This is a genomic window from Dyadobacter sp. CY261, assembly GCF_021440085.1.
Lineage (GTDB): Bacteria > Bacteroidota > Bacteroidia > Cytophagales > Spirosomataceae > Dyadobacter.
Map to the genome: position 1 here is coordinate 1,671,264 of NZ_JAKCPW010000001.1, position 57,671 is coordinate 1,728,934.

Consider the following 57,671-nt stretch of genomic DNA (forward strand, 5'->3'; position numbering starts at 1 on the left):
AGTGGCAGTTTTCCAAAACGGATCGCGATGGTAGCGCCGATCGCCATCACCAGGGCAACCAGGTAGCGCACTGCTTTTGAACTGAAATTACTACCCAATCCCAATGCGTCACCAAGTAGCGTACCTCCTACCGACGCATTGCCGATCAGCGAAGAAAACGCCGCGCCGAACAAGCCGATCAGGAATAAGGTGGATGCATTACTTCCGAAAATCGGTTCCAATGCCCTTGCCATGTCGGTGGCTGAATTCACTGCAATGCCTTTCGGGTGTAAAACAGCTGCCGCGCAGATGATCACAATGCTGCACATGCCGCCCAGCAGGATAATGCCGGTGGTACTGTCGTTTTTGGTGCCGCGCAATTCCGGCTTTACACGGATGCGTTCCTGAATGAGGTAAGACTGATAGGACGCACCGACAATCGAGAAAGAGGACGCGATAAATGCGATAATGAGGCCGGTTGAGCCTTGGGGGATGACGGGTGTAGTAAAACCTTTTACGATCTCCACAGGATCGGGGTTAGCCCAGAAAAATGTAGTGGCGAATGAAAACAGTTTTACAAAAATCAGCAACACCATTACGCTTTCCAGTACTTTATAAAAGCTCCTGAAAAACAACAGACTGATCCCGAATGCATTCAAACCGATAATCCAGGGTACCGGCGAAGTATGGAACAGCTCGCCTACCGCAATACCGACGCCTACCGAGTTGCCGGCCTGAAACGAAGTGGTCACCAGAAATACCCCGATACCCATTGCCACAGAGGCCGCTTTACCCCATTTCTGCTTTACCGAAGCGAGCAGCGATTGGTTGGTAGCCACACCGATGCGTGTGGACATGGCGGTGAACACGCCCATAAAAAAGATAGCGACGATTACGATCCACAGAAGCGAATAACCGTAAACCGCGCCGAGTTTGGAAGTAATAGTGAGTTTGCTGGGACCAAATACCAGCGCTGCGGTAATCATCCCCGGCCCTAGCGTCCGAAGCCATTTCAAAAATTTTTCTTTGAGATTTTCCAAGGTAAAAGGGTTTGGCTTTAAATGAGTTTTGGATTGATCGACAATTTACGGGCACGTGCCCGTAAAGGTAGAAAAGAAATTGTTAATTCCACTTTTCAGGAAATTATATCTATAAAATTTTGTGAAAATTTTTAACGGCAATCAATTTGACACTTACAGGCCGGTTTACACCATATATATGTAGGTGGGCCCTAGTTCTGGTAGAACTCGTAGTTTTCCTTCGTCACAATGTCGATGGGCATGTAATTCTGCTTGATCACCGGCGCATTTACGACGAGCTTCTGGTAGAGCGCCATCATACCCCGATAGCCCTGGTCGTCGGGGCGGTGACAGATGAGAAAGTCGATGACATTGTTTTCCAGGTAATCGACATTCTCCTTCACGAAGTCATAACCGATCAGAGATACGTGCGTGCGATGGCTATTTTTGAGGAAGGAGGCCACGGTGTGAACGCGCGAGTTGGTCACGAATGCCGCGCCGATGTCCCGGTTCAAATGGAAGACATAAGTTAGGTGCCGCGCTACCGACTGATAATCCGTTTCGCGGATATCGATCCTGACGATCTCGTTCGGCTGCTTATTATCATTAAAATAGGCCCTGAAACCGTCCTCGATTTCGAGGTAATTATAATTATCGATCTCCTTTGAAATGTTAATGATCAACACCTTCTTTTCAGCTTCCAACCGGTAAGTGAGCAGCTTTGCACCCACGTATCCGCTCTTGCGCAGGTGCGGACCTATATATGAAAGACTGTGCAAGTCGGGAATATCGGAGTCGATGAAAACGTAAGGGATTTTACGGCGACCGCATTCGGCGGCGAACTTTTTCGTTTCCTCAATGAACGAAGGCGAGATTAATATCCCTTGAAAACCGCCTTCGAAAACGTGGCGGATCTGTCCGGCAAATGAATCCTTGTCATTCAGATCAAACAGAAAAATCTGAACCTGTACGCCGTACTGTCTCATTTCAGCCTCGGCGCGACGTATTCCGCTCAATGGTGCAGACCAAAAATCCGTTTCTTCGGACACCTCTGGGATCAATGCGGCAAGATTGATGATTTTCTTCGACGCCAGCCGACTCGCCAGGATGTTGGGCTGATAGTCCATCTCCTTGATGATCGCGTTGATCCGCGCCTTGGTTTTCTCCGATACACCTGTCCGGTTATGCAGCACACGGTCGACAGTGGCGGTGGAGACGTTGGCACGCCTGGCGATTTCCTTCACGCCGAACAATTCGTTCTCTTTTTCCATTCAGGGGTTCGTTTCGATCGTTCGCGGAAACCGGCATTTCCCGCGCTCGTCACGACGCCAGCGCTTGCACGGACGTCAGGTTAAGGTTTGGTTCGAAGAGTAAATATAGTCGCAAGACCGGGATACCTGCAAGGGGATTGTTTGCCCAGCCCGCTACCCTACCCTGCCAAAAGCTGCTTTGGAGATACATTTACCGTTTGCCCGAAATGAATTACAACCCGCGAACAATGCATAAAACCAGATGCCATCGCATTCTTCAAATGCCCAGTAACTTTTTCAGGCGGTCGTAAAAACCGGTATCGCGAAATGTAAATTGTTTGTGTAAAACATAATTACTTAAAAAGCTGGCACCCATCGCTGCTATCTGGGAAAAAAGCTTGTTTAAATTAACTTCTTTAACAGAAAAAGGGATCGTAAAAGTCAATATGCCAATCCATTGCTTTGAAATATCAAACAAAATAGCGGAGCCGTAAACGGTAATCAGGCACGAGAGGATAGAAACCAAAATAAACTTCACAATCTGGCGTCTGGATTGCGTGGTATTCCGTGCATTGAATGCAAATAACCTCGTCAGAAAATAGCCTACCAGAAAAGAAAACCAGTAGCCTAAAAACAAAGCTGACTTATAGGTAATTGTAAACCATTCTTGTAAAATAGTAGCAACGAGCAGATTGGAAAGCGCCCCGGTTGCCGCAACGATGAAATAAGCAATGAGATCGCGGCGGTTAAAAAGCTGGTCTGGCATAATGTCGGTTTTGCGAGGCCAATATAGGGTTTACAGGATTTCCTCTCAACTAAAATCATCCGTAACATGAAAAAAGGTCCATTGCTTCTCGCTTTTCTGTTGCTGACCAGTATGGCGCTCTATGCGCAGAAAACCGAGTCGGTGTTATGGAAGATCAGTGGAAATGGTATCAAAAAACCTTCCTACCTGTTTGGTACGATCCATGTCGCCTCGATTGCATTGCTGGACAGTTTTCCTCAGTTAATGCGGATTGCTCAAAACGCGGATTTTGCTATTTTTGAAAATGGCGGCTCACATATAGGCAACATACCCACTCCGGTTGAGTCGAACCAGCCTCCATTGGATTCGCTTTTCACGTCCCAAGAATACGCCAAAGTCGACAGCTTTTTTACTGCTTCTCCGCACGGAAGCATCCGTCCGCATAACGATGAGGCCGATCTGTTTTCGATGGTCCAGGTGGCGATGACAATAATCGAAAACAAAACGCAACATGATCGCTTCGACGACCTTCTGTTTGCGAAAATGCGCGACCTCAATAAACCGGTCTTCCAATTGGATGTCCCTGACGATGTAGAAAAAGTCATTACCTCATTGGGATATCAGCGTCTGGCCAAGTTCCTTGTCTATATAATCGATAAGAATGCCCCTTTGAAAAATGTGTTGCCGAAGAATGAAATTGATTTCGAATTGTATTCGAAAACGTTGCAAAATCCTTTAAAACTGGACGAAAAAGTGAATGAAAACGCAGAGAATGCGACAGTTAAAAGAAATGCAAAATGGCTACCTAAAATTGAACAAAAAGTAAAAGAAGGAAGCTGTTTCATAGCCGTCGGATTGGGGCATTTGCAATATCAAAGCGGCCTTATTCAATTACTGAGAAACAAAGGCTACGCCGTAAACCCTGTTAAACTCTGAATTTTGACGGAAATTTTTGCTAAAAGACCTGACTGGCCATACATGAGCAATCCCAAGCCGATACGGCGCTGCCTCAGCACGTTTAGCAACCGAAAATGATCGGTTGTATCACCTGCCCCATTGCCTCGGATGTTATTTGTTTGCATTTTAGGAGCCGAAAAACTACTCACTCCATTCACTCAATAGCATTCTATGTACATCAACCGTTACCTTTCCCCGGTTATCGTCTACTTTTATTCATGGCGGATGGTGCTCTTTTCTATCGCCACCGGTTCTATTGCAATTTTCCTGTATGATTATCTGGACTGGAAATGGGTCGCGATTCCGTGGCTGCCTGTGTCGCTGGTAGGTACGGCCACCGCGTTTTTTGTGGGTTTCAAAAATAACCAGTCGTACGACCGGAGCTGGGAAGCCAGGAAGGTTTGGGGGGCCATAGTGAATAACAGCCGGTCGTTCAGCACGGCGGTACGGTCTTTCACCACTTGCTCACCGGATGCTGACAGCGTTTCCGCGGCAACGGAAAACCGTATCATTATCTACCGGCATATCGCGTGGCTGTACGCACTGAAAAATGCCATGGCACAACGCACCAACTGGGAGCATAGGGACCGGGCCAGCGAGCGGCAGCGCAGGGCATTACATCGCGCCCAATCGCCTTGCGAGGTGGAAATTGCCAAGTATCTGCCGGCAACCGAGCTGGCTTCGATCAAGCATAAAAACAATCAGGCCACCCAAATCCTCGACCTGCAATCACAGCATATCCGTGACTTACGTCGCGCCGGCTCGCTCGACGCTCATCAGCATGTGGCATTGCAGAACCTGATTGCACAACTTTATGATGAACAGGGCAAAAGCGAGCGAATTAAAAACACGCCATTTCCTCGCCAGTATGCCACCACTTCCACCCTTTTCATATTCGTATTCATGACCCTGCTGCCGTTCGGTCTGCTGCCGCAGTTTGTAGATCTGGGAGAGAAATTCATGTTTCTGCTCATTCCTTTCAACATGATCGTCTCCTGGGTCTTTATGTTTATGGAATATGTGGGCGATATCAGCGAAAATCCGTTCGAGGGCTTGCTGAACGACATACCGATCAGCACCATTATCCGAAACATCGAAATTGACCTCAAAGAAATGCTCGACGAAACCGATCTGCCGGAAAAACTCAAAAATTACGCCGGGACAGTTTATTAGGAGGACATCAACCTCGTAAAGAGTCAGTCGAAAATATCGAGAAAAATCAGGCGATTGTGAAAATGTCACCATTTCGGCTTAACGGTTATTTGCAGAACCGCGCGAATTCTTGCGATATTGCCGTCTGTTAAATTCTCGACGTTAAAAAATATGAAAATACTGATAGCCGACGACCACTCGCTGGTACGGTTCGGGCTGAAATTAGCACTTCACAACTACTTCAATGACAGCCAAATCGATGAAAGCTGGGATGGTGATTCGGTCAAAGCGCAATTTGGAATTCACCAATATGACCTCCTGCTGCTGGACCTGAATATGCCTAATACGGATTCGACGGTGCTGCTGCAATGGATCCGGGAAGAGCACCCGCAAACGAAAATCCTGGTAGTTTCCATGAATGACGAAGGTATTTTTGGAAAGAGAACGCTGCAACAAGGCGCACATGGCTATCTGGAAAAGGACTCGTCCCCGGAAGAACTCATGAAGGCGGTAACGACCATCATGAACGGGAAGCGCTATGCCAGCTCCAATCTGGCCAATATCCTGATCAATGATACGCTAGCAGGGCGATCGGCCAATCCCTTCGATCAACTGACGCCAAGGGAATTCCAGGTAGCAACTTACTTGGTCAAAGATTACTCCGTGACGCAGATCAGCCAGATACTTCACTTGGAATATACCTCAATCAACACATTCAAGCGGAGGATTTTCAAGAAGCTGAATATTCCTAACAAGTCGGCACTAATCAGGCTGGCAGAGGCCTACAACCTCGGTTGAATGCAATTCGGTGATCAGGGAACTGCGGCACACCAGGCCGGTTATACTCACGGAAGTTCCCTCGCCCTTAATGCTGGCCAGGTCGAGCTTGTAGCCGAGGGTATGGGCAAGATCGCCCATTAGCTGGTAACCGAGCCGACTGGTGGCTTCGACCGGCGCATCGAGCATCGGATTGGCCAGCCTTCGCCGGATTTTTTGCAGATCGGACGAAAGCATTCCGCCCCCGTTATCCGATACCGTCAATAAAGCACCGCATTCGCTTTGGGTAAAAGTCAGCCTGATCGTACCACTGCGCGTGTGCTTGTTCGCATTGTCGATCAGGTTTCGCAGAATGGCTTTCAAGATATCACGGTGTGTATAAACGAAGACGTCATGGGGGTAATCGACGATCAATACATTGTTGTTCAGCCACAACATTTCGCCGAAAAACTGTTGCAACTCGGCCACCAGTTCGGCGAATGGAAATGAGTGCTGCGCCAACTGGAAATTTTCATGCTGGGAGCGGGCCCAAAGGTTAACCTCCTTCACAAACGCGTGGATATTGGCAGTCGCTTTTTTAATTTCCTCTGTGCCCGCCTTTACTTCGGAAAGCTGGTTATTGGCCGCAAACCTGGAAACGTGTTCTGAAAGCACATTCAGAAAATGAAGGGGCGATTGCAGATCGTGGGCGATCATCATTGTAATCTTCTGTCTGAGGCTATTGCTGTATTCGAGCTTCTTCGATAGATCTTCCACTTGCCTTTCAAGTGCCTTTTTGGCATGGTTAAGCTGAGAATAACGGTGGCTCATCCAAAGACAAAACGCCAGCATTACTGCTGTCAAAATGATGACAAAGATCCATTGGGAGAGCATAACTTCACTGTGTGGGGTTAGATTCGTATTTTTTGAGGAGTTGTGAAGGTGCTTTTCGTTGACGCAAATTAATCCATTTGTAGTAAAAATTGTACTAACACGTCACTTTTTTAACCTAGTTCTACAACTTTATTTCGTTTTTATATCGGCTTTGTCAAATACTTTTGATTTAACCAAAAAAAGAAACAGTCCCGCGGCAATGCTGCGAGACTGTTTTACATCCAATTGCAGGGCGTTTGCCCGGCCTTTCCACACTCCTATTCTACAAGCCTGATCCGTTTACATTCCTCAATCGAAACGGTGGCCGAACTCGCTTTCCAGTTACCTACCTGCTCCCCTCCTTTATACCGTTTCCCCGACACGGCATACGTTCCCACAGGCAGCGTCAGGCTCACCACCGATGCACTACCCGGTACATTGCATTCGGGTCTCGCGGCAGCCGTCTCCGAGATCGATCCCAAAACGTTCCCGTCTACGATCACATCGATGCGGTCGTATTTTTCGGGCGAATAGTTGGTGTAGAAAATCAGATTTCCCTGCGGAGTTGGCTCTTCATCGTCCTTGCATGAAAATACCAGGACCAGGATCATCAAAAAAGCTAAGTTGCTTAAACGGCTGTTGTTCAAAAAAGATTTCATGGCTAATAATTGATAATTAATTGTGAATGATTTGGTTACTGCGATCAGGCATCTCTCTAAATCGACATGACAAAATTATGTTTGACCAGACCCTGTCCGTCGCAATGTTGAGTGGCCGGCAGTTTTATTGAGCAAATCGACAGAAACCAAAAATGCCCTGCATAAGACAGGGCATTCCACTCTTAAAATCGTTTACAACTCATTGATTACTAATTAAATAATCAAAACCGTTAACTAAAATTCGACTGATTATCCGGTCAAAATCTGGCGAACATCTCCATGAACTCCTGCCGTCGCGAACGCGATATGCTGATCGCAACATCGTTGTCCATCACAACATACCCGCCTTCGCCCCGCACAAATTTCTTGATCCGGTTCAGGTTAATGAGGTAGGAGTTGTGTACCCGGTAAAAATCGGGGCCGCTTAATGCTTCATCAATGTCCTTCAATACCTTGGAAACCACCACTTTTTTACCGTTGGCAAGCATCACGCTCGTATAATTACTTTCCGCTTCACAATACAAAATGTCCTGTGTAGGCACGAAGATCATCCCGTCGCCCGTGGTAAGTGCGATGCGCGGCGGTGTATTCCTCACCTGCCTTACATGCTGGAAAAGCAGTTCGATCTGTTCGCGGGACGGAACGCTCCGTTTTTCATCTATCCGCCGGATGGTTTCCAAAAGATCGTCCGGATCGATCGGTTTCAAGAGATAATTCAGCGCACTGTACTTGAATGCCTTAATGGCGAATTTGTCGTAGGCTGTCGTAAAAACAACGTCGAAATGCAGCCTATCGAACTTTTCCAGCATATCGAAGCCGTTCATCCTTGGCATTTCGATATCCAGAAAAACCACGTCGGGACGGTGCTCCCTGATCGCCTCGATCCCCTTTTCCGCCGAGCTGCACATGGCTGCGATCGTAACCGACGGCGCATAGTTTTTCAACAGCCATTCGAGCATTTCGAGGCAATTGTTTTCGTCATCGATAATTACACATTTGATCATACCTGTTTCCATATCAAGTTTCTGATAAATTTTCCTCAGACCGGGAATGTCACAACGACCCGCGTGCCCGATGCCCGTCTGTTTTCATCTTCCAGGTCGAGTATCTCCACGCTCGCGCTGGTCCGTGCGTACTGATTGAGCACGGCGATCCGGTCCTCAGTCAATTTCATACCCAGTGATTTCTTGCCCGTAGCCGACTTACTCCGGAATTCCGCGGCTTTCCCGCGCCCTACCCCATTGTCTTCCACCACGCATTCAAGCCTGTTGTCGTCGAGCATCCTGATTTTCACCCAAAGGCTTCCGCTGGCCTCCTTATGCAGTAACCCGTGCCATATCGCATTTTCAACATAAGGCTGGATAATCAACGAAGGCACCTCGATCGAATCGGTATTGACCTCCTCGTCGACCATAATGCGGTAGTCGAACTTGTTATCGAACCGAATGCGCTCCATTTCAATGTACAACTTCAATGCTTCCAGTTCGTTCGATAATAATACGTTCTTGCTGTTTGAATTGTCGAGTATCAGCCGGATCAGCTTCGCAAAGCGCGTCAGGTAAAGTGAGGCTGTGGCATTATCGCTTTTGACGATATAGCGGTTGATCGAATTAAGACAATTAAAAATAAAATGCGGGTTCATCTGCGCACGCAAGGCACGCATTTCCAGCTCGGCCATATGCTCGCGCAAAGCAGTTTGCCGTCTGATAGCTCCCACACGCTGCCTGAAAAGCCAGTATCCCAGCGCCGTTGCGACCAGCACGACAGCACTTATAAACCACCAGGTCTTCCACCATGGTACCAGAATGACAAATGACAAAGGCGTTGCCGTTTCGGACCATTGCAGGCCATCCAGACTCGCCGCGACCGAGAAAGTATACTGCCCCGGCGGCAAGGAGGTGAACCTGACCCGACTATTGCGTGCATTGTCGACCCAATTGTCGTCGAGGCCGGTCAGGCGATAGCGGTACATGAGTTTCTCCGGATTGCGGAAATACGGAGTCAGGTATTGTATCTCCACCGAATTCTGCGTCCAATTCAATCTCAATGGTGCTGGTGTCTCCGTCAGCAAAGAATCATCCTGGTTCACCTTTACCGCGGCAATGATAACATTCAGCTTTTCTTCCCGGTATTTAAGCAACCCGGGATCGAAGTAATTGAGACCGTTGAGCCCTCCGACGTACATCCGCCCATTCGCCGATTCCAGAACGCTGTTGATATTGAAAGGCTTGTTTTGAATATTATCCCTGAAATCAAACCATTGTAATTTGGCTGCATTCCGGTTAAGCAAATACAGGCCGTCATCGCTTCCGATCCATATCCGGCCGGCCTTATCGCGATGTATCATCGATATCCGCTGGTTGGCCAGTTCAGGAAATATCTTCTTCTTTTTGAAACCACTCCCGCTCCGCACGACCTCGTACAACCCCACCGAACCGCACCAGGCCGTCGAATCGTTTTGCATAAGGATCGCCCCGACCAATTTTCCCGGTAAGAAATCACTGTCGGCCGCCGCATTCTGAAAGATAGAATCCGTGACGACCAGGCCTTGGTATGTTCCCATCCAATATCGGCCTTTTCCGTCGCGTGCCATTGTTTGTATCAACTTATCAGCGCCCGCCACAGCCAGCTCGCTGATTCGGTAAGATCCTCGCTCTACCTTATAGCACACCAGCTCGCCGACGATGAGATGATCTCCGGATGGCATTTTGACGATGGTTGCGATAACTTCACCGCGAAGTTTCGCACGTAATGCTTCTCCCATCGTGCCCTCGGGGTAAACCAGGTCGGAGAATGATCTGCGTACAGGATCAAGGATTTGCGGCAATGCACCGCTGCGCGCCACAATGAGGTTCCTTCCATCGAATACCAGCCCTTTTACTTCTGCGAAGTGATTGCTGCCCTGGTTACCAGGATTAACAGGGGTCACCTTTCCATTTCTTACGTCGAGTACGGCAATGCCCCGGCTCGTGCCCAACCATATGCGGCCCGCGCCGTCCTCGGTAATGGCCTTTACATTATTACCAAGCCCAGCATACGCCCCCGGAAAGCCATTAAGCCAGCCGATCGTATGCGCGAGCGGCCTGAAAAACAGGACACCTTCCTGGCAGAGTATCCACTTTGTGCCGTCGCGGTCAAGAAAATCGGAATAATTCTCATCGTTGGGCAGCGGCTTTCCCGATTGGTAAAGTACCGCGCGGCTGAATGCACCGGACCGGGCGTTGTAGAGATAACAACCTTTGGTGGTGTTCACGAGCTTACTTTCTGGCCCCAGAGGCGTGATACTGATCAGTTCCGTCAGCGGAATGCCGGTAGGATTCTCACGGCTGTGCGCGGCAATCTGCCTGACCGAGCCGGTGGCAAAATTCAGTTCGAAGGTCTCCATCCGGCTATTACTTGCCCACACGATGTCGTCCGTAACCGGTACTACCGAGCGGACCGAGGCAAAAGGAAGCTGCCGGACGCGCTGGCCGCGGGTGTCATAAGAAAATACCGTGGTAACATCCGCCAGATAAAGCTGATAGTCTTTTTTGCTAAAAATCCTTCGATAATAATGATGTCCTTCCAAACCCGGCAATGCCTGGTAGCGGAATGAATCCGTGCGCGGATCGTATTGATAAAGACCTCTGCCGGCATTGACCCAAATGTGGTGATCGGGTGTAATCTGCAATTTGCCCAGCTTGTTGAGAGGCGCAATATCCAGACCGCTGGTAGGTACATTCCGAAGCGAACGGTAGCCGGTACGATATTTCCATACACTGTTATCGGATGTGATCCAAACCGTGCCCGCGCTATCGGAAGCGATATCGATCAGGCTTTCTCCTTCGGCCTCGATCCGGCGCACGTTCTGGCCGTCAAATCGTTGAATATGCCTTGGCGAAAGAATCCACAAGAATCCGTCTCGGTCTCGGATAAGCTTGGCCGCATTGGCCATCTGAATGCCATTCTTGTCGTCGAGCAACTGCACGTTGAAATCCGGCAACTGCCCGAAACATCCGGATCGCGTTGCTATCAGGATTACCAGACCGACACACAGACATTTCACAGCATTCACGAGCACAAACACGATGATGGAATTAATTTGAAAGGACACAAGTTTTACAATTTAAAACACGATCGAGCAAACCGTTCAGTAAATTGCCGTTTTTCTTAGTGTGCGGCAGAATATGGCCAGCCGATTGTTAGTCAATGATTCGGTTGCCGCCCATTTGGTGATGCTACCAATACCGGGCAGTGTCGCCGCGTCGATCGGGCCGTGCACCGCGTTGGATTCGGGCGTCTCACCAAGATCAGTTTCAGGCGGGAAACCATTCGAATCGGTGATCCAGCCTTTGATACTCCAATCCTTCTTCTCTTTGCCTTGTATCCGTCTCATCAGTCTCCCAATCTTGGGAAATAGCACCATTAAGGGATCAATTTTTTATGAAAAACTGAAAAGGATTCTGATACCCGACGTCAAATGTGAATCAACGACAATCGTCCATCGCTCTCCAACCTTCATCCATCCCCTATATTTCAGCCTTTGTCATATTTTGCTTTCAGGCCAGCGCGCGTGAAGGCATTTTTGTAATACCAATTACCAATCCATGAAAATGATCAGATTTCTCCTCATTGTTACCATTCTCGCCAGCTCACTCCTATCACCGGCATTCGCACAATTTCCTGCCGCAGGAACCAGCCAGCCCAAAGCCTTGCCGGGAACAGCCGGCGACCAAAGCCCAAAGGGATCGGCCAAAATTTCCGGCTCCATTGTGGATTCAGCTTCAACCAAACCCATTGAGTTTGTAAGCATCGCGCTTTATAACAAAACCAGCAACCAGGCCGTAGATGGAACCGTAGCCGATGAAAAAGGGAAGTTCACCCTTGCAAAACTGATCGCCGGCGACTACAAAGTACTTATTTCGTTCATCGGCTATGGCAACAAAACCATTGACAACATTAAAGTAGCCAAAGGCCAGGAGGTTGACCTCGGCACGATCAGTCTTGCTTCCAACACCAAAACACTCAACGAGGTAACCGTAACCGGACAGGCCGCGTTGATTGAAGAAAAAGTAGACCGTCTCGTTTACAATGCCGAAAAGGACATCACGGCCAAAGGTGGCGACGCTACCGATATTCTCCGCAAAGTGCCCCTGCTGACAGTCGACCTCGATGGTAACGTATCGCTCCGCGGCAGCCAGAACATCCGGGTTTTGATCAACAATAAGCCCAGCACGATCATCGCCAATAGTGTGGCCGACGCATTAAAGCAAATTCCAGCCGATCAGATCAAGTCGGTGGAGGTGATCACCAGCCCATCGGCCAAATACGACGCGGAAGGCTCCGGCGGGATTATTAACATTATTACCAAAAAGAACTCCTTACAAGGCCTCAACCTTAACATCGACGCAGGTGTAGGTAACCGGGGTTCTATGCTCGCTCTTAATGGCGGTTATCGCAAGGGCAAGGCCGGCTTCACGATCGGCGGGTTCGGACGCGGGATGTACAATACTGTTACTAAAACTACCTTGGAACAAACCAGCACCGTCGAAAACCAGAGCACAACGACACGCCAGACCGGCGATGGTTCGAGCCATGGGCTTTTTGGAAATTACAACCTCGGCTTCGATTACGATATTGCCAAAAATCAAAGTCTCACCGCAGGTGTCAAATACGGTGTTCGCAATTTTTCCAACCAACAGGACCTGGTCACGCGACTCATGAAACCAGGGTCGCCCGACGCCCTTTCTGCACGGAATGTAGCTGCCGACAACCTTTCCGGAACAGTGGATGTCAACGTAGACTATTTGCATACATTCAAACCGCAACAGGAATGGAGCGTATCGACCTTGTACAGCCGTAATGACCTGACCAACGACTTCGACGCAGACATTTTTAGAGAGCGTGAACTGACTTCCCGTCAACGCAACCTCAATAAGAGCATTAACCAGGAATTTACGTTTCAATCAGACTACCAGACGCCGATCAAGAAAAACCAGATGCTCGAATTTGGCGGAAAAGGGATTTTCCGTGAGGTAACCAGCAAGTATAGCTTCCTGATAGCTGAGCCGACCGGTGATTACCGCCCGGAGACCGACCAGCCTGCCGGTGACCTTACCTACCATCAGAACATCGCAGCCGCATAGTCGTCTTATACTTACACCACCAAAAAACGTTACACCATCAAAGGTGGCTTGCGTTACGAGCATACTTTCATAGACGCCAGCACCAACGAGGGCGTTGTGGGTGTAGGGAATTACGGCGTACTGGTTCCGAGCGTTAATGCATCGAAGACATTCAAAGGTACTACCGTGAAACTCGGCTATAACCGACGCATCCAGCGGCCTGGTTTACAGCAGCTGAACCCGAACTTCAACTCGGCCAACCCGCAGAATATCACCATCGGTAACCCCGAACTCCGCCCTGAGCTCACCAACAACTACGAGCTGGGATTGAGCAAGAATATCAAGAAAACCTATGTGAATGCCACGTTTTTCGGACGGTTCACAAACAATGCGATTACCCAGGTTCGCCAGCCATCCGACACGCTTGAAGGTGCGATTGTAACTACTTACGAGAACATTGGTAAACAGCATGCCTACGGTGCCAATATTTTCGCCAATATCGCTGCTACTTCAAAGATCAACTTCGGACTTTTCGCCAACGTATTTTATACCAAGCTGACCGGACAGACCACCGGACAGAACGGACTTTCCCAGGAAATCGATAATACCGGCGTAAACGTAAGTGGTGGTATATTCTCGCAGGCCACGTTCGGAAATGGCTGGGGTGCGCAGGCATTTGGATTCATGCAAGGCCAGCAAATCCAGTTGCAGGGCAAGCAAGGCGGGTTCGGTTTCTATACAATTGGTGTCAAAAAAGAATTCTCCAACAAAAAGGCAAGCCTGGGGCTTGCAGCGGAAAACTTCCTGAGCAAAAGGTATAAAATGCATACCGAGCTGACATCCCTGCAATTCAACCAGGTAAATGATGTATATCTTTACAACCGAGGTTTCCGTCTTACATTTACTTACAAGATCGGTAAGATGACCATGGAGCAGCCGAAAAAGAAAGCGAAGTCCGTAAACAACGACGACGTGAAAAGTGAGGGCGGTCAGCAGCAAGGTGGCGGCGGCCCGGGCGGCGGGAACGCCCCCCGGTAAACGCAGCACATTTCGTGATAATTTACACAAGCCTGTTTAACTCAAATACAACTTCGGTATGAAAACAAACAAACTAATCTGGACAATGGCCGCGGTATTCGTATCTGCCGCCTCCTTCGCGCAGACTGTCGATGAAATCGTCGATAAGCATGTCGCTGCCTTGGGCGGGCTCGATAAGATCAAAGCCGTGAACACCCTTGTCATCGATCGCTCACTCGCTGTCCAGGGCATGGAAATACCCAATAAGACTACACTTGTGGTGGGCAAATCCGTGCGTAACGAGTCGACCGTAATGGGTAATACAATGGTTCAGGTTGTAGATAATGGCCAGGGCTGGATGATCCGCCCCACCATGATGGGCGGCACCGGAGAACCTGAAGACATGCCGGCCGACCAGTTGAAACAACAATTGAGCTCGCTCGACCCGTTTGGCGGCCTGGTGAGTTATAAAGAGAAAGAAAATAAAGTAGAATTGGTCGGTAAGGAAACCCTCGACAAAAAAGATGTATTCCACCTGAAACTGACCACCAAAGACGGACAAGTGATGGACGAGTACGTCGACGCCAGCACTTACCTTGTGAGTAAAGTAAAAGTTTCAATGAACGGCCAGGACGGCGAAATCGACCTTTCGGAATACAAGGAGGTAGACGGCGTCAAATTCCCAAACACGATGGAAATCAGCAATGCACAAATGGGCACCATGTCGTTCATTACTAATAAGATAACTGTCAACACGCCGGTTGACCCGGGGCTTTTTAAGAAGCCGGGGAAATAAGTGCAGGCAACTGTTCCCGTTGCCTACGACCATGGACGAAGGACCATAGACCATAGTTTTTTACAAAACATGGGCTATGGTCCTTTTATTTGCCACGGTTGCCATTTGCCATGCCATGGTCGACGATCCATGGTCATCACCCATAACGGCACCATACCGGATCCGCCCCTCAACTCAACATCGTCACCTTCTCTATCAATTTGATCAGGCTATTTACCTGCATCTTCTTCAATATCCGCATTTTGTGCGAGCCTACTGTCGTCTTATTAATGTTGAGTATAGCAGCTATCTCACCGGTAGATTTGCCGGCAATCAGATGCTCCAATACCTGTCTCTCCCGGTCGGAGATACTCATCAGGGGGTTGCTATACCGTGCCGAGCGGCTCACTTGGTTTTCCTGGATAATCTGCTGTTGCAACGCCGCGCTGGCATATTTGCCCATCACCATCATGGCCCTGATAGCCTCGTCGAACTGACCCGATGAGGCCAGCTTTGACAAAAAACCGTCCGCCCCTGCTTTCATGTAAGGGAAGCCATAAATGCGCTCTTCAAGGTCGGTAATCACCAGGATAGCGGTCTCGGGGTAACGCGACTTCATCCGTTCGACAACCCTTGCCCCAACTTTGCCTTTGATATCGATATCCAGGATGACCAGTTCGTACATGGTACGTGCTGCGAGCTCAAAAGCTGTATCGACAGATGCGGCGGTGGATACTACGGCTATGGGATTGATTTCGCCTATCTTCTGCTTCAATCCCAGAACCGTGAGCGGTTCATCCTCGATAATGAGTATATTCATATAAATGGCTGGTTGGCTGACACCACCCAGGTGGCCGCACCATTGGTGATGTCATCATGACGCTCATCCACATTACAAGTAGTTCGTTACCTGAATATGGAAATTTTAAGGCAAAAATTATAAGTATTAGTCTACAAATATATGTAGAATTTTATCTATTATTTTTTAATATAATATAATACATATTCGCCAGTGTCATACACATCTAATTCTCAAAACGATAGGAAATAATGTCAATTTGGCTACAAGCACTATTTGAGACGTTCGAATCAATAAAGTTTGTAACAACAATTAAAACTTTTTTTGACGAAGCGGTTAATTAACTGTAAACTTGTACAGGCCGATGAATAAATATTACATCAAATAATAGGAGTTTTACTCGATGTTTAATGCAATTACGGGATAGCTATTGGCCCTTAAAAAGTTGTTAACGGTCGGAAACTGAATATTAGATGTCCTTCGAAGATGAAAAAAATCTTACTGGTTGAAGACCATGCTATTGTGAGGCTGGCGACCCGGTTCCTGATTCTTGATTTACTCAATCCGGTGGTCGTTCACGAAGCAGGCTCATTCAGTGAGACACTCTCACAACTCAGCGACAATCCAGTTGACCTGATTATACTGGATATCAATATCCCCGACGGCGAGGGATTTAATATGATCCCCAAAATCAGGAAAATACAGCCCAAGGTGCTGATCATGATTTTTTCCAGCCTCGAAGAAGAAATTTACGCGCTGCACTACATCAAAGCAGGTGCAAACGGCTTCCTCTCGAAAAACGCTTTACAAGAAGAAATCAAAAGGGCAATATTGTCTATGCTGGAAATAGGTAACTACATCAGTGCGGCCGTTCAGCAACAACTGCTCCGTAACACGCTCGAAAATAAACCCAATGGCGAAAACCCTTTGGAACACCTATCCCAGCGTGAGTTGGAGGTGATGGATATGCTGATCGAAGGCTATTGGACCAAAGAGATCGCCATTAAACTAAGCCTCACTGAAAGCTCCGTAAGCACCTACAAAACCCGCATCTTTGACAAATTGAAGGTATCGACGCTGATCGAGATGTTCAAGAAAGTCCAGTTCTTTAAAAACCAGGACACTGGAATCTGAGGCAGAAACTACCTTCCAACTAATTTTTAAGTTAAAAAACTTTCCATAGTTACGAAGTTTTCGTAGACTTACGAAAACTTCGTAACTATGGAAAAACTAACAGCTCAGGAGGAAGATGCATTGCTGGCAATTTGGAAGACCGGCGAAGGGAATGTCAAGTCATTTATGGAAGAAATGACGCCTCCCGTTCCACCGTATACGACAGTGGCCTCGACCATCAAAAATCTGGAAAAAAAAGGTTACCTCAGCAGCCGCATGATCGGCAATGCCTATTTATATGCACCTGCCGTCACCGAGGAGACCTATAAGCAGAAATTCATGGGAAATGTGGTAAAGGACTATTTCGAAAACTCCTACAAGGAACTTGTGAGTTTTTTTGCGGAAAAGAATAAAATTTCGGCCGACGAGTTGAGGGAAATTATCGGCCTGATCGAAGAAAAAAACAAGCACTAAACCTTTACAGCTATGTCGGCATTTCCGGATTACCTGCTCAAATTATCGGTCAGTTTCACTTTGATCGCTCTTTTTTACCATTTGGTGCTGCGCAAGCTCACATTTTACAATTTGAACCGTCATTATCTGCGGTTCTATTCTTTGCTATGTTTTTTGATCCCCCTCATTAATATCAATACGGTGATAGCACCGTCGCCCACGTTTACGCCCACTCGTGCATTCGTGCAAAGTGTACCCACTATTACCCGCGTAACAGCCCCGGAAACGTCGTCGTTCTTGCAAGCCGCACCCAGCGAACCGGCATTTCCTGAGGTTACTGACTGGATTTTATGGATCTGGATCGCGGGTATGGCGCTGATGGTTCTCCGGTTGCTGTTACAAATCCGGTCTTATCTGAAAATCAAATCACAATCACATCTGATTTCGGACGACGGGGTGAAAATCTATCATTTCGACCTCAAAATAAGCCCGTTTTCTTTCTGGAATTCCATTTTTTACAACCCGCACCTGCACCAGCCGGATGAATTGCAGGACATGATCCTTCACGAATACATTCACGTACGGCAGTGGCATTCGGTGGATGTTATCTGGTCGGAAATCCTGTGCATTGTGAATTGGTTCAATCCGTTCGCCTGGCTGATCCGGAGTGCAATCCGGCAAAACCTGGAATATATCGCCGACCAGAAAGTACTTGAAAACCATTCGGATACAAAAGCGTATCAGTACTTATTACTGAAAGCAGCCGTGGGCCCCGAGTTTTCTATCGTAAACCAGTTTGGTTACCATTCTTTGAAACAGCGGATCATTATGATGAACAAAAATGCGAGCCCACGTATACTGATGGCCTGCTTCCTGTTCATTCTTCCGTTAATGGCGGTAATGTTGGCGGCCTTCCGGGTCGATCAGCCCGACAAGAAGAAGACTAAGTCGTTCTGGATCCACACCGGAGAGCAGAGTACCCGACAACCTAAGGACCGCATGCATCTGGCGGGTCTGCTGCTGGATAGCGAAACAAGAAAACCGCTGGCCGGTATTCCGCTGGAAATTTCACACGATCAAGAATACATTAAGACCATCAGAACAGATAAGGATGGCTACTATTTCATCGAAGTACCCATTTTAATCAAAGACAAGGAAACCCACAGTTATGGGTTCGGCTATGAAACCGATGAATATCTGGGCTTTGGCGGTGGTAAAAGTTACCAGGATAGCCATTGGTTTGGTGATGCTTTCAATGTCTATTTTCTGAGAAAGGCAGGCAGGCCGGCCCCAAGGTTCGAAGGATACGGGGTATCGGCCAAGCCATTCTATGATGTCTACCATCCATCGAACACCAGGGCGGAACTGAAAACATATCTGCTCACAAATTCGCCTCCGTTTAAAGAAGAAATGGCGCTCAGACAGGATTTTCTGAAAAATTACCATTGGCCCAAGGAAGTTATCACCCTATATAAAGGCGGTTATTTCGACCGCAAAAAACAATTGATAGGCTACGAAGGCAAAACAAGTCTTTACCTGAACGGCAAAGAGGCGAAGTATAAGGAGATCAACTACGCATTCCGAGATTATCCTTACATGCTAAGCCAGGCGCAGGAAAGACGCAGTTCGTACGGCGGCGTTTGCAACGAAATTGCCTACCTCACCTTTCCGCTCCATCGTGACGCACCGCCCGCGGCTTTGTTAAAGGGAAATGTAGAGATCAAAGATGTCCCGTCTTTTAATCTATCCAGATTGAAAAACGAGCCCTATCTACTCGACGGCTTCCGGCAGGTTTACGGCGCGAGCAGCAACCTGATGCCGCTCAAAGAAGAAGTTAAAAGGGTAATGCTCCTTAAGGGTCGGCTCGCCCGCTATTACGATCCGGCCCTCGACCAGATCTGGTGGATCGAAACCCGGCCGGTGACCGAAGTATTTGAACGACCGGATTTCGCATCCAAATAAAGATTGATTAACACAATGCCGATTCGTTGAATCGCTCCATCACTTGCCTTGTATGACCTAGCGTAAGACTTGGCTTGATGAGCTCTTTGAAAAAAGGTAACACCGGCGCTCCCGCAGCTATGCGTTTAGGCCAGTCCGGCGAGGCGATGGCAGCGCGGCCGATCGAGACCAGGTCGGCCGCGCCGCTGTTCAGTAATGTTTCCGCCAACTCCACATCGTGCATCCCGCCATTTGCTATAATGGGCGATTTCAATATGCTTTTGGCAATGCTGTTGGACGACTGGCCGTTGGGATACAGGCATTCACGCGACCACCGACCACCTTCGGCCGCGATGTGCAGATAATCCGGATCGATTTCGGCCAGCACTGCAAAAATGCGCTGCGCCGTTTCGGCTCCGCTGGGCCATCGGTAGGCGAGATCATTGACTTTACTTTCTGAAACCCGGATGCCAATGATAAACCCGGCGGGCAATGCACCTTTAACGGCATGATACACTTCCATTAAAAACCGCAACCTATTCCGTTCGTCACCGCCATACTCGTCCGTGCGGAGATTGGTATGCGGCGTAATGAACTGATCGAACAGGTAACCATTGGCTGCGTGTATTTCCACACCATCAAAACCCGCTTGATGCGCCCTTAATGCGGCATTGACATAACCGTCCTTGACAACTCCAAAATCTCCCCGACCCATGACGCGGGGCATCGGGAACGGGCTTGGCGTGCGGGTCGGGTCTGTCGCACGCAAGCCGACGGGCTGCACCGCCGAAGGCCCTATCGTATGCTCACCGCATTCAGACAATGCCCCGCCGTGCATTAACTGATTAATAATGAGTGTATCGTGTGAATGCACCGCATCCACTACCCTTTTCCAAGCCTGCATTTGTTTTGTGTTGACGATGCCCGGCTGGTTGTGATTGGCTTTGCTGTAAAAATCATCGGTGAATGTTCCTTCGGTAATAATCATCCCGAAGCCCCCGGCGGCGAATGCCTCATAATAATTCACCATCTCCTGTGTAGGTACGCCTGTTGGTGTGGCACTGACGCGTGTCATAGGCGCTACCACGAGGCGGTTTCCCAGTTTTCGGCCCCGGATATTTACCGCGTCGAATATCGTTTTCCTGATCGTTTCCATACTTTGTTTTTTGATGACAAAAGTACCTGCCCGACCGGCCCCGCGGCATATAACTATTTTAATAAAACACCTTATACTTATTTAATATCCCGAGACGATTGCTTGCGGATCTGGCTGAGAAACACGGGTGTAATGCCCAGATAAGACGCGATGTGCCGTTGCGGCATGCGCTGTTCGAGCGTGGGATATTTGGCAATCAAAGCTTGGTAACGCTCGGCGCCGGTCATTGAAATAGCATTCAAAATGCGCTGGTCCTGCGCAATACCGCCTTTTTGTTCAAGTATGCGCCAGAAACGCTCGAATGCGGGAACATCCTGGTAGAGTTGTTCGAGATCGTTTTTTTCGACTTGTAATAAAACAGAAGCTTCGAGTGCCACGATGTTCCGCGTGGCCGGGATTTGCAAATGGAAACTGGTGGAGTCGCTGATCCACCAGTCTTCCATTGCGAAATGCAGGGTATGGTCGTTCCCCCTCTCATCTACATAAAATGAACGAAGAAAACCTTTGCAAACATAGCTTTCGTACTGGCAAACATCGCCCTGCTGGACGAGGTATTGCCGTGGAAGTAGCTTGCGGATTTTCAAAATGGAAATAAAACGCGTCTGTTCAGCGTCGGTAAGCTCGATGCGGCGCAGAACGTGGTCCAGTATCATCCTGTTCAATGCGGGGTCTTTTTCCAATGGTTTGGGCGGCCTGGTGTCAGTCGCAAATATTGGAAACTAATCTGTGTGATCCAACCTGCGTGGTCCGCCCCCCGCGGTGCGACCTGCGCGGTGCGACCTGCACGGTGCGACCTGCGCGGTCCGACAACCTAGCTCAGCGTGCCGCCGTCGATCGTGATCACCGAGCCAGTCGTGTAGCTATTGGCCGGACTCGCCAGAAACGCCACGGCATCGGCAATGTGATCGGGATGACCGTATTTCGGGATCGCCATCATGCCTCGCTGGAAATCGGAGAACTCGGAGGCTTCCGGGTTCATGTCGGTGTTCACCGGGCCCGGCTGGATCAGGTTCACGGTAATGTCCTTAGGTCCCAGATCGCGGGAAAGTCCTCTCGTAAAACCCGACAATGCCGACTTGCTGGCCGCGTACAATGTCGCCTGCGGAACCGCCGCGCGATCGGCCATACAACTGCCGATGGTAATGATACGTCCGCCGGGTTCCATTTTACGGGAAGCTGTCAAACACGCCTCGAAGACGGATTTCACATTGACATTCATTACATAATCGTAATCCTCGATAGTATGCTCTTCAAATGCCTTGCCCACATACACGCCGGCGCTGTTGACGAGGATATCGAGCTTGCCATAATGCTCGATGGCCTGATTGATCGCTGCCGAAACAGCACCTTCCTTCGCATTATCCGCTTGCAGCGCAACCGCACTCAGGCCCGCTTCGGCGAGCTCGCTGACCAGCGCTTCTGCCCGGTCTTTACCGTTGACGTATGTAAAAGTCACTTTCGCCCCTTCCGCCGCGAGCCTTCTCACGATGGCTGCTCCAATGCCCCGGCTTCCGCCGGTTACGAATGCGACCTTGTCTTTCAGATTTTGCATGATGATAAATTGGTTTTTGATTTCACTGCAAAATTACGCGCACACTCATAATTTTACAGGTACTAACATATTTATTAAGTACTAACATAAAAGTAAGTTACTGCGCGAATTGAAAAGCGGCGGGCCTATCAGCCCGAAGTATATCCCAAAGTGCCGCCACCTGTGGAATGCCAGCTCACCGCGGTCGGTAAGAGCCTCGAACCGATCATTAACGTCCTCACTCCCTGCGCCCAACGAAAATCGTCCCCAATCGGTACGCAAACGCGCGCAATGACCTCTATTAACAATAAAATAACACGCAATACCGGCGTATAACCGGCACAAGTTCAAATCTTCGTGCGTACATCGTAGGCAGGCACAATTTTAGCGCTACGCTGCACCCCCCATATACACAACGTTATGAACCATCGTGACCTACTATTACATCGCTATTTCCCGTGGCTGTTACTGTCCGGTATTTTGCTTAATATTCCCGGCCTCTGGCTCGATATTATTGAACCAGATGGCGCACTTTACGCCACCATCGCCAAGCACATTGTTATACACAACGACTGGATAAATTTATATGGCGACGGTCACGACTGGCTAGACAAGCCGCATTTTCCGTTCTGGATGGCGGCCATCAGCTATAAAATCTTCGGCATTACCGGCTTTGCCTACAAACTGCCGGCATTCCTGTTCTGGCTGTTGAGCCTGCGTTATACCTATCTCATCGCCAAGGAATTATACAATGAGGACGTTGCCAAAATAGCCGTGCTGATTTACACGGTGGCCCTGCACAGCACGCTCGCCAATTTCGACGTCCGCGCAGAACCGTACCTGACAGCTTGCATTACAGGGGCGGCGTGGCATATGTTGCAGGTCAATGCCCGTATTCATTGGTCCCATATTGTCTGGGCGGCATTGTTCGCGGCTTGCGCGATTATGACAAAGGGCATTTTTGTGCTCATCACGCTGGGCGGTGGCTGGGTCATTTATTGGCTGATCAGCAAACAGTTCCGCCAGTTTGTCAACTACCGCTGGTGGCTGGTGCTGGCATTATGTTTTGTATTTATCCTACCCGAATTATATAGCCTCTACGTTCAGTTCGATCTCCATCCTGAAAAAGTGGTTTTTGGCAAAACGAATATCTCGGGACTTCGTTTCTTCTTCTGGGACAGCCAGTTCGGCCGATTTTTCAATACCGGGCCTATTAAGGGCAAAGGCGATGTCACTTTTTTCCTGCACACCACATTATGGGCGTTTCTACCGTGGTCGGTAGGGCTGGTAGGCGGCATCGTTTACCTGTTGCGTTTTGAAAAGAACCGCGACGCGATCCGCTGGATCATTTATGGTAGCACGCTGGTAACTTTTCTCTTGTTTTCGTTATCCAAATTTCAGCTTCCGCACTACCTCGTGATCGAATTTCCCTATTTCTCGATCATCACAGCCTATTTCTTTTACGAGCTTGCCCGACGCTCGCAATTGCAACATCTGGTTACCGCGCAAACCATTTTACTGGTCATCACCCTCATTTTCATTTCCGTGTTGCTTTACATTACCCGCATCGAAAACGGAATTATAGCAGCCGTGATCGCGCTGGCGATTGTGTTTGCGGTCAACATTGTCAAGTACGGGAATCCTATGCAGCATCTGCTTTTCAAGGGTTATGCGATGGCGGCAATGCTTTACATTTTTCTTTTTCAATTTTTCTACCCGTTTTTACTGCAATATCAATCGGGTATGCAGGCTGCCAGGTTTATTCCGGAAAAAAACCGCCATTTGCCGGTAGCCGCCTACGGTTCATTTTCATACAGCCTTGAATTCTATTCGGCGGGTGAAGTCAAACTACTTAAAAACGGCGAACTCCTCGGTGATTTTATCGATACCGCGCCATGCTACCTGTATACCACTGCCGCCATAGCCGACAGCCTGATCCGTTCCGGCGTCGATGCCGAAGTGCAAGCTTCTCCCCAGCATTTTCATGTAACGCGCTTAAAAATGGGTTTTCTCGACGAAAAAAAGCGTAGCGCAGCAGTGGAGCCACGTTACCTGCTTTATATCCGCGACGAGCATACGATGTAAAAACAAGCCCCCAAAGACCAACGGTCCCGGGGGCTTACACTACTTCTGCGTATAATTAGGGAACCTGCACGGTTTTGATGGTCGTGTAGTTGTACTTTTTATAAGTATCATTCACCCGCACACCTACCCGCACGAAATAAGTCGTGCTGTATTTCATCGGTACGGACGACGAAATCGTGATATTCTGGCCTTCTTTATCGACCGTTACCGGCACCACCGCTCCTACCGCCGTGTTGTCCCAGTTATTATTTCCTACATATTGATTGGTCGAAATAAAAAGCTGGTAATCAAGTGGATTGGGTTTCATAACGCCTTCCGGCGCGGGATTACTGTTAAATTTGAAGGTAACGGCGAGCTTCTTGTCGGCATTCACCACCGGCTCGCCAATCCAATCTACATTCAGGTAAGGAATTACCGTGAAATCCACCTTGGTGCTGCCTTTGATGTCGACGGTCTTTTCTGTCACGGGATAAAACGGCCCTTCGACCGGCGTTACGCGGTAATTGCCGAGAAAGAGCTTGTTGTTGATAAAAGAACCGTCCTGTTTCAGGTTCAGAAATAGAGGCAGCGGCGTATTGCTCCAACTGAGCTCCTCCATTTTCAGTCGCGCACTCGACGCTCCCTGTTCAATCTGGATTCCATTCCCGGCCGCATCCACCAGTCGACCTTCAAGAGTCGAATCCGGCGCGTCCACATCATCGATCTTGCAGGAACACAGGAGTAGCGGGAAGATCAGGATATACAAAAGACTTTTCATTGTTAGATTGGTTTTCAGTGATCAATATTGCTCATTTTGAACCAGTTTCGGGTTAGCGATCAGCTCGGCACCCGGAATAGCTTCGTAGTAATTTTTGGTAGCGATGGTAAAACGCGCGCTTCGTTCCTCGAAACGGCAGTCGAAAATGTACTTGCCTTTTACATAATCGCTCGTCTCGACCACCGCACCTTTTGCGAACAGAAACGGGTTGCATTTCCGCCAGATGCGGGCATTCACCTCGGCATCGGCTGTGCGCCAGCGAAGCATATCCCACCAGAGTTTGTTCTCGAATGCGAGTTCCTTCCGACGTTCGATGCGCATGATTTGTAACCCGCGTGTAGGTGCCAGTACATACGAGCCTACGCCCGTGCCTGGTGCAAGCGGCGCGGCCGACGACAGTTCGGCCGCAGTTTTGAGCAACACAGCCCCGGCGCGGGTCCGGATCTTATTGATATTATCAAAAGCATCATTTAGTAAAGCCACGCCATCCACATCGATAACGCCATTCTGATGCAGCTCCAATGCGGCCTCGGCGCGGTTGAGCAACACCTCTGCATACCGCATTTCGATCCATGACTGGTTCGAGCGGTGCAATGTAGTAGCAGCCGGCGCAAGGTTTGGCATCAGCCATTTACGGCCATGGAAACCTGTAGTCGTCGCGTTGTTCGCCGAAGTTGGGCCATCAAGGCCGCTCGGATTGACCGACTGACCGTTTGAGAGTAAAATGGGCGTCTGGTTGTTCCAGGTGCCGGATTGCTTCACATTGGCATTGTAAAACGCATTCGAATTGTAGCCACTGGTCATGTCCTCAGGAATGAATTTCGGGATCGGCACCAAAGGATCAACGGTCTCTACAAGCGTTCCGCGACGCAAATCGGTCCGCACGCCTTTGATCGGCTGGCCCGGCAGCAACACGGTACCACGCAAACGCGGCTCGCAGTTTTCGAAAAGCTGCTCTGCATAGTCGTACACAATGTAATTGCCTTTGTCGTCAGTGGTTTTCAATTGCCCCTTAGCATTCTTCGGAAGGCCATCGAAAAGCTCCACATAATCCAGCGTGGGGTTATACCGATCGCCATAAGTAGAGGTCATATGCGGCGGCGCGTAGACGGCGTCGAAACTGTGCACCGCCTCGGGATAGGAATAACCTTTGGCAAAAATGGTTTCGGGGCTGGATGTGTCTAGAAAAAGATCGGCGTAATTATCGGCTGTCGCGGTCTTGTCGTCGGGTGACCATTTCTTCGTATAAAGCGAATACTTACCTTCTATCGATTTTGCCGCCTGGAATGCTGCCTTGAAGTAGTCGTTCGCTTTCTCTTTTGGAATACCACATAACATTACCCCGTCTTTTACAAACGGATTCGCGTAACGCGCGATGGAACCGGCCGTCAACGCCACGCGCGATTTGAATGCGGCGGCGACATTCTTGTTAACCCTGCCCGATTGCTCGCTCGCTTCCGGCATGGTTGCGATCACAAAGTCGAGGTCGGCAAGGATGAAATCGTACACCTGCTGTTCGCTGCTGCGAGGGATTTGCAGGGATTCCAGCGTACTTCCGTCCAGCGACTGCACATCCTGGGTAATGGGCACGCCGCCATAGCGCTTCGCCAATGCGGAATACGTAAACGCACGCACAAAACGCGCCTCCGCGATCCATCTATCCACTTTCGGCTGCGTGAGCGCCGTAACATATTTCGGCAATTCGCGGATAAGGTAATTCGCATTGCGGATCACCTGATAACCGCTTTTCCAATAGCCGCGTGCAGGGTTCACAAAGCCGCCATTGTTCCGGTTCGCATTCTCACCGGTATTCAACGCGGGCGTCGCGATGTTGTTCCAGGTATCGAAGCCTTCCGTTCCTTCCTGTGCACTGTATTTGAAATCCTCGATGGGCATGCGGCTGTACAGCGCTGCCATGTAGGCCTGCATACCGGCGTCAGTGAATGCATCCTTGTCCTGCACCACGTTAATGGGCGGGATGTCGAGCTCGTTACACGCATAAGTGCCACCCAGCAGCATTAGCGCCAGGGCATATTTTATATTTTTCATTTGAAATACCATCCTGATAGAATTTAAAAACTGATACTTGCTCCGAGATTGATCGTCCGGTTGATCGGGTACATATAGCCATACAATTCCGAGGGATGCTCGGGATCGAGGCCCTTCACTTTGGTGAAAGTGTGGAGGTTATAACCGTTTACATATATACGCAACCCTTGCGCGCCTACCTTTTTCAACAAATCTTTGGGCAACGAGTAGCCGATCTCCGCGCTCTTCAGACGCAGGTAAGCACCATTCTGAATGTTGCGGGCAGAGTTTTCATCAGCCGTGGTGCCCGTGTAGGCGTAATAGCCTCTCTCCCATTGCGTCGATGGATTGTAAGGATCAGCCGTCGGGTTGGTCGGGTGCCAGCGATCCATGAAGAACTCCAGTGCATTGCCATCCCAGGCCAGTGGCTCACGTAGCTGCTCGCCGTAAGCGACATATGAAAGCGCAGCTCCCTGGAAAAGAATGTTCAGGTCAAACCCTTTGTAATCAATGGAGCCTGAAAAGCCGAAATTCATGAGCGGATGGTTCTTTTTGGCATCACCGCCAACGGTGGTGGTACTGGCGGGATTAATGGTCGTCGCAATGGGGTGGCGGTCCGTATCGTCGATAGTGCCGTCGCCGTTCCAGTCTTCATAAATGTAATCTCCCGGCAATGTAGCCCGGCCCACGTAAGAATCGTGGCTGGCAATCTGATCGTACGATTGAAACTGTCCTGCATAACCCCAGCCAAACCAAACGTCGTTGTAGCGGTCGCTGCGGTTGTTCCGCCAGTTGTCATAAGAGTTACCCGACTGCCCCCTTTCAATGTACAAGTTCCGCGTACGGGTGAGCGAAAGGTTACCAGACACGTTGTAGCGGATCTGGTTGATGCGCTTGCGGTGCGAAACGGAAATTTCGAAACCGCTTGTCTGATCGCTGTTCAGGTTTTCCTGTGGCATCGTCGCCCCGAACGTGCCGGGGAGTGACATCAGGCGGTTGGCGAGCAAGCCCGTGCGGTTGCGGCGGAAAACATCAAAAGTAACTTCCACCAATCCGTTCCAGAATCCAGCATCCAAGCCCGCATTGGCGGTTTTGACGGTATACCAGGTGATATTCGGGTTGGGTGAATTACGAAAACCCAGTGCGTTCACAAACGATCCGCCAAACATATAACCGCCCGCCAATGCCTGGCTGTTGCCATTAAACGGATAGTCATAGCCCGACACAAACTGGTATGATGAAGCACCATCATCCCCCATTGTGCCATAAGAACCCCTGATTTTCAGATTATCCAGAAAACGGAAGGCTGCATTGTTTTTAATAAAACCCTCTTCCGACAACCGCCAGCCTGCCGAAACCGCCGGAAAGAAGCCCCATTGCTTGCCCGGAGGGAATTTGGACGAACCATCGTACCGAAAACTGAAATCGGCAATGTATTTGCCTTTGAAATCGTAGTTCAAACGGCCTACCAAACCCTTATTCGCATTCTTCCAGATATTGTTGATATTGCTGTTACCAACCTGGTTTTGCGCCTTCCCTGCGAAAAGATATTCCATTGGGATACCCAACTCGCGGCTGGCGAAGAAGTTATCGCTGCTGCGGGTGCTTTCTTCGTAGAGTATTAATGCACCTACATGGTGTTTTTCCTTGAAACTGCGGCTGTAATTCAGCGAAACCTGCATCAATGTAGATGGTAGGGTGTTGTAGGTACGGGTCAGCTGGTCGGGCAGATTATTGGCGAACGGCGCGTAGGTGTCGTTGGACGCATTGTAATCGTACAGATTGTATGATTTTTTATAATTGGTATTGGAATTGATCCGCGTATCGTAGCTGAACATCCCCTTAGCCATCAAACCTTCCACATAAGGAACGGTGTATTCCAATTGAAACTGGCTTTGCAACCATTTGTTATTGTCCTGCTGATAACCCGAAATATCCGCTGTCGTCAAAGCTACCGGGTGACCGGCTGCCATTTTGAAGAGATAATCGGGATTATTGTTCGCATAATTGGTTTCATTGGGTTGCGCGCGCCAGAGCGGACCGTAAATCTCATGCATACCGCCGGCTTGCTGATTATTTTTAGTGTCGATAATGCCGCTCAGCTTTAAAGAAGCACGCAGATTTTTGGTAATCTGGGCATTGACATTCGAACGCAGGTTGTATTTGTCGTAATTCAAGTCCTTGCTTTTCCAGAAACCTTCCTGGTACAAATAGCCCATATTGATAAAATAATCAATCTTGCCGTCGGAAGTGCCGCCGCTTGCGCTGAGGTTATGCTGCTGCTGGGGTGCGCGTTTCTGCATCGTTAGGTCGTACCAGTCGGTGCTTTGCAGCTTGCCTTCGAGGTAAGGGGCAAAATCCGATTCGGAATAGCGGATGATCGGGCTGTTGACGTTGTGCATGCTCTTCTCGTTCATCAACGTATACCGATCGATCACCCCGACAGGTTTGGGCAAACCCAGGGCCGTTTGGCTGCCGTAATACATTGAGTATTCGATCTTCGCTTTCCCGCTGGCACCGCGCTTGGTGGTTACGAGCACCACGCCATTCGCTGCGCGCACGCCGTAAATGGCCGCCGCCGCGTCTTTCAGGATGGAAATGCTTTCGATCTCGTTCGGGTCAATGCGGGAAATGTTGTCACGCGGTACACCATCAATGACGATAAGCGGGTTACCGAAGCCACGGATATCGAACTGGCTGGAATTGAAATCACCGGGCTCGGAAGATTTCTGCACCACGCGCAAACCCGGCAGCTTGCCCGTCAGCATATTCTGCACGTTCTGGTTTTTGGTAGTTACGATCTCCTGGCTGTTCACAGAAACGACGGCGCCGGTAAGCGTTACTTTCTTTTGTGTACCATAGCCCACAACTACTACTTCATCGAGATTCTTGTTGTCTTCGACCAGGGTTACATCAATGTTGGTCTGGCTCCCGACTGCGATCTCCCGTTTGGAATAACCTACAAAAGAAAAGACCAGCACATCGGCACCCGAACCGACCTGGATCGAAAACTTCCCTTTCGCATCGGTTGTCGTACCCGTTGCGGTACCTTTCACGAGTACATTCACACCCGGAATGCCCTCGCCTTTTTCATCTTTTACCGTTCCTGAAACGTCGGTTGCCGCGGCTGGTCGCGCTACCAATAACCGATCGCCGCCAGTCCCGAATGCATACGCAGGTGCGTGAAGACGGCATAGCAATGCCATGCTCATCGCCCATAAGGGGATGGATAGAGTTTTGTTCATAATTGTTTTTTTGAAAGAAAAAGTTACATGGAGGCAATCGTAAATCCGGATGCTAAGTAACGTGCGAAGTGTTAACGGGGACTTAATTTGGACTTAATTGGGCATTTTTAGCCGATATTTTTTCCCATTTATTCTTTATTAATTCCTAGTTAAGCTAAAATTATAGGTGCGCGTCTAGATTTGGAACAGTCCGGAAGCCTCATCTGGCGACCGGGTGCTTTCCAATCTTTCACCTTAATCCAATCCTGAATGAAAACAAACTGTTTACTGATGCTCCTTTTACTGGCGGCAGCCCTGCCCTCGTATGCGCAGGTCACGCCCGTGGATGATTGCGAATCGCTTACCGGCTGGGGCGGTGGCGGCAACACCCTGAGCCTCGACAGCGACGCGCCGGTACAAGGCACCTATTCCATCAAATCGGAAGGAGGAAACACCGAACGTTTACGCAGAACATTTACCACACCGATCAATACCGGCATCGGCCCTACCGAGCTGAACATCGCTTATCTTCAATTTTCGTTGTATGTTTCGGATGTTACCAAGTTCAGCGCTTCCGGCGGACAGTTCGAGATCACCAGCTCTGGCAACCCCGATACCGACGAATACAACTGGGGCACCGGAAGTGTAAACCTCCGCAATGGCTGGAACAGTGTGGTACTGCGCCTGAGCGCCGCGGGCAAGCAAGGCAATCCTAACCTGGGGGCGATTAACTTTTTCAGGTATTATAAACCGATTAATGCCAGCGAGTCGGTAATTATCAAGATCGATAACGTCCGTTTTACCAAAGGTTACGACGGCAGTGTGCTCAGCGGTGCGCATATTTTTAATGCCGCTGACAACACGGCAGGTTGGTCGGGCAGCGATGCGGTGAGCACCGATACCGGCAACAAGATTCTCGGCAGCGCATCCATTAGCAAAAACGGATCGGGTTCCAGCTGGTTTTCATTCAATGGCACTCCATTTAATACGACGGTCAGTGAAACCGATGGGGTCGTAAAATTCTGGCTTTTCGCGTCGGACGCAACAAAGTTCAACGGCGCTGGCAGCATTGTATTTTCGTCGTCGGGACTGCCTGGCAGCAACGAGTATCGCTGGAACGTGGCCAGTCAGAAAATACAGAATGGCTGGAACCATATCATTCTGCATTTGGCGGATGCCGTTAAAACCGGAAATCCCAATCTGGCGGCAATCAATTACTTCCACGTTAACCAGCCATTGAGCGCCGCCATTACGGCGCGGATCGACGAGATCGAGTTTTACGAACCTGCGCCGGCTACAACACCCGTGCCTTCGGCCAATACATTGAATAACAAGGTTATGTTTGGTTACCAGGGCTGGTTCGGTCTGCCTACCGACGGTAGCCCGACCCACAACTGGTGGCTGCACTGGTTCGGCGGCGCTCCTGACCACGCCAATGCCACTGTGGATATGTGGCCGTATCTGGGCGATTACCCGCCGGGGGAACTTGTAGCCACGAATATGGCTTACAGCAATGGCGCGCCTGCCAAGCTGTTTTCAAGCTACAATTACAACACCGTCGACCAACATTTCAAATGGATGCGGGAACATGAGGTCGACGGGGTGTTCCAGCAGCGGTTCCTCCAAAACTTCCGCACCGGCGACTCTCGTGTGACCCGGCATTTTGAAAAAGTGATTGAAAATGTACAAACGGCGAGCTTGAAATACGGTCGCGTGTATGCGATCATGTACGACCTTTCAGGCGCGGACGATACCTCGACCGAAGCTGTGATCGCCGATTGGAAAAAGCTCGTGGACGAAATGGGGGTAACCTCGGAAAGCAATTATTTGTGGCATAAAGGCCGCCCACTCGTTGCTTTATGGGGTCTTGGCCTGGCGTCCAGTCCCGAAGCAACGGCTGCACGTTCAGATAAGCTTGTGAAGTTTTTCCGTGACGGCGACCCTACCGATCTGACCGACGCTCCTAAATACCGGGCTACCGTCATGGGCGGACTGAACAACGACTGGCGCACCCATACCTCGGAATGGCGCGCCGTTTATGATCAACTGGACGTGGTCAGCCCGTGGTCTGTGGGCCGGTACAACACCGAAAGCGGCGCCAATGACTTCGCCATCAATTCCGTGCGGCCCGACATGGCTTATTTACAGCCCAAGAATATTGATTACATGCCGGTCATCTTCCCGGGATTTTCATGGTTCAATCTACAAACTGTGAGAAATAACCCGTCAGCAGCTATTAAAAACTCAATTCCACGCAACGGCGGCAGCTTCCTGTGGCAACAGTCGCAGAATGTGATCAACGAGGGGGCCAATATGATTTACCTGGCCATGTTCGACGAAGTGGATGAAGCTACTTCCTTTTTCAAAATGGAGAAATTCGGCGACCACACCCCGAAAGGTGGTGACACCTGGTTCCTCTCACTGGATGCCGATGGTTACGATCTTACGCCCGACTGGTATATGGCCATAGGCGGCTACACCAAAAAGGTGCTGGCAGGCAAAGCGACCAATAGCCTTTCTGTACCGCTCTACCCTAATGCCCTCAGCACAACTTCCGGCCAACCACTGCCAGTTACACTCGTGAGCATTAGCGCAAAAACCGAGCAAAACAACGCGCTATTGACCTGGCGTACGTCGCAGGAAACCAACAGCTCACATTTCGAAGTACAGCGAAGCACCGATGCCAAGACATTTACGACCATCGGAAAGGTTAATTCGCATCGGAATGCCACTACTGCCAACAACTATCAGTATAGTGACGCCAATTTGCCGGCGGGGCACTTCTATTACCGGTTAAAGATGGTGGATCTGGACGAAACATTTGCGTACAGTAGCATTGTAACGGCCAAAATCGAGACGCCATTTACTGTAAGCGTATTTCCTAACCCGGCCTCTTCCCTGCTCACGGTGAAATCGGATGCCCGGATTTTGCAAGTGGATGTGGTAGGCGCCTCCGGGAGGAAAATGCATTCGTCATCACCGGGACAGCCCTATTTTGAACTGAATATAAGCAACTGGCCTTCCGGCATTTACATTGTAAAAATCGACGGCGTAGAGCGGAAGATTGTGAAGCCTTAACGCATCGGACAGCCGAATTTTTAACACCAGCGCCCCGGTCCGTATGCGACCGGGGCGCATTTTTTACGAGCTCCCGTCACTCCGACCTTATATTATTTCAAGTTTTTTTTAACTTTTGTAAATTATTTGAAGCTACTGCGTATTATCTGAACCGGGCCGAACCCTTATGAGCCATTCAATGCCTCCTGAAACCACCATGTGTGGCATACGCCCGATATTGCTCCCGGATTCCCTGATGAAATTCCCTATTTTCTTCCTGACCTGCATTCTTGGCGTTTTATTTGTTCCCCAAAATTCTGCCAATGCCCAATCGCATGGCCTGCGGTTTGCAAGCTATGAGGTTTTGCAGGATCAGCGCACGACACTGAACCTTACACCGACCAAGCCGGTGTGCTTTTCACAGCAACTGGAACTCGCATTCGATCTCACTTTTGCTCCAAAACAAAAGACCTATTTTGGTTATATTTTCAGGCTTATCGGTAGCGATAAGCATAATATCGACCTCGTTTATGACAACGGCGTCGCTGCGGCAAATGGTCGTTTTCGGGTCATTACCGGGGACAAGCTGTCGTCAATCGCATTTAATATCCCAGACAACCTGCTTTTCGGGCAGTGGAGCAAATTGCTTGTCAAGCTCGACGCTGCCGCCAGGAAACTGACCATTACAGCCGGCGGAAGGACATTCACCCATATGCTCGAAAAGGTACCGGATGGCTGCTATCACATTCTTTTCGGCGCCAATCAGCACAAGTCATTTCAAACAACCGATGTGCCACCAATGACGCTGGCCAATATCACGCTCGCTCAGGATGGCAAAACAACGGGCTCCTGGCCACTCGACGAATATTCAGGCACAACAGCACGCAATGAAAAAAGCAAGACGTCCGCTATCGCAATCAATCCGGTTTGGATAGAAAAGTTGCATGAAACATGGCAACCACGAAAACGGATGCTGACAAGCGGTTTTGCCTGCACTGCGCTTGATCAGAAACGGGAGATTCTATATCTTATCGGCGAGGACAGTTTACATACTTATTCGGTAGCCAGCCAGATTACCATTTCTTACCCCTATCAATCGGGCCGCTTGCACCTGGCGAAAGGGAATCAGGCATTTGTGGATACCATCACTGGCAATTTGTACACCTACAATGTCGACCAGCAACGTATTGCACGATTTAATTTTGCTACACGGAAATGGGACAAAAACTTCATATTCCCTATCCCCGAAAGCTCAACCGAATACTGGCATTCCAACAAGTTTTTTTCTACGGCCGATTCGTCGCTCTATGTGGTCGGCGGATATGGCCATTTAACCTATAAAAACGAAGTTCACCGCTATCATCTGCCTTCCGGCAAATGGACTGCCGTGGCAAGCGACTCTGGCATTTACACCCCCCGCTATCTGGCGGCAGGCGGCCTTGGGGCAGAAGGAATGTATATTTTAGGCGGATATGGCAGCCTTACCGGCCAGCAAATCCTCAACCCAAGAAACTGGAATGATCTGTTACTTTTCCAGCCTCACAAAAGGCAATGGAAGAAAATCTACGAAACGGACGCCGACCTTCCGCACTTGAATTTTGCCAATTCACTGGTAATTACCGGTAACCATTTCTACGCATTAGCATTTCCTAAAAACCGCTATAATTCCGAATTACGACTCGTGCGGGGCTCGCTGGACAAGCCCGTGTTCCAGACGATGGCGGCGGCGATCCCGTATTCTTTCCACGACACACATTCCTTTGCCGACCTCTTTTACTGTCCCGGCAGCAAGCAGCTCATTGCACTCAGCATGACACGCAGCGAGGACGACAAGCAGACCGTCATGCACGTGTACACGCTCCTCACACCTGTGCGCGAAACAGTTCCCGGGATCGCTTCTGCTGAAAATCAACCAAAAGCCATCTGGCCATTTGTGCTTGCTGGGAGCGCATTATTGGGATGTGGCGCAGGGCTGCTGTACCGTCGACGGAACCTGTCTGCAAGAAACGTAAAGCGCGATACCCCAGAACATGCAGCGGAACCCGTAAGCACGACGGTGCCAAAGAAAATGGCTGCGCAGACCGATATACAGGAGAAAAACAGCATTTCACTATTTGGTGATTTGCAGGTAACCGACAACAACGGAAGCGATATCACACAAATGTTCACGCCCCTTATTAAGGAGCTCTTTCTGGTCATTTTACTTTATACGATACGCTGGAAAAGAGGTATTAATTCGGATAAATTGAGGGAATTGCTATGGTCGGATAAATCAACCGAGAGCGCACGGAACAACCGGTCGGTGAACCTCACCAAGCTGAAAGCGATCCTCAGCAGAATACCGCATTGCCAGATCGTGACATCGGCAGGACATTGGAAAATGGACTTTAACGAAGACGACGTACACGTGGATTACTTCGAATTTCTGAATATTACCTCGTCCAAATACAACGACCGTCCGATGATCGAGGCGCTGATCGCTATTACGAACAAAGGCAGTTTTCTTTCCAATCTCGAATTTGAATGGTTGGACCCGTTCAAATCGGAGATCTCGAATATCGTGGTGAACACTTACCTGAACTATGCAGGCAATATTCCCGTATCCGACGATCCTGAATTTATGATCCGTCTGGCGAACAACATTTCCTATTTCGACCCCGCCAACGAAGAGGCGATGATTCTCAAATGCAAGTCTTTTGCATTACTCGGCAAACACTCGCTGGCGAAGAGCACTTTCGAAAGCTTTACCCGCGAATACAACAACATTTACGGCGAGGAATTCCGGCGGGAGTTGACAGATATCTTAAAATCGGAAGTATAACACCAAATGCAGAAAACAGGCCGGCGAGCATTACGCCGGCTTATTTTTTGGTATAACGCAAACCTACTGAGAGGCCGATCTGATAGGGTTGGATTTTAAAAGGGTTGTCAGGATTCCTAAGTTTCGAAACGCTGTATTCAAAATAGGGGCCGACGGTCATCACAACGTTATTTCCTGCAAAAAGCTCTTTACCAAAACCCGCATTGAGCCACACCAGATTCTTTTCCGACGTCAGGTCACGGCTGAATTCAGCACCGACATCGCCAAAATAATTGCGCAGGAAATGAGAACGGCGCACAATATGCTTTTTAATGCTCATGCCGACTAAACGAACCGTGCTGTTTTGTTCCTGAGGGATACCTTTTCTCACCACCTCATAGTTTCCAGACAAATCAGGTCCTACCACGAATTCGCCCGTGGCGATCTCATAGCGATACGACTGCTTGAACTGCCCGTAATTAAGCAATAACTGGAACCCTTTACGCTCCACGCCGGCAGAAAATTTATAACCGACCGTCGCAGCGGATATTTTGGACGGTAATACAAAATTCTGGTAAACTACGCCATTTCCCGGCCTTACGGTCAGGATTTGGAAAGTGCGCAACGGCGTAATTCCTGCTACAATAGTCCAACGCTCTTTAAAAAGATATTCGTATCGCTTTTTAGGCTTACCGGGCGTGACAAGGCTGTCGGGCTCCCACTCATATTGTGGAAGGGCCAGTGGCCTGTGATCCAGCACCCCGATGTCTTGATCGGCCACGGAAGGCCCTTCCAGTACCTTGTTATGGTTTTGTTCGATTACAACACTATCCTGCTCTGTATCGCCAAAGCCCGCTTTTTTCAGTTCCGATTCCAAAAATGACCGATCCCCAGGAGTAATGACATCATCCTGGATCCATAGTGAGCCGAAAGACGAGTTTGACTTAGCCGTTTCAACTATTTTCACCAAATCCTCCCTTGTTATCCTATACGGTTTTACGGGCCTGCGGGTTGCTCGCACAGACATTCCCGGTGCTCTCCGAACCGGGTCCGCATTCACTATTTTCTCTGTCGTGACTGTTTCAACAGGTCGGTTTACAACCGGGCGGACTGCTATTTTCGTGTGCTCCTCCGTTTGATCTTGCTGTTGAGCCCGGATTGGCTTTACCGCCGATTGTACATCCTTCGCTGCCGTTGATTTCTCCGGCACATACCGCGCTATATCGCTCGTAATAGCTACTGCCCCACTTTTTTCAACGGTAGGCAACGAACCGAAATAAACCACGGCTGTAACCGCCATCAGCAACAGTAAGGATGCGATCACGCCGGTTTGCACCAGGCTCTTACCACCGGAAAGGCCTTTGAGCACCTTATCGCGCAAGGCAGGATCGGGAAGCCGTTCGAAATGATCGAATCTTTCTCTGAGGGCTTTCCGCAATTCCTCATCGATGCGCTCTTCAGAAGATTTCATATTGCGTAATACCTTTTTCTTGTAACTTTCTCATTAACAAATTTCTTCCCCGCAAAAACTGCGAGCGTGAAGTGCTGTCGGATATACCGAGCATTTCGCCGATCTCAGTATGTGTATAACCATCGACCAGGTGCAGGTTGATGATCATCCTGTACCCATCGGGCAGGGTATTGATCACACCCAACAAAACATTCATGTCCATACGCGTGATGATCTTTCCATAATCGCCCGAATCGATCTCCCGCTCGAAATCTGCCAGGTTCGAATGCAGTTGCTGTTCTTTCGTGACCCTGTGATAATAATTGATCGCCGTTCTGATCACCACCGATTTCACCCAACTGTCGATTACCTCGACATTCCGCAGCTCACTTAAATTTTTAAAAACCTTGATAAACCCTTCCTGAAAAATATCTTCCGCTTCTGCCTTCGTTTTAGCGTAACGCACGCACACTCCCAGCAGCCGCGATTTGTAGCGCTCATAGAATGCAGTTTGCGCCCTGGTATCACCGGCCTGACAAGCCCGTACCAGGTCGGCTAGCGAACTGTATTTGTTACTGCGGAAAAACGTCATTCAGGCGGGCTGCGAAGTGTATCGTTGAAACAATTACTCTTTTATCATCGGTATAGTGCGGTCTGATACGTCATGTTCACAAAATTCCCCTCCTGATCAAAGTTTATCCAGCATTGTTCGTTCATCCCCTCCATATTGATCACATAACCGGTTCCGACCGGATCTGAAAACTTGTAACCTTCTGCTATTTTCATCGGCGAAAAACCGGATGAGCTTTTTATAAAGGTCTGTATTTTGTCAGGCAATTCTTCAATATTATAATAAAAAGCTTCTGCCCTGTAAATTGTATTGATCAGTTTGCCCGACTGGTCAAAAGTAAACTCATAATTGGTACTCGACGCCGTTGTAGCACTCATGAGATACTGTTTCTCGTTTTTTTCGTTCAATGAAATCTTCGCCGAAGTAAATCTCAACTTTTCTCTTTCCAGAAAACTAATGATCTGAGCAGGCAAAGTGTACCGTTCATCCTGATAGATGGTGTATGAAAATTTCGAATAGGGCTCTAATTTGACGAGATACTTAATGGGATTGGTCGGCGCGTTTGGAAACCATGTTAGCAAATAGTCCAAGTTATTCCAAGCGTATCTCGCAGTGAATATATTCTGTTTACTGGGTTGTGGTACAGGCTCTTTATATAGATCAGCTTTCCCTCCCTGCACACCTTGTACCGGTAGCGACTGCTGCATGGAATCCGGCACTGCTCCATACATGCGGTACACACTCAGTATTTTTTCCGTATTTAAAGCTGCGTAAAACGGATCTCCTTTCAATTTGTAATAAACTTCATAAAGTTTATCCTTTTCAACCGTCTGAAAAGTAGCATCGGTAGCATCCGGAAATGCATTGGACATGACTTTGATGACCGACTCGGGCAAATTTTCGGGTGGAATCGATTGCTGATCCTTATAATTGCTGCACCCCGTCAGAACGAGAATGAAAACAGTTAAAAGAAATACGTTTTTTGTAAAGGTTCTGTCATTCATAGCATCAAATAATATGATCGCCGGGGTGCCAAATCAATATTCAATATAAGGATACGCCATATTTATGCTCGGCATCGCGGTAATCGACGTCGGTCATCCAGGATGCGCGCATGGTAAATGCATAGGTAATAATGCCGTTTTGAGTTTGCTCTTCAATTAGTATTTTGATCCGCTCCGGACTGGCCGCCCGGCGGGCCTCCTCCACACCTCGGTACAATGGTACGGGTTCGCTGGCTACATAACCCGTTTCGGGCAGCCAATCAGAACCCGATAACGCAGCGGCGATAGACCGGATGCTTTCAGGCAATGCAAGTTTGAGCATTTTGCGCTGCTCATCCCACGTCCATTCCCCACTTTGCTTAACGCTCTTGGGCATCAGCACACACTGGAACTCGCCAAAGGGAATCTTGCCATAGGCTCCCGACATTTGTGCTTCGCTGACAGTTCCCTTTCCGTACGGACCGCGACCGAATTGGACAGCTACCAACGGAATCACGTCGTTGAGAAAGTGACTGCTCAATATGGACGAACTTTCCCGGACATTCACCAGGGAGGTCTGGCTTTCCTGCTCCCGGGATATTTCCTCTATGCGCCAGTACCTTTCCTGTACGACCATCCTGCCCAGAAACTCTGCCTTGGTTACCGTTGCCAGCCCGGGTTCCACTTTCTTTTCCCCACCACACGACATCAGCAATAAAAATGTAACAAACAGTGAGCTGTTCGCCAGGTCTGTTACTATGCGCCTGCTTATCTTATGCTTCATGACCATTCATCATTCGGTTTGCCCATCCTCTCAGCCAGGGATTTTTAAAATACGGATTCTGAGAATCCTTTAAATTTATGATTTTCATGGCTAACAGTCTAATTCGAAAGTGTCTTCCGGCTGATCCCAGGTGTGGGACATGCAGGAAGACACGCTTTCTGGAAATACCGCTGCACGAAACGGAAAAAAATTGCTATCCCATTCCTGGCAACTTCAATCCCGAACCTCTCAGGGCTTCCAGCAGTTTTTCCTGAATTTCCATTTTAGTATCTACAAAACCATGAGCGTCGAGCCATACATTCACCATCACTTTATACCCGTCGGGTTCAATGGAAGAGATGCCGATGCGCCTCGCGGGGACTTTAAGGGCACTTTGGGCATCATCGAGGACATTGTTGACGACCTTTTTTACCTCTGCGAAATCAATGCCGTTGCTAAATTTCATCTCAACGTCGAGCCGTCGGTTACCCGAGCCGCTAATGTTAATGATCACCTCGTTGGACAGCTTGCTGTTCGGGATTACCACCTTTCGGTTATCATACGTCTTCACCACCGTGTAAAAGATCTTGATCGCCTCAACTGTCCCCTCCTGCCCTTGTGCCACGATATTGTCGCCAACGTGAAATGGTTTCAGGATCAGGATCAGCACGCCGCTTGCGAAATTCTGTAACGTACCTGACAGTGCAAGACCAGCCGCAACACCGATTGCGCCCACCAGCGCGGCAAAAATGGTCATCTGGATACCCACGATCTGCATGACGGAAATAACAAGCAATATCCTCAATGTCGTGACGGCCAGACTGAGCAAAAAGGGTGTAAGCGACGGGTCAATCTCGCGCTTAAACATGTGTGTGTTAAGCCAGCGGGACAAAATACGGATAAGCCAGAAGCCGACTATTAATACTATTATCCCAACAAGAACGGAAGGTCCGGTTGCCAATATCCAGGTGTAAGCTTTGTTATAAAATTGCTGGATTTTCATGATTCGATTGAATTGAATAAAATAGTCACAAACAGGAAAAATCCATTCCAAGGCCTGTTGGCACATTTTTTGATCCCATTTTCTCAAATAGTCAAGAAAAAAAATCTATCAGATATGGAAATTCATCATCATCAACAACGTCCCAGATCATACCGCAGGATTGGACGGTATGCTATATACCTGGTTCTTGCTGCGATTGCCATTGGCATCAGCTTCTACTTCTACGCACCGAAGCCTGTGAATAAAGCAGCCAATGAAAACATGCTTCTTTTTCTGCAAAACAAGATCAGTGACATCGATGCAAAGCTCAAAAACGGAGATAGCAATACGGATCTTGCTACGCGAGTTTCGTGGCATAAATCGAATACCGAGTTATACAATGAGGCCAAAACTAATCCCGACAAGCAGGTCAAGGGACAACGGGAGGTTCTGAAAAAGAAAATGATACAAGTGCAGCAACGCGACTTCCCTGAATTGCGCACGGCATATGTAGCGTCAAAAAAGGAAGCCCTCGGGGAACAGCATGTTTCCATCGGCCTATCCGGCAATAACCGCGAGGTGCTGACTTTCGAGAGCGAAATGTTCCAACCAAAACGGGTTCAGGAAGATTTTATGAAGAACATTTACGGGATCGTGAATGACCTGAGGTTTAAAAAAGTAATCTATAAATGGTCGAACGGGGCGGACGGTTTTCACAATTACGAGATTAAGTCTAAGGAGGATGCGGAGATTTGACCGGTGACGACCGACCGCTGACCGCCGACGACCGACCGCCGATGGCATGTCGACCATGGACCGCCGACCATGGACCGTGGTTTTAGATTAACCGGATCGATATGTTATGCTTCCCAATGCAAAAACATGGTCTGCGGTCTATGGTCTATGGTCTATGGTCAAGATATCATCGGCGGTCATCAGTCGGCCCTCAGCGGTCATCCGCCAACCTCCCCCCACTAAACTCACTCTTATAAATCCGCACGAGCAGGAGCACATAGCTGACGAGCAGCGGACCGAAGATAAATCCCCAGAATCCAAAGAGTTTGAGACCGGCGATCAACCCCAAGATGGTAATCACAGGATGGACATTGCCGACTTTTTGAAGAAATGTAATTCGTGCGAGATAATCAATATTGCCAATTACCACCACACTATAAGCTGCTAAGCCGATCGCTTTTCCACTTTCACCTTTTGAAAAAAGGAATATCACTAGCGGCAGCCAGATCAACGCCGTGCCAATTACCGGGAAGAATGCGAATAAACCGGTAACCAATCCCAAAAGTACAAAGTCTTCGATGCCCACCACCCAATAGCCCAACAAGGCTACCAGGCCCTGGATCACTGAAATAAGAGGAATACCCAACGCATTTGCCCGCACCATTCCACAGGTTTCCTCGGCGAGCAAATCGATATTTTTAGGACGGAGCGGGATGAAATGCTCCAACTTACCTTCCATCACCCGCCCGTTCTTGAACATGAAGAAGGCCAGGAAAAGGATCATGAGCAAGTTACCCAGCATGGTTGCGGAGCTGTTGAGAATGCCGGGGATGAAACTTGCTGCCTTTTTACGAAGATCAGCCGTTGCTTCCTTGCTCAGCAAATCCTGCCCCGTCCATTCCCTAAGCTGGTTAGAAATTGCTTCTGTGGCCTGATTCACCTGCTCTGGGTTTTTCATGACCGTCTCAACCTTTTGAAAAATCATCTGAACCGCGAAATAGACCGGAGCTACAATACAGGCCATAAATAGCACCATAAACAGAATAGCCGTGAGGCTTTTGTTCCACTTGCGCTCCTCGGTGAGGTAGAAGTAGTACTTACGGCAAAGGATATAGAGCGTCAGCGCGCCCAGGAAACCTGGAAAGAAACTGTAAAGCTGCTTGAACACAAGCGCAGCCAAAGCGGTGACAATCAGCAAAAAAGCGACCTGTCGGATGCGGTTATTATAATCTGAGAGCATAAGGGACAATTTAGATCTATATACGTAATACAATTACCGTACCAGATGCCCTATATCTCACATGGGTTTATGCCCATCCAACAAACCCACTTGCATTCAGAAAGGATCGAAACCGCCGAACTTGACTTGGGATGGAAAAGGATATCAAAAGCAAGCTTCCTACCACTCAGGATGGCTCCTCCTTTCGTAAATACCGATCGCCCACTGCACGGGTGACATCTCCGCGGTAAGGTGTACTTACCGGTAAAATATGTGCATCGATCTCGATCATGTAGCCGTTGAAAGCCGTGATTTTATCGATGGCGACGATCAGCGAGCGATGAATTCTCATAAAACCCTTTCCCACCAGCCGCGCCTCGATCGCCGAAAGTCCCTGGTAAACGACGATTTCTTTTTCGGTCGTTTTGATCTTCGCATAGTTTTTCACTCCTTCTATGTAAAGCACTTCATTGAAAAAAACTTTAACCGTTGTCTTCGCTGAAAATAGGTACGCAAACGGCCCACGGCTTTCGGAAGCACGCCTGGCCCTGGCCGGGATGCCGCGCCACTCGACCGTCGGCATCGCGGCATAGCACCGGTCGATGCTTTCCAGAAAATCCTCGAAGGCAATTGGCTTCGCCAGGCAATGCAGAATGTAATCGTCGTCTCCGGGTCTCCAGCGCTTTTTTTTAGCGGCCAGGAATACCACCCTGGGCCTGCTCGGCAGCAACCGTAAAAATGCTTCCCCGGTGATTTTCGGAAGCATAATGTCAAGAAAAAGCAGATCCACTTTGTGCTGCTGAAGATACCTTAATGCATCGACAGCATCATAAAATGTCCCCACCAGTTCCAGCGATTCGAGCTCGCTGATGTACGCTTCGAGGATGTGCGCTGTGTATGGCTCATCGTCGATTATCAAACATTTGATTTTGTTTGTCATAAATAATCCTGCAATTAGCTGTATTTCAATACCCTGACACATTTGGAAAGGATTTATTGAACGGGAGGCAGGCCGGAAAAACCGACTGATAGCGTAATAGCTGGAAGCGAATTGAGTAGGAAGCACTTCAAGTTCGATATAATTCCGGAATTGTGCAACGCTTCGGGCTGACGGCCCATCGCGTTGCACAATTTGAAACATCAACCGGAAGACGCTATCGCGTCAGATGCTTTTCAGGTACAACCTCAATGCACGCATTTCGGTATCCGAAAATGCGGCAGTCATTCGCCACGGCATCGGTTCTTTCAGTTCAGTACCATCGGGACGTTTGCCGGTACGAAGTGAATTAAAAAACTGCTCATCCGTCCAGTGGGCACTTCGGCCGGTCGAGGAAATGTCAGGTGTTCCGTGTTCGCCCGGTTTGCCCTTCATATTGGGCTGATGACAATGGGTACATACTTGTGAGACATATTTACCAAAGTCCGCAGTAACGTCTTCGCGGGTTGCCATGGGAAGTGCCGCGTTGTGATCAATTTTTTCAGCTTCGAAAAGATCCAGCTCGCCAAGATCAGCCAGGATCGTGGCACCGACACCTATTTCGCTCGGAAGATTTTCGCGGTCGACGGGCGGCACCTGCGAGCAATAGGCGATCACCGCTTTCAAATCGGTATCGCTCAGTTGGTTGTAATCGCCCGCCGGCATGTAAATGAGCGGTGTACCGTCGTGCTGCACCCCGTGACGGATTGCCCTTACCCAATCTTCGGTACTGTAATCTTTGGGCAGTCCACCCTTTCCCTTGGTGAGATTTCGCGCCACAAGACGACCTACTCCATTTTGTTCGAAGATCGTACGTCCGCCAAGGTCTTTGGCATGGCAGTCGTTGCAGCCTTTTGTGGTAACGAGTCGCTTGCCGAGGGCCAGTGTCGCCGAATCCGTTGGAATGTCGAGTTTTAATGGCTTTACTGCGTAAACTTTGCTGCGACGGTTCTCAACGGCAATGTAGGCTTTGGTGTAATAGCCGAGGACAAGCAGGATGACGACCAGCAATGCACGGCCGGTCCATTTCATGATTTTTTTTAACATGGCTTTTTTGTAAAATAACAGTTTGTAAAAAACTGTCGGCGTATTGCCGACGTCACAAAAATGCCCGGCTGGTCAGCCAATTCCGTAGTTATCTTTCCCGAAGTGTCAAAATGCTTGTATGAAATGCAAAAAAACATTCGCCGTTAGAATTCCGTCGTAAAAATGGCTGGTGACCCGACCTGAACCTGATCGAAAATCTTAAAATCCGGCCATGTACCGATCCAAACATCACCTTGTGCGTTTCATCCTCCGCATTTTGCGGTTGATCCACAATGGCCGCTGCTCCACTGGCCCGTCCGATTAATTTCGGGACAACGATTGCAACCCTGTTAGCCATGAAAATCAATATTTATCAAAATGAAAAAGCTTTACACACTGCTTTTAATGCTGGCAGCCGCATTGTGCGGCTGCATTCATTCAGCGCCTGTACCGGACGAAGTAAAATCCTCCGCGCCTGGATTCGGTACTTCCCGCCAACATCCCACCGGTAAACCGCTTACTCTTCCAGCGGGCATTAAAATCGTCGGTAAACCGCATTGGGACCTGGATTGCATCGCGGAAGCCAATAACGAAAAACGCGTTTACGGCAGCGGCGGCGAGGTCCGCTTTTGCATACAGTTTTCAAATAATACCAGCCAACCCATTATCGTAACCATTCCGCCAGGCACGATCTTCATTTCCGAAAGCACCGAATCACAGAATGGGCTCGTTATACAGATGATCCAAGTCACCGTACCTCCATTGAGCACGCCTTTCTTCTATTTTTTAAACAATTGCCTCAACCCGGATCGGGACGTTACCAACTTATTGGATGAATTCGAAGCGCAACCGATCGTTACCGATCATCCGGGCGTAACTGAACTGACCAACATGCTGAGCGGAAAAAAAGTAAATAGCGAGGACTATAACCATGAAGTTCCGCCGACGGAAATATTTGTTCCGGTGCAACGGGCAGTATCGGAGGTGTCGCACACAGGGAGCATGGCGGCGGAGACCCGGGCGAGCCTTTCGCGGTTACCCGACAAGTAACATCTATACCAAAGCCAGTACCAGCAAACTCACCGAAAACAACTGGGAAATACGATCCCGGTAACTTGCTTTGCGTCAATCAGAATATCAAACCGGAATAAGAAAAAATGCGGGCCGTTACCAGCCCGCATTTTTGCATTTAGAAAAGTACCCCTTCATCGTCCGATTTCGTCGGTGGCGTATAAACCTCCTCGGAAACGGTGGACGAGTCGGCGGCGCACTCGCCTGTATAGCCTTCTGGTCGGGGAAAAGGTCCCTTCCGGTATTGAATGAGCGTCTGATCGTTATACACCTTTTGCATGAAAGCACCCCAAGCTGGCATCGCCACGCGACCGCCCTGCCCAAGCGCAAGCGAGCGATAGTGGATGCTCCGATCTTCACCCCCTACCCAAACACCGGCCACCAGATTATGCGTCATGCCCATAAACCAACCGTCGGAATGGTTTTGTGAAGTCCCGGTTTTAGCGGCGATCTCATTGCCATCGGTCACGCCATATTGCCGTAAGCGACCTGCCGTACCACCTGGATCTTCGACAGCGCCCCGCATCAGGTACAACATGTTGTAGGCCATCGTTTCGCTGAGTTCCTGGCTCTGTTGCTCATGGAATTCAGCTAGCAACCTGCCATGACGGTCCTCGATACGCAAGATCGTCATCGGCAAAACCTTGTACCCGCCATTGGCGAACGAGGAATAGGCCGACACCATTTCATAAATAGAGACATCGCCCGTTCCCAGGCACAGGGCCGGCGTGGCGGGCAGCTCACTGGTGATGCCCAGCTTGTGCGCATAATCTACCACGGTATTGGCTTTTACCATCTTCATAATGCTGGCTGTCACGGAGTTGACCGATTTCCCCAACGCCTGACGGAGCGAAAGTGGTTGTTCGGAATAGACGCCATTGGAATTTTTGGGGGTATAGTCTTCCTCTACATCGTCGATCCCGGCCTGGAATGTAACCGGTGAATCCATGATTTTCTCACAAGGCGTAATGAAATTTTTGTCCAGACCTGCCGTGTAAACGAACGGCTTGAACGTGGATCCCGGCTGCCGCTTGCCCTGCTTGACGTGGTCGTATTGGAAATATTTAAAATTAATCCCTCCTACCCAAGCTTTCACGTGCCCGTTGCGTGGGTCCATGGCCATCATGCCTGCACGCAGGAAGCGCTTATAATATTTAATGGAATCGATCGGGCTCATGGTCACTTCCTTTTCGCCGTCCCATGAGAACACCTTCATTTTGTAAGGCTTGTTCATGACTTTCCATGCCTCCTCCTCGCCCAGCTTGTTTTTAAGTATGTTAAAATACGGCAACCGCCGCACGGCTGTGTTGATAAAACCCGGGATTTCTTTCCCGTTTTCGGCCACCCAAGGGTTACGACCTTTCCAGTGCTCGCTGAATGTCTTTTGCTGGTCCTTCATGTGACGGGTAAGCGCGTCCTCCATGTAGGATTGCATGCGTGAGTCGATGGTCGTGTAAATGCGCAGGCCGCTGGTGTAGAGGTTCAGATCGGTCCCGTTTTCCTCATTATACATCTTCACCCAGGCTTTGAGATACCCCCGCATCGACTCCCAAAAGTAGGGCGCCGGGCCGTTGGCGTGCGTTTCCATCGCAAACTCCAAATCGAGCGGTCTCTCTTTCAGTTGGTTAAAGTCATCTTCCGTAATATCGTCGTACTTCCGCATTTGCGCGAGCACGGTATTGCGGCGGTTGATCGCATTCTGGGGGAACCTCACCGGATTGTAAATGGTTGGGTTTTGAAGCATTCCCACCAAAAGCGCAGATTGCGGGATATCCAGCTCCGAAACATCCTTGTTGAAATACGTTTTCGCGGCGACTTTTATACCAAATGCATTGTTCCCGAACGACACCGTGTTCAGGTACATCTGCATAATCTCCTGTTTGGTATATTTTCTTTCGAGGATAATCGAAAGTATCCACTCCTTGGTTTTCGCGATCACGATTCGTACGCCGGGAATTTTGCTTAATGTACCTTCAAACTCCTCAGATCGCGTATTGAACAGGTTTTTCGCTACCTGCTGCGTAAGTGTACTGCCGCCACCCGAACTCGAATTGCCGGTGAGAATCCCCTTGGCCACGCGCAAAAGGCTTCGTGGATCGATACCCGAATGGCTGATGAAGCGGGTATCTTCGGTAGCCACCAATGCATTGATCAGATTAGGCGAAATGTCCGAAATCTCCACCGGCGAACGGTTTTCGATCAGGTATTTACCCATCGACTTGCCGTCCTGCGAAATCAGTTCGGAAGCCACCTCACTTTTAGGGTTTTCGAGTGCTTTCAGGTCCGGCATGCCGCCGAAGAGCCGGAAGAAATTATAGTTAACGGCGGCGATGTAAAAGATCAGCAAGGCGAGCCCAATGCCGAATGCACGCCATAAAAAAAGGATGCGACGCCGGTATTTCCCGGGTTTCAATTCAATCATGTAATTCAAGAGTAACGTCTAATAAACTGACCAAATAAACGAATTTGATTCACAAATCAGCTATTAGAACGTTGCTGAGGCGCTATTTGCTATGGTTTTGATGAAATATTTAAGTAAATTAAAGTTAAGCAGTCCCCGGCTGGCCGACATATTCGGTGCGCTTTTTATATTCATTGGGACTGATGCCTGTTTCCTTTTTGAATAAACGCGAAAAATAGGGCGGATTTTCGAAACCCAGCAGATAGGCCGTTTCAGACACAGTTTTGTCGGTGCTCAAAAGTAAATTTTTCGCCTCGGAAACCAGGAAAATGTGGATCAGGTCCATGGCAGTCTTGCCGGTTTCCTGTTTGAGTAAATCACTTAAATAACGGGGCGAAGTGTTGAGCATGTCGGCCATTAATTTCACAGATGGCAACCCTATTTCCTGGAATTTCCCATTCTCGAAATACTGGGCCAGACTTTCATTAAAACGCGACACTGTGGTACCTGAAAGCTGGGTGCGGTTGATAAACTGGCGTTTATAAAAACGTTGCGAATATTTCAGCATCGAATCCAGGTGCGTCAGCATGATGTCGCGGCTATATTCATCTGTATTATTAAAATACTCCGTTTGAATACGGTTGAAAAGATCCCAGATAATCTGTTCCTCCCGCTCCGACAAATGTAACGCCTCGTTAGCCTCATAATCGAAATAGCCGTATTTTCGGATTTCTGAATGCAGCGGGTGTCCATTCAGGAAATCTTCATGGATATAAATGATAAACCCACTTTCCTCCAATTCGATATTATTGATCTCGACCACTTGCCGCGGTTTCGAAAACAACATGGAGCCATTCTCAAGATCATACTTCGTCCGCCCGTACAACACATGCCCGGACTTGATTTTTTTGAATGCGATCATATAAAAATCCGTCGTGAACTCACGGCGGCCTATGGTGCAACTTCTCAGTTCGTTGCACGTAAACATGCTGATCAGGGGGTGTTCGGGCGACTTTAAATTGCTGGATCGGTGCAGCTCGCTGATACTTTTATAATGTTCCATAGTTTGAAACGGTTAAAATCTGCACCCATAACGGGTGCAGATCTGTCAATTTAATCAATCACTATTAAACTGTCAATCACGCAGTAACATGACCATGTGCGGCATCAGCTACTTCTTTCCATTCTTCCCAGGTCGCAAGGCGGTCGGCGTAAACCTGACTCAACCAAGGTAACCCTACTTTGCCGAGGAAAATTCGCAATGGCGGATTTTCTTGGTCTACCACTTTCAGGATCGCGTCGGAAGTAGCTTCCGGATTACCGATGGTGTCGGGGGTCAGGCCAGCGTAGAGCGCTTCCTTGATGCCGTCGTACAATGCGATCGGTTCGCTACGGGTAGCAGAAGCGCCTGCCCAGTCGGTCGAGAAGCCGTTTGGTTCAATAAGCGTCACTTTGATACCGAAATCTTTTACTTCCGAAGCCAACGTCTCGCTAAGCCCTTCAACGGCCCATTTGGAAGCATTGTAAAGACCCAACACCGGCAATGTTGCCACGCCGAGCACGCTCGAAACTTGAAGGATATGGCCTCCGCCTTGTGCCCGCATGACCGGGATAGCTGCCTGGGTAATCCATAGCAAACCGAAAACATTGGTCTCGATCTGATCGCGCGCCTCTTTTTCACTGGTCTCCTCGATCGTGCCGAACAAGCCATAGCCAGCGTTGTTGATCACGACGTCCACTCTGCCGAAATGTTTGGCGGCCTGTTCCACAGCGGCGAAACTTGCAGCGCGGTCGTTCACGTCCAGTTTGATGGGTAAAAGGGTATCAGGATATTGCGCTGCCAGTTCTTGCAGCGTTTCGATGTTGCGCGCCGAGGCGGCTACTTTATCTCCTCTTTTCAAAAAAGCCTCAGTCCATATACGGCCAAATCCCTTGGAAGCGCCGGTAATAAAAATAGTTTTTGACATGATTGAAATCGTTTTTGTGTTTTGATGCTACAAATTTACCGGGTCGCCGCTGCCTGCATCTTATACAAAAATCCGTAAATGAGATACACTTTTACGTAAGCCGTTAAACGCGATTCCGGAGTTGCCGGGAACTGTTACCAGCCGCATTCGTCGGTCAGTCCGCTCACCTGCCTCGTCGGAATGCGGACGGAAATCGAAAAAGGCCACTCGGGACAAAATGCTGTCGTATATTTATGCTTCCATTGCCAGCAAAGCACCATGAAAAACGAAGTACTCGACGTCACAGGAATGCGGGCCTTACCCGTGGATCTCGACACGGCCCTATCATTAATGCCGTATGTCCGTTTCCTGGAACAACGTATCGTAGAAGAAAAGACCCTCAAATCCGGGTTCTATAAAAATATCCTAAACTATTTCCGGGAAAATCAGCTTCCGGAAGGCGACATACCGCTCGAGGAAGCAAAACAATACAGCGAATTTTTCGAATACGTTTATGGCACGCTGTCGGCCCCACTGGCATCCGAGCACAAGTTGGCGTGGGGATTGAGCTTTCCTTTGTACCCATTTATTTTTTATGGTACCGACCTGCTCTTCGAAATGCTGAATACAAAGCCGCTAGATGCGCAGTTCGAATTGCAGAAAAAACCCGATGATTATCAGCGCGACCGCCTGCATTTGATTTACACGTTGATCTTGCAACGGCTTTATAATTTTCAGGTTCCGGTTAAAATACAGCAATATCACACCTGGACTGATATAAATACCGGGCTGCTCCGCTACTATGAAGTGCTGGTCAATCCCGAATTCGTAGAGGTGAGTGCTAAAACGGAATTGCCGGAGCTCAACTTCGTAGAAATCTATGCGCATTTCAGCGAAGAGGACGGGCATTTACAGTTGCAGAAGGTATTACCGCTCGAAATGTTCCGGTTTAGAGGCTTCGCGGTGATTACCGTTACGGATGTAACGGCCAGAATGGCCGTAGAAACTATTAAGAAGGTACAGTTCAACCGTATTCCGGGCGACAGTCCGGCGCGGTATCACCGTATTATCCAGTCGCTGAAAACATTGGTGCAAAACAACCGCATCGAATTTGATCTTTTCCCTTTCGTGCGTGTGAACGGGCAGGCGGTATACGGCTACGGCCAGGCCGGCACAGGTGTACTTTTTCAGATTTGGGGTGAGAACCGGCTTACGCCCGAAGAATTCCGCCGCCAGGCCGAAGGCTATGCGGCCAAACCCAACTCGTTTTTTTCACCCGATATCCAGGGTGAGGACGAAAAACAAATCAGCTGGCTCACGCCTTTCCGTAACCTGAATGTGCGTTCGCTCGCTCTGGTGCCTCTTTTTGTGGAACAAAAACTCGTAGGTGTGCTTTGTATGCACACCTGGGAAGATGAGCGGTTCGACGAAAAGAAGCTGGCATGGATCGAAATGGCTTTCACACCGATAGCCCAGTTGTTGAACACTTATATTGAAGAGTTCAACATGGAACTGGAAAGCATCATCAAGGAGAAATTCACCTCCATACAACCCGCCGTACAATGGAAGTTCAACGAGGCCGCCTGGCATTATCTGCACCGCCGGAAAAAAGGCTTGCCGGAGGTTAGCGAAAATATTGCCTTCTACGATGTGTTCCCGCTATACGGCGCCATCGATATCCGCAATTCTACCAGCGAACGGAATACGGCCATCCGCGCCGATCTCGGCCATTACCTGGATATGCTGGATGAACTGCTGAATGCATTGACGCCTTTCGACCGCTCGTCGCTCATGCGGGAATTGCGTTTTCATTGCTCCAAATGGTTGCAGACGGTTAAGCAGGGTGAGCTGAACAGCACTTCGGAGAATAATCTCAATACGTTTTTGAATGAGGAAGCCAGAAATTACCTCATGCATTTGTCGCAGCAAGATCCGCGTACCACTTTGCTGATCGACGAATACCTGGGCTTTACGCATGCCGGCCAGGGTGAAGTGCACCGGAACCGGCAGGAGCTCGACCGCTCAATGGAACTGATCAATTCGGCTGTTAACCATTATTTTGAGGACGAAAAAGAGACATTACAGGAATCCTACCCATGTTATTTCGAGAAGTTCAGGACGGATGGCATCGAATACGACATTTACATCGGTCAGTCCATCGCGCCCGACAAGCCATTCAGTCACTTCCATCTTAAGAACCTGCGGCTCTGGCAATTGTCGTCGATGATCGAAGTGGCGCGGCTTACGCGCAGACTTCTGGCCGAAATGCCGAAAGAACTGCATACTACGCAACTAATATTTGTGCACAACCACATGATCGACATCAGCTTCCGGGCCGACGAACGGAAATTTGATGTGGAAGGCGCTTACAATATCCGCTATCAAATGATCAAAAAACGGATCGACAAGGTGCGTATCAAACATTCCGAAGAGCGCCTTACCCAACCCGACAAGATCGCCCTTATTTACCTGCATCACCGCGATATTGAAGATTACCTTCCTTTTATTCATTATTTACAGGAAACCAACGCATTGGATCCGGTTACCGAAGAGCTCGAACTGGAAGATTTGCAGGGCCTGAGCGGACTGCGCGCTTTGCGGCTGGCCATTAATTATCAGGAAGCCGAATAGCAATCCGGTTTCTTTATTTCAATTCAAAAGCTTCATTCAAAACAGGACAGACTTGTGTAAACTGATTACATAAGGCTATCCTGTTTTATTTTTAAATTAAATACTATTTGGACTTATTATAAATAAACTATATTTGCACGTCCACATGCGAAGTGGAAGATCAATTCCCTTCGCTTTTTACTACTCATTCTTCTCAAATAATGTTTAAAAAACAACTTATCATTATCGCTTTCCTTCTTTGCTGCTCGGCGCAGCTATTCGCTCACGCGCTTTGGATCCAAACTGCATCGAAAGGTAAAGCGGGTCAGAAACAAGCCGTCAAAATCATTTACGCTGAACCGGGGGACAAGCCCGAAGAGCTGGGTGAATGGTATTCCGATGTGAAGGATTTCGAACTTTGGCTTGTAGCGCCCGACCATAAACGCACCAAACTGGCGACCATCGCAGCCGACGATCACTTTGCCGCCGAGTTCACTCCCGACCAACAGGGCGTATACACCTTATCGGTAGGTCACACGGCCAAAGAATTGGGAGGTACAACTGTTTACCAGTTCAATGCCAGCGCATTGGTATCTGTCGGCAAGGCCGATGCCGGAAACAGTTCCGCTGCGAACACCAACGAACTCCATATTTTTGCCGATCCCTTAAAAGCCCACAAAGTGAATAGTCCGCTCGATTTGCGTGGTCTTTTCAAAAACAATGGCAGTGAAAAATTATACGTGACAATTGCTGCGCCGTCGGGATGGAGCAAGCAAATCAGCACGGATGAAAAAGGCTTAGCGGAATTTGTACCACTCTGGCCGGGAATCTACTTTATCGAAGTATCCAAAAGCTGGAAAGATTCCGGCACACACAATGGTAAAGAATACAAGGCTTTCTGGCGCAGTGCAACGACGCTCGTTGAAGTAGGTAAATAAAATATCACAAAGCGCATTCTTTCGCATGTCCCTGTACGAACAAATCAGTGCCTATTGCAGCCGTCATAAAATAAGGTTGGCCGAAAAACGGGTCATCGTTGCGGATCAATTACTTGTGGCCAATGAATATACCGACGGTGATACGTTATGGCGCGACATGCGCAGTCGCGGCATCAAGATCAGTCCCGCAACTGTCTACGAATCTCTCAATTGGCTGGTGAGCGCGGGTTTTGCGGAAAGGCGTTTCGCTACCGACAGCCGGAAAAACCTTTTTGGTATTCCCGAACCTGTCAGACACACGCTGGAGAGTTAATTCAGGTTCCTGTTTACCAGAACTTAACAAAAAGGGTCCGTGTTGAACGGACCCTTTTTGAGTATTTATTCAGCGACCACCGCATTCTTGGGTTTGCGGCCACGTGGCTTCCCGGTATACGCCGGCTTGGGATCTTCGGTTCCCAATGCGAGTTCGAATCCCACGACACCTTCTTCATAATTGAAAAGCGTAATCTCAAAAACGAACTTCGTATTTTCAAAATCCACACCACCTTTACGAAGGATCAGTTCCAGGGGGATCGAATATCCGCGGCCACTTCTGGTCAATGCGAATGTTCCGTTTTCTTCTGGGCTTGGAATGAGATAAAGATACTTCAAAGACCTTTTTCCCTGTTGTGTTCCAATTTTGAAGTGAGCGGTTTCAGGTTCGATACCTAATTCTTCCAATGTTTTAGGAGGAAGGACAATCTTGCCGGAGGAAGAAACATACCCGGTAGGCTTCGATTTCTCCTGAGGTTTTTTCGTTACTGTAAGATTATCCTCGGGTGAAAAGAATTTAATTGCTCGTGCTTTCATAAATAAAATATGGGTTGCTGGTGGATTATTACTTTCGCAAAAGTAATCAAGTTAACATTTTATTAAAATATTTTTTTGTAATAAATCGAGCGCAAATGTCATGAAAATTAATTGGTCTGTTTAACCACAGGTGGTGTTTTTATTAAGCGTTATTCACTGTTCGGATCGTAAATTCAATTTAAATAAATATTCGTCAGTCCCGAAATTAGCATGCACCCAATTACATTCGATTTGCAATTCACGGGAGCTGTATAAATCATCCCCATGCTTTTCGCATCAGATTTCCAGATAACCCCTTGCCCGCTTTCCTCTTGCTTTTCGAAAATATGAATTGAGAACGAATTTGTCCCAAACGGTTACAAAAATAATAGATCAGTTACTTCCTCAACATTCGGTAACTACTCATCTAAGCGTCCAAGCCAGCTCTTTGTGCGGAAAACTATTTTTGGAAATTTATATTAGCCGAAAAAAAATAGACATCCAATTTAAAAAATAATTACGTAGAAGTAGTTTGTCGGACACATTTCCATCTAAAATTTAAGTTTATATTAAAATCCTTTCACCCATTTACAGATGCATTTTCTGCGGATTATCGAAAACTGGCTCTCAATCAACCTGTAAATAGTTACTAAACGAAAGCAATTTTTCAGCATTCATTTTCAGTCCGCGGTTGGGACTAGCGCCCGTCCAGTTACTGGTAGTCATTGCGACTACGACAGACATATGCCGTACCAGCAATTTTAGCCCCGCTAAACTTTTCCTACGGCGAAGCCAAACCAGGTACTCAGCCTGAAAATTTTTTCTGAAAATTTTCAGGACATCGGCATCCTTTCCGACTCTAGTGATTAGAATGCATTCAAAATAGGAACTATCCCAGCTATAATTAGATAAAAACGATTTCTACATGCCGTTGGCCAATTCAACATATACCGACCACGAAACGTCCGCTTTCCAGCGCGCCCAGGAACAGGAGCATGCGGTACGCGAGGCTTTCCAATCGGGCGACAGGCAGGCATTTGCTGAGATTATGCAAACTTATTACCCGTTGCTGCTCAGCTACGGGATGCAGTTTCAGCGTGACAGGGAGTTCGTCAAGGATTGCCTGCACGATCTCTTCATCGATCTCTGGAACAAACGCGAGAAGCTGGAAGGTGTCCAAAAATTGAAACCCTATTTGCTCAGTTCTCTACGCCACCGGCTGTTCCGGGAAACCAAACGGCTCCGCTGGTTCCGCGAAGCCGAGGAACTGACCGATGACTACGACCTGGAAGTGCAATTCGCGATCGAATCGTACCTGGTGAATCACGAAGTACAGCACGAGGAATTGAAACGCCTGCAGGCCAATCTGGAAAAACTTTCGAAGCGGCAGCGGGAGGCTATTTATCTGCGGTTTTTTCAGGAAATGGAGTACGAAGACATCGCCCGTGTGATGTCGATACATTATCATTCGGCGGTTAACCTGGTGTATGAAGCACTCAGGATGCTGCGTAAAAACTGGTTCCTGTCGTTGATAACGGCCATTTCCTCCATTTTCCAAGCATGAAAACTTACCAAACATACCAAACAGAGGATTTTGTCCAGGACCCTTATTTCCGGAAATGGGCACTAAGCGAGTTACCACCGGAAGACCGTTTTTGGGAAACCTGGCAACAAACGCATCCCGATCAATATGAAATACTCGAAAAAGCGAAATCGATGGTGATTGCCTTACGCATTCCAGGCATAGAGATCCATGACGCCGAAATCGACGAGGCAATTGCCCGGGCGCTGAAGAGCACCGAAGTGGACGGACGGACTGCGGGCAGTCGGGCTGCCCGCAGCCGGATCGGGTGGTGGCCTGTGGCGGCTTCGGTACTTATACTAATGGTTTTCGGGTATTGGATGTTCATGAATCGTGGTGAGGGAACGGAGCACCTTGCGGAGCATTCAAAGCCACAGCCAGCTTCAACAGACGAGACACAGCTGAATAATGGTGCAACTACCCGCATAATAACATTGCCCGATAGCAGCCGGGTGACGCTGGAAGGCCACAGCTCGTTGCGTATCGGGCGACATTTTGGGAAAACAACGCGGGAAGTGTACCTCACAGGAGCCGCATTCTTTGACGTAAAGCGTGATACTGAGCGACCATTTATCGTCTATTCCGGGAAGGTCGTAACCAAAGTGCTGGGCACAAGCTTCCGCATTAAGGCCTACGATGCCGACGCGAACGTTTCGGTGGGCGTGCGAACGGGGAAAGTAACGGTGTTCAAACGGGAATCCGGCGCGAAGACCGATCCAATGCTTTCCGAGGAGGTTATCCTGACGCCTAACCAGCAGGCGGTGTTTGTAAAGAAGGAGGAAAAGTTTGTAAAGACCTTGGTGGAGCAACCAGCGGTAATCGACCGGCTGAGCCACAAAAATCGGCTGGATTTTTCGGAAACGCCTATTCCTGCCGTGCTGAATGCATTGGAAGAGGCATATGGTGTTAAAATGATTTACGATGCCGAGAACCTGAAAGAATGCAATATGACCGGTTCGCTTAATGCGGGTTCACTTTACGACAAACTCGCTATTGTTTGTGAAACGATCCAGGCGCATTATAAAGTCACAGACGGCCAGGTGGTCATCGATGGCAAAGGATGTAAATAAATAAGTACTTGAATAAAAAGGCCAGCAGTGTTCGCGGCACTACTGGCCCGGAAGTCCCTCTACCCTGTAAGCATCCGCCCACCGGATGTAGGGACCGTTTTTGCCCAATCTTTCTGTAAATCGTTCAAAAACTGCCTTGGAAGGCAAATCAAATGTATGGAAAAACCCTTTAAAAAGCGTGACCTGCTGCTCACAGTCATGAGAATAACCGTTATGCCGCTGCTCATCGCACTGATAGGCCTCCAAATGGCATGGGCCTTGGAAACGCCGGCGCAGGAGCTGCTCGACAA

General features: G+C 48.8%; 46 protein-coding genes and 1 pseudogene (2 of these 47 cut by a window edge). 20 read left to right on the forward strand and 27 right to left on the reverse strand.

The features are described 5' to 3' along the window. The 3 genes from LZD49_RS06710 to LZD49_RS06720 all read right to left on the reverse strand — a co-directional run. A protein-coding gene (locus LZD49_RS06710; protein ID WP_234666545.1) for an Nramp family divalent metal transporter crosses the window boundary here: on the reverse strand, nt 1-1,019 show its 5' portion. It extends 214 nt beyond the left edge of the window; only the first 1,019 of its 1,233 coding nucleotides appear in the window; its start codon is at nt 1,017-1,019; its stop codon lies beyond the left edge, outside the window. Nucleotides 1,020-1,210: 191 nt separating this feature from the next. After that, the gene (locus LZD49_RS06715; RefSeq protein ID WP_234666546.1) at nt 1,211-2,269 is read right to left on the reverse strand and encodes a LacI family DNA-binding transcriptional regulator; all 1,059 of its coding nucleotides are present in this window, start codon (nt 2,267-2,269) and stop codon (nt 1,211-1,213) included. 256 nt (nt 2,270-2,525) lie between these two features. Continuing rightward, nucleotides 2,526-3,014 (reverse strand): GtrA family protein, encoded by a 489-nt coding sequence (locus LZD49_RS06720; RefSeq protein WP_234666547.1) that lies wholly within the window; start codon nt 3,012-3,014, stop codon nt 2,526-2,528. A 66-nt stretch (nt 3,015-3,080) separates the two neighbouring features. Between LZD49_RS06720 and LZD49_RS06725 the strand changes: the two genes are divergently transcribed. From LZD49_RS06725 to LZD49_RS06735, 3 genes are all read left to right on the forward strand, one after another. Then, nucleotides 3,081-3,929, forward strand: coding sequence for a TraB/GumN family protein (locus LZD49_RS06725; protein WP_234666548.1), 849 nt, complete (start codon nt 3,081-3,083; stop codon nt 3,927-3,929). A gap of 192 nt (nt 3,930-4,121) precedes the next feature. Then, the gene (locus tag LZD49_RS06730; RefSeq protein ID WP_234666549.1) at nt 4,122-5,123 is read left to right on the forward strand and encodes a bestrophin family protein; all 1,002 of its coding nucleotides are present in this window, start codon (nt 4,122-4,124) and stop codon (nt 5,121-5,123) included. A 150-nt stretch (nt 5,124-5,273) separates the two neighbouring features. Beyond that, nucleotides 5,274-5,900, forward strand: a complete 627-nt coding sequence (locus LZD49_RS06735) for a response regulator transcription factor (RefSeq protein ID WP_234666550.1) — start codon at nt 5,274-5,276, stop codon at nt 5,898-5,900. Here LZD49_RS06735 and LZD49_RS06740 read toward each other — a convergent pair. The 5 genes from LZD49_RS06740 to LZD49_RS06760 form a co-directional block, all read right to left on the reverse strand. After that, on the reverse strand, nt 5,865-6,752 hold the full coding sequence (locus tag LZD49_RS06740; protein WP_234666551.1) for a HAMP domain-containing sensor histidine kinase: 888 nt from the start codon (nt 6,750-6,752) through the stop codon (nt 5,865-5,867). The two genes, LZD49_RS06735 and LZD49_RS06740, sit on opposite strands and share 36 nt — an antisense overlap. 257 nt (nt 6,753-7,009) lie before the next feature. Beyond that, a complete protein-coding gene (locus LZD49_RS06745; RefSeq protein ID WP_234666552.1) occupies nt 7,010-7,390 on the reverse strand; it encodes a hypothetical protein in 381 nt (126 codons plus the stop codon). 257 nt (nt 7,391-7,647) lie between these two features. Further along, nucleotides 7,648-8,406: a LytTR family DNA-binding domain-containing protein gene (locus LZD49_RS06750; protein WP_234666553.1), complete on the reverse strand. Its 759-nt coding sequence runs from the start codon at nt 8,404-8,406 to the stop codon at nt 7,648-7,650. A 23-nt stretch (nt 8,407-8,429) separates the two neighbouring features. After that, entirely contained in the window at nt 8,430-11,483 is a 3,054-nt protein-coding gene (locus LZD49_RS06755; protein ID WP_234666554.1) for a sensor histidine kinase, read from the reverse strand. A 36-nt stretch (nt 11,484-11,519) separates the two neighbouring features. Next, nucleotides 11,520-11,765, reverse strand: a complete 246-nt coding sequence (locus tag LZD49_RS06760; RefSeq protein WP_234666555.1) for a hypothetical protein — start codon at nt 11,763-11,765, stop codon at nt 11,520-11,522. 211 nt (nt 11,766-11,976) lie between these two features. On the opposite strand from LZD49_RS06760, the pseudogene LZD49_RS06765 reads away from it, so the two are divergent. Together LZD49_RS06765 and LZD49_RS06770 are read left to right on the forward strand one after the other, a co-directional pair. Further along, a pseudogene (locus LZD49_RS06765) lies at nt 11,977-14,532 on the forward strand (TonB-dependent receptor domain-containing protein). 58 nt (nt 14,533-14,590) lie between these two features. Beyond that, a complete protein-coding gene (locus tag LZD49_RS06770) occupies nt 14,591-15,307 on the forward strand; it encodes an outer membrane lipoprotein-sorting protein (protein ID WP_234666556.1) in 717 nt (238 codons plus the stop codon). A 169-nt stretch (nt 15,308-15,476) separates the two neighbouring features. Here the strand turns inward: LZD49_RS06770 and LZD49_RS06775 are convergent, their stop codons facing one another. Beyond that, the gene (locus LZD49_RS06775; RefSeq protein ID WP_234666557.1) at nt 15,477-16,106 is read right to left on the reverse strand and encodes a response regulator transcription factor; all 630 of its coding nucleotides are present in this window, start codon (nt 16,104-16,106) and stop codon (nt 15,477-15,479) included. A 465-nt stretch (nt 16,107-16,571) separates the two neighbouring features. On the opposite strand from LZD49_RS06775, the gene LZD49_RS06780 reads away from it, so the two are divergent. The 3 genes from LZD49_RS06780 to LZD49_RS06790 all read left to right on the forward strand — a co-directional run bounded on the left by LZD49_RS06780 (nt 16,572) and on the right by LZD49_RS06790 (nt 19,613). After that, nucleotides 16,572-17,219, forward strand: a complete 648-nt coding sequence (locus LZD49_RS06780) for a response regulator transcription factor (protein ID WP_234666558.1) — start codon at nt 16,572-16,574, stop codon at nt 17,217-17,219. A gap of 87 nt (nt 17,220-17,306) precedes the next feature. After that, on the forward strand, nt 17,307-17,672 hold the full coding sequence (locus LZD49_RS06785) for a BlaI/MecI/CopY family transcriptional regulator (RefSeq protein ID WP_234666559.1): 366 nt from the start codon (nt 17,307-17,309) through the stop codon (nt 17,670-17,672). A 12-nt stretch (nt 17,673-17,684) separates the two neighbouring features. Continuing rightward, a complete protein-coding gene (locus LZD49_RS06790; RefSeq protein WP_234666560.1) occupies nt 17,685-19,613 on the forward strand; it encodes a M56 family metallopeptidase in 1,929 nt (642 codons plus the stop codon). 7 nt (nt 19,614-19,620) lie between these two features. Here LZD49_RS06790 and LZD49_RS06795 read toward each other — a convergent pair whose 3' ends face one another. From LZD49_RS06795 to LZD49_RS06805, 3 genes are all read right to left on the reverse strand, one after another. After that, the gene (locus LZD49_RS06795) at nt 19,621-20,748 is read right to left on the reverse strand and encodes an NADH:flavin oxidoreductase (protein ID WP_234666561.1); all 1,128 of its coding nucleotides are present in this window, start codon (nt 20,746-20,748) and stop codon (nt 19,621-19,623) included. Nucleotides 20,749-20,825: 77 nt separating this feature from the next. Continuing rightward, nucleotides 20,826-21,428: a Crp/Fnr family transcriptional regulator gene (locus LZD49_RS06800; protein WP_234666562.1), complete on the reverse strand. Its 603-nt coding sequence runs from the start codon at nt 21,426-21,428 to the stop codon at nt 20,826-20,828. A gap of 131 nt (nt 21,429-21,559) precedes the next feature. Next, the gene (locus LZD49_RS06805; RefSeq protein ID WP_234666563.1) at nt 21,560-22,300 is read right to left on the reverse strand and encodes an SDR family NAD(P)-dependent oxidoreductase; all 741 of its coding nucleotides are present in this window, start codon (nt 22,298-22,300) and stop codon (nt 21,560-21,562) included. A 162-nt stretch (nt 22,301-22,462) separates the two neighbouring features. On the opposite strand from LZD49_RS06805, the gene LZD49_RS06810 reads away from it, so the two are divergent. Further along, nucleotides 22,463-22,615: a hypothetical protein gene (locus tag LZD49_RS06810; protein WP_234666564.1), complete on the forward strand. Its 153-nt coding sequence runs from the start codon at nt 22,463-22,465 to the stop codon at nt 22,613-22,615. Nucleotides 22,616-22,699: 84 nt separating this feature from the next. After that, nucleotides 22,700-24,364, forward strand: a complete 1,665-nt coding sequence (locus tag LZD49_RS06815) for a glycosyltransferase family 39 protein (RefSeq protein ID WP_234666565.1) — start codon at nt 22,700-22,702, stop codon at nt 24,362-24,364. Nucleotides 24,365-24,419: 55 nt separating this feature from the next. Here the strand turns inward: LZD49_RS06815 and LZD49_RS06820 are convergent, their stop codons facing one another. The 3 genes from LZD49_RS06820 to LZD49_RS06830 are packed head-to-tail and all read right to left on the reverse strand — an operon-like array spanning nt 24,420 to nt 30,394. After that, a complete protein-coding gene (locus tag LZD49_RS06820; RefSeq protein ID WP_234666566.1) occupies nt 24,420-25,121 on the reverse strand; it encodes a DUF3823 domain-containing protein in 702 nt (233 codons plus the stop codon). 21 nt (nt 25,122-25,142) lie between these two features. After that, nucleotides 25,143-27,170, reverse strand: a complete 2,028-nt coding sequence (locus LZD49_RS06825; protein WP_234666567.1) for a RagB/SusD family nutrient uptake outer membrane protein — start codon at nt 27,168-27,170, stop codon at nt 25,143-25,145. A 23-nt stretch (nt 27,171-27,193) separates the two neighbouring features. After that, nucleotides 27,194-30,394 carry a TonB-dependent receptor gene (locus tag LZD49_RS06830; RefSeq protein ID WP_234666568.1) on the reverse strand — a complete coding sequence of 1,067 codons (3,201 nt, stop codon included), beginning with the start codon at nt 30,392-30,394 and terminating at the stop codon, nt 27,194-27,196. 249 nt (nt 30,395-30,643) lie between these two features. Here LZD49_RS06830 and LZD49_RS06835 point away from each other — a divergent pair, with 249 nt between their 5' ends. Beyond that, complete coding sequence (locus tag LZD49_RS06835; protein ID WP_234666569.1) at nt 30,644-33,451, forward strand: T9SS type A sorting domain-containing protein; 2,808 nt, start codon at nt 30,644-30,646, stop codon at nt 33,449-33,451. A gap of 166 nt (nt 33,452-33,617) precedes the next feature. Beyond that, on the forward strand, nt 33,618-36,251 hold the full coding sequence (locus tag LZD49_RS06840; protein WP_234666570.1) for a galactose oxidase: 2,634 nt from the start codon (nt 33,618-33,620) through the stop codon (nt 36,249-36,251). A gap of 40 nt (nt 36,252-36,291) precedes the next feature. Here the strand turns inward: LZD49_RS06840 and LZD49_RS06845 are convergent, their stop codons facing one another. The 5 genes from LZD49_RS06845 to LZD49_RS06865 form a co-directional block, all read right to left on the reverse strand. Next, on the reverse strand, nt 36,292-37,701 hold the full coding sequence (locus LZD49_RS06845; RefSeq protein ID WP_234666571.1) for a hypothetical protein: 1,410 nt from the start codon (nt 37,699-37,701) through the stop codon (nt 36,292-36,294). Continuing rightward, entirely contained in the window at nt 37,688-38,272 is a 585-nt protein-coding gene (locus LZD49_RS06850) for an RNA polymerase sigma factor (protein WP_234666572.1), read from the reverse strand. Before LZD49_RS06850 ends, LZD49_RS06845 begins: the two co-directional genes overlap by 14 nt. Before the next feature lie 44 nt (nt 38,273-38,316). Further along, the gene (locus LZD49_RS06855; RefSeq protein ID WP_234666573.1) at nt 38,317-39,255 is read right to left on the reverse strand and encodes a hypothetical protein; all 939 of its coding nucleotides are present in this window, start codon (nt 39,253-39,255) and stop codon (nt 38,317-38,319) included. A 40-nt stretch (nt 39,256-39,295) separates the two neighbouring features. After that, complete coding sequence (locus tag LZD49_RS06860) at nt 39,296-40,018, reverse strand: hypothetical protein (RefSeq protein WP_234666574.1); 723 nt, start codon at nt 40,016-40,018, stop codon at nt 39,296-39,298. 193 nt (nt 40,019-40,211) lie between these two features. Then, a complete protein-coding gene (locus LZD49_RS06865; protein ID WP_234666575.1) occupies nt 40,212-41,000 on the reverse strand; it encodes a mechanosensitive ion channel family protein in 789 nt (262 codons plus the stop codon). Between the two features lie 114 nt (nt 41,001-41,114). Between LZD49_RS06865 and LZD49_RS06870 the strand changes: the two genes are divergently transcribed. Further along, nucleotides 41,115-41,735, forward strand: a complete 621-nt coding sequence (locus LZD49_RS06870) for a hypothetical protein (RefSeq protein ID WP_234666576.1) — start codon at nt 41,115-41,117, stop codon at nt 41,733-41,735. A gap of 190 nt (nt 41,736-41,925) precedes the next feature. Here LZD49_RS06870 and LZD49_RS06875 read toward each other — a convergent pair whose 3' ends face one another. The 3 genes from LZD49_RS06875 to LZD49_RS06885 all read right to left on the reverse strand — a co-directional run bounded on the left by LZD49_RS06875 (nt 41,926) and on the right by LZD49_RS06885 (nt 44,956). Further along, nucleotides 41,926-42,954 (reverse strand): AI-2E family transporter, encoded by a 1,029-nt coding sequence (locus LZD49_RS06875; RefSeq protein ID WP_234666577.1) that lies wholly within the window; start codon nt 42,952-42,954, stop codon nt 41,926-41,928. Nucleotides 42,955-43,120: 166 nt separating this feature from the next. Beyond that, nucleotides 43,121-43,873: a LytTR family DNA-binding domain-containing protein gene (locus LZD49_RS06880; protein ID WP_234666578.1), complete on the reverse strand. Its 753-nt coding sequence runs from the start codon at nt 43,871-43,873 to the stop codon at nt 43,121-43,123. A gap of 222 nt (nt 43,874-44,095) precedes the next feature. Next, nucleotides 44,096-44,956, reverse strand: a complete 861-nt coding sequence (locus tag LZD49_RS06885) for a c-type cytochrome (protein WP_234666579.1) — start codon at nt 44,954-44,956, stop codon at nt 44,096-44,098. A 357-nt stretch (nt 44,957-45,313) separates the two neighbouring features. Between LZD49_RS06885 and LZD49_RS06890 the strand changes: the two genes are divergently transcribed. After that, nucleotides 45,314-45,985, forward strand: coding sequence for a hypothetical protein (locus tag LZD49_RS06890; RefSeq protein ID WP_234666580.1), 672 nt, complete (start codon nt 45,314-45,316; stop codon nt 45,983-45,985). A 139-nt stretch (nt 45,986-46,124) separates the two neighbouring features. On the opposite strand, the gene LZD49_RS06895 is transcribed toward LZD49_RS06890, so the two are convergent. From LZD49_RS06895 to LZD49_RS06905, 3 genes are all read right to left on the reverse strand, one after another. Then, complete coding sequence (locus tag LZD49_RS06895; protein WP_234666581.1) at nt 46,125-48,428, reverse strand: penicillin-binding protein 1A; 2,304 nt, start codon at nt 48,426-48,428, stop codon at nt 46,125-46,127. 124 nt (nt 48,429-48,552) lie between these two features. Beyond that, complete coding sequence (locus LZD49_RS06900) at nt 48,553-49,470, reverse strand: AraC family transcriptional regulator (RefSeq protein ID WP_234666582.1); 918 nt, start codon at nt 49,468-49,470, stop codon at nt 48,553-48,555. A 76-nt stretch (nt 49,471-49,546) separates the two neighbouring features. Then, nucleotides 49,547-50,374, reverse strand: coding sequence for an SDR family oxidoreductase (locus LZD49_RS06905; RefSeq protein WP_234666583.1), 828 nt, complete (start codon nt 50,372-50,374; stop codon nt 49,547-49,549). A 258-nt stretch (nt 50,375-50,632) separates the two neighbouring features. Between LZD49_RS06905 and LZD49_RS06910 the strand changes: the two genes are divergently transcribed. The 3 genes from LZD49_RS06910 (at nt 50,633) to LZD49_RS06920 (ending at nt 54,214) form a co-directional block, all read left to right on the forward strand. Next, nucleotides 50,633-52,984, forward strand: a complete 2,352-nt coding sequence (locus LZD49_RS06910; RefSeq protein WP_234666584.1) for a GAF domain-containing protein — start codon at nt 50,633-50,635, stop codon at nt 52,982-52,984. A gap of 200 nt (nt 52,985-53,184) precedes the next feature. Next, nucleotides 53,185-53,901, forward strand: coding sequence for a DUF4198 domain-containing protein (locus tag LZD49_RS06915; RefSeq protein ID WP_234666585.1), 717 nt, complete (start codon nt 53,185-53,187; stop codon nt 53,899-53,901). 25 nt (nt 53,902-53,926) lie between these two features. Then, nucleotides 53,927-54,214 carry a transcriptional repressor gene (locus LZD49_RS06920; RefSeq protein ID WP_234666586.1) on the forward strand — a complete coding sequence of 96 codons (288 nt, stop codon included), beginning with the start codon at nt 53,927-53,929 and terminating at the stop codon, nt 54,212-54,214. 65 nt (nt 54,215-54,279) lie between these two features. Here LZD49_RS06920 and LZD49_RS06925 read toward each other — a convergent pair whose 3' ends face one another. Beyond that, complete coding sequence (locus LZD49_RS06925; protein ID WP_234666587.1) at nt 54,280-54,750, reverse strand: hypothetical protein; 471 nt, start codon at nt 54,748-54,750, stop codon at nt 54,280-54,282. Nucleotides 54,751-55,654: 904 nt separating this feature from the next. On the opposite strand from LZD49_RS06925, the gene LZD49_RS06930 reads away from it, so the two are divergent. From LZD49_RS06930 to LZD49_RS06940, 3 genes are all read left to right on the forward strand, one after another. Beyond that, nucleotides 55,655-56,293, forward strand: coding sequence for an RNA polymerase sigma factor (locus LZD49_RS06930; protein WP_234666588.1), 639 nt, complete (start codon nt 55,655-55,657; stop codon nt 56,291-56,293). Next, nucleotides 56,290-57,381 carry a FecR family protein gene (locus LZD49_RS06935; protein WP_234666589.1) on the forward strand — a complete coding sequence of 364 codons (1,092 nt, stop codon included), beginning with the start codon at nt 56,290-56,292 and terminating at the stop codon, nt 57,379-57,381. Before LZD49_RS06930 ends, LZD49_RS06935 begins: the two co-directional genes overlap by 4 nt. A 156-nt stretch (nt 57,382-57,537) precedes the next feature. After that, nucleotides 57,538-57,671, forward strand: partial view of a TonB-dependent receptor gene (locus LZD49_RS06940; protein ID WP_234666590.1) — the start only. It continues 3,403 nt past the right edge of the window; 134 of the gene's 3,537 nt are visible here — the first part of the coding sequence; the start codon lies at nt 57,538-57,540; the stop codon falls past the right edge of the window.

Excerpts from the sequence above, each read along its gene's own strand:
- LZD49_RS06850 (WP_234666572.1), bottom strand. The coding sequence starts at position 38,272 with ATGACGTTTTTCCGCAGTAACAAATACAGTTCGCTAGCCGACCTGGTA.
- LZD49_RS06880 (WP_234666578.1), bottom strand. The coding sequence starts at position 43,873 with ATGACAAACAAAATCAAATGTTTGATAATCGACGATGAGCCATACACA.
- LZD49_RS06780 (WP_234666558.1), top strand. The coding sequence starts at position 16,572 with ATGAAAAAAATCTTACTGGTTGAAGACCATGCTATTGTGAGGCTGGCG.
- LZD49_RS06715 (WP_234666546.1), bottom strand. The coding sequence starts at position 2,269 with ATGGAAAAAGAGAACGAATTGTTCGGCGTGAAGGAAATCGCCAGGCGT.
- LZD49_RS06925 (WP_234666587.1), bottom strand. The coding sequence starts at position 54,750 with ATGAAAGCACGAGCAATTAAATTCTTTTCACCCGAGGATAATCTTACA.
- LZD49_RS06805 (WP_234666563.1), bottom strand. The coding sequence starts at position 22,300 with ATGCAAAATCTGAAAGACAAGGTCGCATTCGTAACCGGCGGAAGCCGG.
- LZD49_RS06915 (WP_234666585.1), top strand. The coding sequence starts at position 53,185 with ATGTTTAAAAAACAACTTATCATTATCGCTTTCCTTCTTTGCTGCTCG.
- LZD49_RS06790 (WP_234666560.1), top strand. The coding sequence starts at position 17,685 with ATGTCGGCATTTCCGGATTACCTGCTCAAATTATCGGTCAGTTTCACT.
- LZD49_RS06745 (WP_234666552.1), bottom strand. The coding sequence starts at position 7,390 with ATGAAATCTTTTTTGAACAACAGCCGTTTAAGCAACTTAGCTTTTTTG.
- LZD49_RS06855 (WP_234666573.1), bottom strand. The coding sequence starts at position 39,255 with ATGAATGACAGAACCTTTACAAAAAACGTATTTCTTTTAACTGTTTTC.
- LZD49_RS06820 (WP_234666566.1), bottom strand. The coding sequence starts at position 25,121 with ATGAAAAGTCTTTTGTATATCCTGATCTTCCCGCTACTCCTGTGTTCC.
- LZD49_RS06910 (WP_234666584.1), top strand. The coding sequence starts at position 50,633 with ATGAAAAACGAAGTACTCGACGTCACAGGAATGCGGGCCTTACCCGTG.
- LZD49_RS06785 (WP_234666559.1), top strand. The coding sequence starts at position 17,307 with ATGGAAAAACTAACAGCTCAGGAGGAAGATGCATTGCTGGCAATTTGG.
- LZD49_RS06900 (WP_234666582.1), bottom strand. The coding sequence starts at position 49,470 with ATGGAACATTATAAAAGTATCAGCGAGCTGCACCGATCCAGCAATTTA.
- LZD49_RS06860 (WP_234666574.1), bottom strand. The coding sequence starts at position 40,018 with ATGAAGCATAAGATAAGCAGGCGCATAGTAACAGACCTGGCGAACAGC.
- LZD49_RS06735 (WP_234666550.1), top strand. The coding sequence starts at position 5,274 with ATGAAAATACTGATAGCCGACGACCACTCGCTGGTACGGTTCGGGCTG.
- LZD49_RS06825 (WP_234666567.1), bottom strand. The coding sequence starts at position 27,170 with ATGAAAAATATAAAATATGCCCTGGCGCTAATGCTGCTGGGTGGCACT.
- LZD49_RS06835 (WP_234666569.1), top strand. The coding sequence starts at position 30,644 with ATGAAAACAAACTGTTTACTGATGCTCCTTTTACTGGCGGCAGCCCTG.
- LZD49_RS06770 (WP_234666556.1), top strand. The coding sequence starts at position 14,591 with ATGAAAACAAACAAACTAATCTGGACAATGGCCGCGGTATTCGTATCT.
- LZD49_RS06845 (WP_234666571.1), bottom strand. The coding sequence starts at position 37,701 with ATGAAATCTTCTGAAGAGCGCATCGATGAGGAATTGCGGAAAGCCCTC.
- LZD49_RS06920 (WP_234666586.1), top strand. The coding sequence starts at position 53,927 with ATGTCCCTGTACGAACAAATCAGTGCCTATTGCAGCCGTCATAAAATA.
- LZD49_RS06775 (WP_234666557.1), bottom strand. The coding sequence starts at position 16,106 with ATGAATATACTCATTATCGAGGATGAACCGCTCACGGTTCTGGGATTG.
- LZD49_RS06885 (WP_234666579.1), bottom strand. The coding sequence starts at position 44,956 with ATGTTAAAAAAAATCATGAAATGGACCGGCCGTGCATTGCTGGTCGTC.
- LZD49_RS06840 (WP_234666570.1), top strand. The coding sequence starts at position 33,618 with ATGAGCCATTCAATGCCTCCTGAAACCACCATGTGTGGCATACGCCCG.
- LZD49_RS06895 (WP_234666581.1), bottom strand. The coding sequence starts at position 48,428 with ATGATTGAATTGAAACCCGGGAAATACCGGCGTCGCATCCTTTTTTTA.
- LZD49_RS06740 (WP_234666551.1), bottom strand. The coding sequence starts at position 6,752 with ATGCTCTCCCAATGGATCTTTGTCATCATTTTGACAGCAGTAATGCTG.
- LZD49_RS06865 (WP_234666575.1), bottom strand. The coding sequence starts at position 41,000 with ATGAAAATCCAGCAATTTTATAACAAAGCTTACACCTGGATATTGGCA.
- LZD49_RS06905 (WP_234666583.1), bottom strand. The coding sequence starts at position 50,374 with ATGTCAAAAACTATTTTTATTACCGGCGCTTCCAAGGGATTTGGCCGT.
- LZD49_RS06830 (WP_234666568.1), bottom strand. The coding sequence starts at position 30,394 with ATGAACAAAACTCTATCCATCCCCTTATGGGCGATGAGCATGGCATTG.
- LZD49_RS06875 (WP_234666577.1), bottom strand. The coding sequence starts at position 42,954 with ATGCTCTCAGATTATAATAACCGCATCCGACAGGTCGCTTTTTTGCTG.
- LZD49_RS06720 (WP_234666547.1), bottom strand. The coding sequence starts at position 3,014 with ATGCCAGACCAGCTTTTTAACCGCCGCGATCTCATTGCTTATTTCATC.
- LZD49_RS06760 (WP_234666555.1), bottom strand. The coding sequence starts at position 11,765 with ATGAGACGGATACAAGGCAAAGAGAAGAAGGATTGGAGTATCAAAGGC.
- LZD49_RS06750 (WP_234666553.1), bottom strand. The coding sequence starts at position 8,406 with ATGGAAACAGGTATGATCAAATGTGTAATTATCGATGACGAAAACAAT.
- LZD49_RS06935 (WP_234666589.1), top strand. The coding sequence starts at position 56,290 with ATGAAAACTTACCAAACATACCAAACAGAGGATTTTGTCCAGGACCCT.
- LZD49_RS06815 (WP_234666565.1), top strand. The coding sequence starts at position 22,700 with ATGAACCATCGTGACCTACTATTACATCGCTATTTCCCGTGGCTGTTA.
- LZD49_RS06730 (WP_234666549.1), top strand. The coding sequence starts at position 4,122 with ATGTACATCAACCGTTACCTTTCCCCGGTTATCGTCTACTTTTATTCA.
- LZD49_RS06795 (WP_234666561.1), bottom strand. The coding sequence starts at position 20,748 with ATGGAAACGATCAGGAAAACGATATTCGACGCGGTAAATATCCGGGGC.
- LZD49_RS06725 (WP_234666548.1), top strand. The coding sequence starts at position 3,081 with ATGAAAAAAGGTCCATTGCTTCTCGCTTTTCTGTTGCTGACCAGTATG.
- LZD49_RS06890 (WP_234666580.1), top strand. The coding sequence starts at position 45,314 with ATGAAAAAGCTTTACACACTGCTTTTAATGCTGGCAGCCGCATTGTGC.
- LZD49_RS06930 (WP_234666588.1), top strand. The coding sequence starts at position 55,655 with ATGCCGTTGGCCAATTCAACATATACCGACCACGAAACGTCCGCTTTC.
- LZD49_RS06870 (WP_234666576.1), top strand. The coding sequence starts at position 41,115 with ATGGAAATTCATCATCATCAACAACGTCCCAGATCATACCGCAGGATT.